The sequence below is a fragment of the Caldanaerovirga acetigignens genome (assembly GCF_900142995.1).
Classification (GTDB): Bacteria; Bacillota; Thermosediminibacteria; order Thermosediminibacterales; family Thermosediminibacteraceae; genus Fervidicola; species Fervidicola acetigignens.
Genome location: NZ_FRCR01000009.1, coordinates 57,468 through 103,625, shown reverse-complemented (window position 1 = coordinate 103,625; position 46,158 = coordinate 57,468). Strand labels below are relative to the sequence as shown.

At 45.8% G+C, this 46,158-nt stretch carries 53 protein-coding genes, 3 tRNA genes, 1 pseudogene and 1 other annotated feature (1 of these 58 cut by a window edge); of the genes and pseudogenes, 54 read left to right on the top strand and 3 right to left on the bottom strand.

Going from position 1 to position 46,158, the window contains the following annotated elements; all coding sequences use genetic code 11:
- The 25 genes from BUB66_RS08380 to BUB66_RS08260 all read left to right on the top strand — a co-directional run.
- On the top strand, positions 1-363 hold a 363-nt coding region (locus BUB66_RS08380), incomplete at its 5' end, for an EF-Tu C-terminal domain-related protein (protein ID WP_483188917.1).
- A gap of 146 nt (positions 364-509) precedes the next feature.
- Positions 510-659 carry a 50S ribosomal protein L33 gene (gene rpmG / locus BUB66_RS08375; RefSeq protein WP_073257503.1) on the top strand — a complete coding sequence of 50 codons (150 nt, stop codon included), beginning with the start codon at positions 510-512 and terminating at the stop codon, positions 657-659.
- A 30-nt stretch (positions 660-689) separates the two neighbouring features.
- The gene (secE, locus tag BUB66_RS08370; protein WP_073257501.1) at positions 690-896 is read left to right on the top strand and encodes a preprotein translocase subunit SecE; all 207 of its coding nucleotides are present in this window, start codon (positions 690-692) and stop codon (positions 894-896) included.
- A gap of 30 nt (positions 897-926) precedes the next feature.
- A complete protein-coding gene (gene nusG, locus BUB66_RS08365; protein ID WP_073257499.1) occupies positions 927-1,451 on the top strand; it encodes a transcription termination/antitermination protein NusG in 525 nt (174 codons plus the stop codon).
- Between the two features lie 27 nt (positions 1,452-1,478).
- Positions 1,479-1,904, top strand: a complete 426-nt coding sequence (gene rplK / locus BUB66_RS08360; protein WP_066355142.1) for a 50S ribosomal protein L11 — start codon at positions 1,479-1,481, stop codon at positions 1,902-1,904.
- Between the two features lie 81 nt (positions 1,905-1,985).
- Complete coding sequence (gene rplA / locus BUB66_RS08355) at positions 1,986-2,687, top strand: 50S ribosomal protein L1 (RefSeq protein WP_073257497.1); 702 nt, start codon at positions 1,986-1,988, stop codon at positions 2,685-2,687.
- Between the two features lie 21 nt (positions 2,688-2,708).
- Positions 2,709-2,844 (top strand) — a sequence feature (ribosomal protein L10 leader region).
- Positions 2,845-2,865: 21 nt separating this feature from the next.
- Complete coding sequence (gene rplJ, locus BUB66_RS08350) at positions 2,866-3,384, top strand: 50S ribosomal protein L10 (protein ID WP_073257495.1); 519 nt, start codon at positions 2,866-2,868, stop codon at positions 3,382-3,384.
- Between the two features lie 103 nt (positions 3,385-3,487).
- Entirely contained in the window at positions 3,488-3,868 is a 381-nt protein-coding gene (gene rplL / locus BUB66_RS08345) for a 50S ribosomal protein L7/L12 (protein ID WP_073257493.1), read from the top strand.
- Between the two features lie 109 nt (positions 3,869-3,977).
- Positions 3,978-4,054: transfer RNA gene (locus tag BUB66_RS08340), tRNA-Met, on the top strand.
- Positions 4,055-4,068: 14 nt separating this feature from the next.
- A tRNA-Met gene (locus BUB66_RS08335) sits at positions 4,069-4,145 on the top strand.
- A gap of 8 nt (positions 4,146-4,153) precedes the next feature.
- A tRNA-Glu gene (locus BUB66_RS08330) sits at positions 4,154-4,228 on the top strand.
- A gap of 141 nt (positions 4,229-4,369) precedes the next feature.
- The gene (gene spoIIE / locus BUB66_RS08325) at positions 4,370-6,697 is read left to right on the top strand and encodes a stage II sporulation protein E (protein ID WP_143156255.1); all 2,328 of its coding nucleotides are present in this window, start codon (positions 4,370-4,372) and stop codon (positions 6,695-6,697) included.
- A gap of 108 nt (positions 6,698-6,805) precedes the next feature.
- Positions 6,806-8,230, top strand: coding sequence for a tRNA lysidine(34) synthetase TilS (gene tilS, locus BUB66_RS08320; protein ID WP_073257490.1), 1,425 nt, complete (start codon positions 6,806-6,808; stop codon positions 8,228-8,230).
- Positions 8,209-8,763: a hypoxanthine phosphoribosyltransferase gene (hpt, locus tag BUB66_RS08315; RefSeq protein ID WP_073257488.1), complete on the top strand. Its 555-nt coding sequence runs from the start codon at positions 8,209-8,211 to the stop codon at positions 8,761-8,763. The genes tilS and hpt overlap by 22 nt, the downstream gene beginning before the upstream one ends.
- An 88-nt stretch (positions 8,764-8,851) precedes the next feature.
- Entirely contained in the window at positions 8,852-10,651 is a 1,800-nt protein-coding gene (ftsH, locus tag BUB66_RS08310; protein ID WP_073257486.1) for an ATP-dependent zinc metalloprotease FtsH, read from the top strand.
- Positions 10,652-10,765: 114 nt separating this feature from the next.
- Positions 10,766-11,212 (top strand): DMT family transporter, encoded by a 447-nt coding sequence (locus tag BUB66_RS08305; protein ID WP_073257484.1) that lies wholly within the window; start codon positions 10,766-10,768, stop codon positions 11,210-11,212.
- Positions 11,213-11,313: 101 nt separating this feature from the next.
- A complete protein-coding gene (locus tag BUB66_RS08300) occupies positions 11,314-12,690 on the top strand; it encodes a radical SAM protein (protein WP_073257482.1) in 1,377 nt (458 codons plus the stop codon).
- On the top strand, positions 12,687-12,995 hold the full coding sequence (locus BUB66_RS08295; protein WP_073257480.1) for an ArsR/SmtB family transcription factor: 309 nt from the start codon (positions 12,687-12,689) through the stop codon (positions 12,993-12,995). The genes BUB66_RS08300 and BUB66_RS08295 overlap by 4 nt, the downstream gene beginning before the upstream one ends.
- 100 nt (positions 12,996-13,095) lie before the next feature.
- A complete protein-coding gene (locus BUB66_RS08290; protein ID WP_073257478.1) occupies positions 13,096-13,617 on the top strand; it encodes an ECF transporter S component in 522 nt (173 codons plus the stop codon).
- A gap of 4 nt (positions 13,618-13,621) precedes the next feature.
- Positions 13,622-14,404 carry a type III pantothenate kinase gene (locus BUB66_RS08285; RefSeq protein WP_073257476.1) on the top strand — a complete coding sequence of 261 codons (783 nt, stop codon included), beginning with the start codon at positions 13,622-13,624 and terminating at the stop codon, positions 14,402-14,404.
- On the top strand, positions 14,394-15,404 hold the full coding sequence (gene dusB, locus BUB66_RS08280) for a tRNA dihydrouridine synthase DusB (RefSeq protein WP_073257515.1): 1,011 nt from the start codon (positions 14,394-14,396) through the stop codon (positions 15,402-15,404). Before BUB66_RS08285 ends, dusB begins: the two co-directional genes overlap by 11 nt.
- Entirely contained in the window at positions 15,405-16,370 is a 966-nt protein-coding gene (locus tag BUB66_RS08275; RefSeq protein ID WP_073257473.1) for a hypothetical protein, read from the top strand.
- Between the two features lie 88 nt (positions 16,371-16,458).
- On the top strand, positions 16,459-16,983 hold the full coding sequence (locus BUB66_RS08270) for a helix-turn-helix domain-containing protein (RefSeq protein WP_073257471.1): 525 nt from the start codon (positions 16,459-16,461) through the stop codon (positions 16,981-16,983).
- Positions 16,984-16,989: 6 nt separating this feature from the next.
- Complete coding sequence (locus BUB66_RS08265; RefSeq protein WP_073257469.1) at positions 16,990-17,892, top strand: quinate 5-dehydrogenase; 903 nt, start codon at positions 16,990-16,992, stop codon at positions 17,890-17,892.
- Positions 17,893-17,909: 17 nt separating this feature from the next.
- Positions 17,910-19,004: a saccharopine dehydrogenase NADP-binding domain-containing protein gene (locus tag BUB66_RS08260; RefSeq protein WP_073257466.1), complete on the top strand. Its 1,095-nt coding sequence runs from the start codon at positions 17,910-17,912 to the stop codon at positions 19,002-19,004.
- 35 nt (positions 19,005-19,039) lie between these two features.
- Here the strand turns inward: BUB66_RS08260 and BUB66_RS08255 are convergent, their stop codons facing one another.
- A complete protein-coding gene (locus tag BUB66_RS08255; protein WP_073257463.1) occupies positions 19,040-19,297 on the bottom strand; it encodes a CPF_0552 family protein in 258 nt (85 codons plus the stop codon).
- 255 nt (positions 19,298-19,552) lie between these two features.
- Here BUB66_RS08255 and amrA point away from each other — a divergent pair, with 255 nt between their 5' ends.
- The 18 genes and pseudogenes from amrA to BUB66_RS08165 all read left to right on the top strand — a co-directional run bounded on the left by amrA (position 19,553) and on the right by BUB66_RS08165 (position 35,411).
- Positions 19,553-20,950: an AmmeMemoRadiSam system protein A gene (amrA, locus tag BUB66_RS08250; RefSeq protein WP_073257460.1), complete on the top strand. Its 1,398-nt coding sequence runs from the start codon at positions 19,553-19,555 to the stop codon at positions 20,948-20,950.
- Positions 20,951-20,989: 39 nt separating this feature from the next.
- Positions 20,990-21,982, top strand: coding sequence for an AmmeMemoRadiSam system radical SAM enzyme (amrS, locus tag BUB66_RS08245; RefSeq protein WP_073257513.1), 993 nt, complete (start codon positions 20,990-20,992; stop codon positions 21,980-21,982).
- Positions 21,983-22,253: 271 nt separating this feature from the next.
- Positions 22,254-22,463 carry a 50S ribosomal protein L31 gene (rpmE, locus tag BUB66_RS08240; protein ID WP_066352212.1) on the top strand — a complete coding sequence of 70 codons (210 nt, stop codon included), beginning with the start codon at positions 22,254-22,256 and terminating at the stop codon, positions 22,461-22,463.
- A gap of 57 nt (positions 22,464-22,520) precedes the next feature.
- Positions 22,521-23,393 (top strand): DUF1385 domain-containing protein, encoded by an 873-nt coding sequence (locus BUB66_RS08235; RefSeq protein ID WP_073257457.1) that lies wholly within the window; start codon positions 22,521-22,523, stop codon positions 23,391-23,393.
- Positions 23,387-24,481, top strand: a complete 1,095-nt coding sequence (gene prfA, locus BUB66_RS08230) for a peptide chain release factor 1 (RefSeq protein WP_073257454.1) — start codon at positions 23,387-23,389, stop codon at positions 24,479-24,481. Before BUB66_RS08235 ends, prfA begins: the two co-directional genes overlap by 7 nt.
- Positions 24,478-25,350, top strand: a complete 873-nt coding sequence (gene prmC, locus BUB66_RS08225) for a peptide chain release factor N(5)-glutamine methyltransferase (RefSeq protein ID WP_073257451.1) — start codon at positions 24,478-24,480, stop codon at positions 25,348-25,350. Before prfA ends, prmC begins: the two co-directional genes overlap by 4 nt.
- 28 nt (positions 25,351-25,378) lie before the next feature.
- On the top strand, positions 25,379-25,918 hold the full coding sequence (locus BUB66_RS08220) for a chromate transporter (protein ID WP_188092888.1): 540 nt from the start codon (positions 25,379-25,381) through the stop codon (positions 25,916-25,918).
- Positions 25,915-26,433 (top strand): chromate transporter, encoded by a 519-nt coding sequence (locus tag BUB66_RS08215; RefSeq protein WP_073257446.1) that lies wholly within the window; start codon positions 25,915-25,917, stop codon positions 26,431-26,433. The genes BUB66_RS08220 and BUB66_RS08215 overlap by 4 nt, the downstream gene beginning before the upstream one ends.
- A 17-nt stretch (positions 26,434-26,450) precedes the next feature.
- Positions 26,451-27,494 carry an L-threonylcarbamoyladenylate synthase gene (locus tag BUB66_RS08210; protein WP_073257443.1) on the top strand — a complete coding sequence of 348 codons (1,044 nt, stop codon included), beginning with the start codon at positions 26,451-26,453 and terminating at the stop codon, positions 27,492-27,494.
- A gap of 21 nt (positions 27,495-27,515) precedes the next feature.
- Positions 27,516-27,980, top strand: a complete 465-nt coding sequence (locus tag BUB66_RS08205; protein ID WP_073257440.1) for a low molecular weight protein arginine phosphatase — start codon at positions 27,516-27,518, stop codon at positions 27,978-27,980.
- Positions 27,981-28,026: 46 nt separating this feature from the next.
- Positions 28,027-28,467, top strand: a complete 441-nt coding sequence (gene rpiB, locus BUB66_RS08200; protein ID WP_073257437.1) for a ribose 5-phosphate isomerase B — start codon at positions 28,027-28,029, stop codon at positions 28,465-28,467.
- Positions 28,468-28,482: 15 nt separating this feature from the next.
- Positions 28,483-29,725 (top strand): annotated as a pseudogene (locus BUB66_RS08195) (serine hydroxymethyltransferase).
- Positions 29,726-29,739: 14 nt separating this feature from the next.
- Positions 29,740-30,369 (top strand): uracil phosphoribosyltransferase, encoded by a 630-nt coding sequence (gene upp, locus BUB66_RS08190; protein WP_073257434.1) that lies wholly within the window; start codon positions 29,740-29,742, stop codon positions 30,367-30,369.
- Positions 30,366-30,824: a deoxycytidylate deaminase gene (locus BUB66_RS08185; protein WP_073257431.1), complete on the top strand. Its 459-nt coding sequence runs from the start codon at positions 30,366-30,368 to the stop codon at positions 30,822-30,824. Before upp ends, BUB66_RS08185 begins: the two co-directional genes overlap by 4 nt.
- Positions 30,825-30,885: 61 nt before the next feature.
- On the top strand, positions 30,886-31,917 hold the full coding sequence (locus BUB66_RS08180) for a glycosyltransferase family 4 protein (protein WP_073257428.1): 1,032 nt from the start codon (positions 30,886-30,888) through the stop codon (positions 31,915-31,917).
- A 19-nt stretch (positions 31,918-31,936) separates the two neighbouring features.
- Positions 31,937-33,115, top strand: coding sequence for a non-hydrolyzing UDP-N-acetylglucosamine 2-epimerase (gene wecB / locus BUB66_RS08175; RefSeq protein WP_073257425.1), 1,179 nt, complete (start codon positions 31,937-31,939; stop codon positions 33,113-33,115).
- Positions 33,116-33,133: 18 nt separating this feature from the next.
- On the top strand, positions 33,134-34,000 hold the full coding sequence (locus tag BUB66_RS08170; protein WP_073257422.1) for a DNA-methyltransferase: 867 nt from the start codon (positions 33,134-33,136) through the stop codon (positions 33,998-34,000).
- A 181-nt stretch (positions 34,001-34,181) separates the two neighbouring features.
- Positions 34,182-35,411, top strand: a complete 1,230-nt coding sequence (locus tag BUB66_RS08165) for a uracil-xanthine permease family protein (protein WP_073257419.1) — start codon at positions 34,182-34,184, stop codon at positions 35,409-35,411.
- A 54-nt stretch (positions 35,412-35,465) separates the two neighbouring features.
- Here BUB66_RS08165 and BUB66_RS08160 read toward each other — a convergent pair whose 3' ends face one another.
- Both BUB66_RS08160 and BUB66_RS08155 read right to left on the bottom strand, forming a co-directional pair.
- Positions 35,466-36,080, bottom strand: a complete 615-nt coding sequence (locus BUB66_RS08160) for a GNAT family N-acetyltransferase (RefSeq protein WP_073257417.1) — start codon at positions 36,078-36,080, stop codon at positions 35,466-35,468.
- On the bottom strand, positions 36,043-37,212 hold the full coding sequence (locus BUB66_RS08155) for a glycerol-3-phosphate acyltransferase (protein ID WP_244269800.1): 1,170 nt from the start codon (positions 37,210-37,212) through the stop codon (positions 36,043-36,045). Before BUB66_RS08155 ends, BUB66_RS08160 begins: the two co-directional genes overlap by 38 nt.
- Positions 37,213-37,448: 236 nt before the next feature.
- On the opposite strand from BUB66_RS08155, the gene sigI reads away from it, so the two are divergent.
- The 11 genes from sigI to BUB66_RS08100 all read left to right on the top strand — a co-directional run.
- A complete protein-coding gene (gene sigI / locus BUB66_RS08150) occupies positions 37,449-38,156 on the top strand; it encodes an RNA polymerase sigma factor SigI (protein ID WP_073257413.1) in 708 nt (235 codons plus the stop codon).
- Between the two features lie 4 nt (positions 38,157-38,160).
- Positions 38,161-39,198 carry an anti-sigma factor domain-containing protein gene (locus BUB66_RS08145; protein ID WP_073257411.1) on the top strand — a complete coding sequence of 346 codons (1,038 nt, stop codon included), beginning with the start codon at positions 38,161-38,163 and terminating at the stop codon, positions 39,196-39,198.
- A gap of 127 nt (positions 39,199-39,325) precedes the next feature.
- Positions 39,326-39,544, top strand: coding sequence for an AtpZ/AtpI family protein (locus tag BUB66_RS08140; RefSeq protein WP_073257408.1), 219 nt, complete (start codon positions 39,326-39,328; stop codon positions 39,542-39,544).
- A gap of 30 nt (positions 39,545-39,574) precedes the next feature.
- Positions 39,575-39,898, top strand: a complete 324-nt coding sequence (locus tag BUB66_RS08135; RefSeq protein ID WP_073257405.1) for a hypothetical protein — start codon at positions 39,575-39,577, stop codon at positions 39,896-39,898.
- Positions 39,885-41,792, top strand: a complete 1,908-nt coding sequence (locus tag BUB66_RS08130) for a V-type ATP synthase subunit I (RefSeq protein ID WP_073257402.1) — start codon at positions 39,885-39,887, stop codon at positions 41,790-41,792. Before BUB66_RS08135 ends, BUB66_RS08130 begins: the two co-directional genes overlap by 14 nt.
- Positions 41,793-41,879: 87 nt before the next feature.
- Positions 41,880-42,362, top strand: a complete 483-nt coding sequence (locus BUB66_RS08125; RefSeq protein WP_073257399.1) for a V-type ATP synthase subunit K — start codon at positions 41,880-41,882, stop codon at positions 42,360-42,362.
- A 13-nt stretch (positions 42,363-42,375) separates the two neighbouring features.
- Complete coding sequence (locus BUB66_RS08120; RefSeq protein ID WP_073257396.1) at positions 42,376-42,978, top strand: V-type ATP synthase subunit E; 603 nt, start codon at positions 42,376-42,378, stop codon at positions 42,976-42,978.
- 7 nt (positions 42,979-42,985) lie between these two features.
- Complete coding sequence (locus BUB66_RS08115) at positions 42,986-43,990, top strand: V-type ATP synthase subunit C (protein ID WP_073257393.1); 1,005 nt, start codon at positions 42,986-42,988, stop codon at positions 43,988-43,990.
- A complete protein-coding gene (locus BUB66_RS08110) occupies positions 43,983-44,312 on the top strand; it encodes a V-type ATP synthase subunit F (RefSeq protein WP_073257390.1) in 330 nt (109 codons plus the stop codon). Before BUB66_RS08115 ends, BUB66_RS08110 begins: the two co-directional genes overlap by 8 nt.
- The gene (locus tag BUB66_RS08105) at positions 44,309-46,081 is read left to right on the top strand and encodes an ATP synthase subunit A (protein WP_073257387.1); all 1,773 of its coding nucleotides are present in this window, start codon (positions 44,309-44,311) and stop codon (positions 46,079-46,081) included. Before BUB66_RS08110 ends, BUB66_RS08105 begins: the two co-directional genes overlap by 4 nt.
- Positions 46,074-46,158: the beginning of a V-type ATP synthase subunit B gene (locus BUB66_RS08100; RefSeq protein ID WP_073257384.1), read on the top strand. The gene runs 1,298 nt beyond the window's last position; the window shows 85 of its 1,383 coding nt (coding positions 1-85); the start codon lies at positions 46,074-46,076; the stop codon falls past the right edge of the window. The genes BUB66_RS08105 and BUB66_RS08100 overlap by 8 nt, the downstream gene beginning before the upstream one ends.

The window sequence follows — 46,158 nt, the reverse complement described above, 5'->3', positions numbered from 1 at the left end:
ATAGGAGCGCTGCTTCGCGGCATAGACAAGAACGAAGTAGAGAGGGGCATGGTAATAGCGAAACCTGGGAGTGTGCATCCGCACACGAAGTTTAAGGGACAGGTATACGTTTTGAAGAAGGAAGAAGGGGGAAGGCACACGCCGTTTTTCAACGGATACAGGCCGCAGTTTTACTTTAGGACGACGGACGTGACAGGGGTAATAAAGTTACCGGAAGGCACGGAGATGGTAATGCCCGGGGACAACATTGTAATGGAGATAGAGCTGATAGCGCCGATAGCGATGGAAGAAGGCCTTCGTTTTGCTATCCGCGAGGGTGGCAGGACAGTAGGGGCCGGCGTGGTGACCGAAATAATAGAATAATTAAAAGCGAAGGAATAAAGGGGAATCAATCGATTCCCCTTTATTTTTGGCTTTTTATTGACAATAAATACGAATTATGATAAATTGAATTAAGTGGCTACGTGTATGGCAGCCTGTACCGAACTAATGGTGTAGGAGGTGTCCTGATGAGGGTTAACATAGTGCTGGAGTGCACAGAATGCAAGCACAGGAATTACCATACAGAGAAGAACAAGAAGAACGACCCCGATAGGTTAGAACTTAGAAAGTTCTGCAAGCACTGCGGGCGTCATACTCTGCACAGAGAGACAAAATAAAATTGTTCCTTTTGAGGGGGATAATATTTAATGGCAGCCGGTGGCGAAGGTTTTTTGAAAAGAAGCAATAAATTCATAAAGGAAGTAAGGTCCGAATTAAAAAAGGTAACCTGGCCCACTAAAGATGAGTTGATATCTTCTACTATAGTCGTTGTCGTATCTGTAGCATTGGTAAGCGGTTTTATATGGATAGTTGACAGCATATTGTTGAATGTGTTAAAGCTCATTCTCCGGTAAGGGAGGGCGGGGTTAAGCCCCTTGTGCGATATGACAAAAAATTGGTACGTGATCCATACCTATTCGGGTTATGAAAACAAGGTAAAGGCAAATTTGGAAAAGCGAGTAGAATCCATGGGAATGCAGGATAAGATATTCCGGGTTCTGGTTCCCGTGGAAGAAGAGGTGGAGATAAAAAACGGCAAAAAAAAGGTGACGCAGCGCAAGATATTTCCGGGATATGTACTGGTAGAAATGATAGTAACAGATGATTCGTGGCATGTAGTGAGAAATACGCCTGGTGTTACAGGGTTTGTAGGAACTGGCAACAAACCCATTCCGCTGCAGGAATCGGAGGTCAAAGCCATATTAAAAAAGATGGGCATTGAAGAGCCGAAGCCCAAGATTGAACTTGATATAAATCAAAACGTTAAAGTTATTTCGGGACCTTTCGAGAATTTCATCGGCAAAGTTGTAGAGATCAACCACGAAAAACAGAAAGTAAAAGTTTTAATTTCAATGTTTGGGAGAGAAACGCCGATTGAATTAGATTACAATCAGATTGAAAAATTATAGTACAGAGTATAGCAAGGAGGTGCTGGCATGGCCAAAAAAGTAGTGGCAGTAGTAAAACTTCAGATTCCTGCTGGAAAAGCTACGCCTGCTCCGCCGGTAGGTCCTGCACTGGGTCCTACGGGAATCAATATAATGAATTTCTGTAAGGAATTCAATGAAAAAACGGCATCCCAGGTGGGGCTAATAATTCCAGTGGAACTTACCGTATACCAGGACAGGTCCTACACTTTTGTCCTGAAGACGCCACCGGCTTCAGTGTTGCTTAAAAAAGCCGCCGGCATAGAAAAGGGTTCCGGTGAGCCCAATAAGAACAAAGTCGGCAAGGTTACGAGGAAAGATATAAGAGAAATCGCAGAACTGAAAATGAAGGACCTCAATGCCGCAAGTTTAGAGGCGGCAATGCGTATGATAGAAGGAACGGCCCGCAGCATGGGCATAACCGTAGTTGATTAACGTAAAAAATTATTTCTAGAAAATTATTTCAAAAATTAAGTGGGAGGAAATTTTCCGATAGTACCACGAGGAGGGTTAAGAATGCCAAAAAGAAGCAAAAGCTATCTTGAAGCGTTAAAACTGGTAGACAGGACTAAATTATACGAGCCAAGGGAAGCAATAGAGCTTGCTTTGCAGACCGCTAACAAAAAATTTGATGAGACCATCGAAGTGGCTGTAAGACTTGGAGTTGACCCGCGCCACGCCGACCAGCAGGTGAGAGGGACCGTGGTGCTCCCCCACGGCACGGGCAAAACGCCTAAAGTGCTGGTGTTTGCAAAGGGCGATAAAGCTACAGAAGCTGAGCAGGCAGGAGCCGATTACGTAGGCGCGGAAGACTTGATTGCCAAAATTGAAGGGGGATTTTTGGATTTCGATGTAGCCGTGGCAACTCCCGACATGATGGGTGCGGTAGGTAAAGTAGGCCGTATTTTAGGGCCGCGGGGCCTAATGCCCAACCCCAAAGCGGGTACAGTTACCTTCGATGTAGGTAAGACAGTTAAAGAAATCAAAGCAGGAAAGATTGAATACCGTGTGGATAGGACGGGAATAGTTCACGCGCCTATCGGCAAGAAATCTTTCGGTCCTGACAAATTGATGGACAATTTCGTGGCTCTTATAGAATCAATAATTAAAGCAAAACCCGCAGCGGCAAAAGGCACTTATCTGAAGAGCATAACGGTATCAAGTACCATGGGACCCGGAATTAAAATAAATCCAGCAAAGGTGATTGAAAAGAAGTAAAGCCCTTTTGAATTTAATAAAGTTTAAAGTTTAAGTTCGCTGCAGAAAGTAGGTGCCGAAAGGCTTAATATCCTACCGAGGCGAAGGCAAAGTATTTCATCAGAGTAAATACAAGGCCTTTCTGTACCTCTGCAGAAAGGCCTTTTTGTTTAATAGCCTTCCTGAAGGAGGTGAGAAGGTGGGAGCGAGAGAGGAAAAAAAGAAGCTGGTCGCGGAGCTCAAAGACAAGTTTAGCAAGGCGAGAGCGGCTATATTGACCGATTATAAGGGGCTCAATGTGGCCGAAATGACCGAGCTGCGCAGGAAGCTTAGGGAGCAGGGTATAGAATATAAGGTAGTCAAGAATACCCTCACAAAAATAGCGGTTAAGGATTTGGAATTTAATTTGGATGAATACCTGGAGGGGCCAACGGCAATCGCCTTCGGCTACGATGACCCGGTAACCCCGGCTAAAATTCTGATGGATTTTGCAAAAGACCATAAAAGCTTGGAAATAAAAGGCGGTATAGTAGAAGGCCGGGTGACGGACAAGGCCGCTGTGGAACAACTGGCGAAGCTCCCCAAAAAGGAAGAGCTCATTGCCAAGGCCGTGGGGGCAATCCAATCGCCGCTTTTCGGGATTGTTTGGGTGCTCCAAGGCCCAATTCGCGACCTGGTTTATACTCTCCAGGCCATTCAGGAAAAGAAGGCATCTTAACTTTAAGTATATCGCAAGAGTTTCTTGAGGTGGCATAGCCGCCGCGAAACTAAAAAGACTTAAAATTAAAAAATAATGACAAAATGATAGGGAGGATGAAAAAATGACAAAAGAAGAAATCATTGCTGCCATAGAAAATATGACGGTACTTGAGCTCTCAGAACTGGTAAAGGCTTTACAGGAGAAGTTCGGAGTTACGGCTGCTGCGCCGGTAGCTGTTGCAGCAGGCCCTGCTGCTCCCGGTGCTGCTGCTGAGGCTGCAGCTCCCGAGCAGACAGAATTTGATGTAATTTTGGCGAATGCTGGCGCTGAGAAAATCAAGGTAATCAAAGTCGTAAGAGAACTCACCGGACTTGGCCTGAAAGAGGCGAAAGACCTGGTAGACAACGCACCGAAACCCATCAAGGAAAAGGTGAGCAAAGAAGAAGCAGAACAAATAAAAGCAAAGCTTGCAGAAGTCGGTGCTACTGTCGAGATAAAGTAAAAACCTTGGAGAAAGGCCGCGTGCTTTTGCTCGCGGCCTTTCAGAAAACTAAGCCCTTGACGAAAAAAAGATTTTGTTATAAAATAAAAATTGCGTTGTGAAATGACGTCGCGGGGTGGAGCAGTCTGGCAGCTCGTCGGGCTCATAACCCGAAGGTCGCTGGTTCAAATCCAGCCCCCGCCACCAAAAGAAAATATTATGGCGGCGTAGCTCAGGTGGCTAGAGCATGCGGTTCATACCCGCAGTGTCCGGGGTTCAAATCCCTGCGCCGCTACCAACATATATGGCCCTGTGGTCAAGTGGTTAAGACACCGCTCTTTCAAGGCGGTAACAGGGGTTCGACTCCCCTCAGGGTCACCATTTTTATTTTTGTTTATAAAAAGTCGCAGCTTGCGACTTTTATTTTTTTTTGTCTAACGATTTTTTTAAGGAGCGGCATTATATTGACATATTTTGTTAAAACGCAGAAGTATAATAAAGTCTACCAAAAATTTGTGGTAGGTGATTAAATTGATTAATAGGACTAAAATTCACAAGGCGTATTTAGCAGTGCCGCAGATGTCGCTGGCGGTTGATTCAATGATACTGCATGTTGCGGCTTTCTTTCTGGGAAGGGTCCCGATACTGGAGATATATCCCCTGGGCATTTCAATTACTGCCGCGGCTGCTTTTTATCGAGGAAAATTTTTGACGGTGGGAATTGCATCTCTTTTAGGGACGTTTACGGCAGCCGGGGAATTGATGGCAGTGAAATATTTTGCAGCAACAACGATTTTTACGATCATATACTCTATGCTGCGAAATAAGGTCAAAAACAGGGATTTGCTTGTCGGAGTATGTGTCTTAGTTTCATCTGCAGGATCTGGTATTTTGATGTTTACGATGAAAAGCGCGAGTTTGTACGATTACCTCTTAATTTTAATGGAAGCCGGGCTTTCTTTTATCTTTTTCCACGTTATTCCTTACGGTTTGCCGGGCCTTTTTAAAAGCAGTTCGACAAAAATAGAAAAAAGTCTGTGCCTTATTTTGATGGCAGGCGGCGTATTAAGGGTAATGAGTTTCTGGGAATTCTTCAATATCAACTTAAAAGAGGCATTGAGTGCAGTAGTGGCCCTGGTTTCCTCTGCGGCTGGCGGGCCGGGAGCCGGTGCTGCCGCAGGAGCTATGCTGGGGATTATGGGGAATCCATCATCGGCTGCTTCATGGTCGGCGGGGGCTTTAGCTTTTTCCGGCATGGTCGGCGGAGCTTTTTGCAACCTAGGTAAGTATGGGGTTGCCGCCGGGTTTGCACTAGGATATATCTTCTTAAACTTGTATGCAGGTTTTATGGGAGAAGCTGCCATAAGACTGCCTTCATTGATTTTTGGACTTTGTATATTTTTACTATTGCCGGAAAAACTGCTGGAGAATATAACAAAATATGTTTATGTGAAAGAAACCGAGGATGAACTGGCGATAAAGAGGGAAATCTTTAAGGACCGGCTTTATGAAGTTGCAAGACTTTTCGACGACCTTTCAAGAGCTTTGATATTACCGCCAGGGAATATTAAAGAACAGGGTTTTTTCGAAAAGTTTTACCAGAAAGTGAAAAGTGAAATCTGTGAGGGTTGCCGAACGCAAAGGACGTGTTGGGAGAAGGAATATAAGGCTACAGTTAGGGCATTGTACGAAATTTTAAAGTGCGAGAAGGGTTTATATCACAGCTCGGAATTGGTTTTTTTCAAATGTCGTTGCGAAAAGATTGAAGAAATTAAAGGCATATCGAGGTACATGAATAATGCAAAAGAGTTTGAGGTAAGAATAGAGGGTATAATCAAAAAGCAAAGAGATATTATGGTCAATAATTTCAAAGGCACCGCGAAAATTATAAGGACGTTGGCGGACGGTGCGTTTCCCGAGGGCACTTTGCTTGATGTGGAAGAAAGAATAAAAAGCAAGCTTTCGGAGTTGGGCGCAAAGGTCGACCATGTTTACGCGATTAAAAATGCGGACAAACTTCAAGTGAATATCGTCAAAAGTCCGTGCATAAAGGATAACCTCTGTGAGAGAGAGATCCCAGAATGTATAAAGGAAGCTGTAGGAACTGAAGTTCTAATTAAAGTGGTAGGATGCCCTCTGCGTAGCGGAAGCACAAAATGCAGGTTAAAAGCAATTCCAAAAGGCAACTACCGGGTGAGCGTGGGGGTTGTAAGTCTCCCGGAGCAGGGAGCCGAAGTTTCAGGAGACAGTTTCTCTTTTGTGGAATTAGAAAGCGGCAACTTCATGCTCGCCATAAGCGATGGAATGGGGGGAGGGGAAACGGCGAGAAAAGAAAGTGAAAGGACTATTTCATTGCTGGAAGAGCTATTAGAAGCGGGTTATGACAGTAAAAATTCCATTGATATTCTAAATTCTGCAATGCAACTGGTGAGAGACGAAGACAGTTTTTCCACATTGGATGTGGTTTTGATAGATACCTACTCGGGCAAAGCGGAATTTTTAAAAGCCGGAGCGGTGAGCAGTTTTATAAAAAGAGGCAGAAAAGTAGAAGTTGTGAAAGGAGGAGCGCTTCCAGTCGGAATTATAGACAACATAGAGGTCAGCAGCGTCAAAAAAAATCTCAAGGCCGGCGACATCATTGTCCTACTAAGCGATGGCGCTTTGGATTCTTTTTCAAACGAAGACGATAAAGAAGCGGCAATAGTAAAATTTCTTGAAACGGCATGTACCAGCAATCCGCAGGAATTGGCCAACATGATTCTTGAAAAAGTGAGGGAGAACAACAGAAAGATAAAAGACGATATGACGGTGCTGGTGGGTAGTATATGGCGATATACCTGTTCCGCGTGAAAAAGGCCGCAGCGGCCTTGTTTTTTGTGCTTGTATTTCGGAATTACTTCTGATATTATTTATTTTAAAATGTAAGTTGCCGAATGGTAACATTCTGGTGGGTAAATTATGGATATTGTAGAGGTATTTAAAAATACAGTCCACAAATATCGTATGATAAAAAGCGGAGACAAAATTCTTGTGGGTGTTTCCGGAGGGCCCGATTCGGTTTGCCTTTTGCATTTGTTGCTTCGTTTTAAGGAAGAATTTGGTATAGATTTGGCGATAGCCCATCTCAACCATTCGTTTCGCGGACGAGAAGCTGATGAGGATGAGGCTTTTGTCAAAGAACTGGCCAAAAGCTGGGGCGTGCACTGTTATACTCAAAAAATAGATGTGCCTGCTTACATAAGGGAAACAGGACTTTCGCCGGAGGATGCGGCCCGAAGGGTAAGATATGCCTTTTTTGAGCGCGTAAGGGAAAAAATCAAGGCCAGCCGGATTGCCCTTGCACATAACAGCAATGACCGCGAGGAGACAATTTTGATGAATATATTCAGGGGCAGTGGGATTGAGGGACTCGTGGGCATCGAGCCGGTAAGGGACCATTACATCCGCCCTTTAATAGAAGTTGAAAGGGGTGCTATCGAGGAATACCTGAAAAAGAAGGGTATTCCTTTCAGGATAGACAGTACAAATTTTCAGACCATCTATTTCAGAAATAAAATTAGGCTGGAATTGCTTCCGCTCATAAAGAGGGAATACTGTCCGCATCTTTCGACCTCTCTAAAAAAGCTTTCGGAAATTGCTTCCCTTGATGTGTCTTTGCTGGAAGAGCTTTCAAGGGAAGCTTACAGCGGTGCGGTCAAAAGAATGTCCTGCGGTGTGATGATAAATTTGGAAAAGTTTGAAAAAATGCACGATTCCCTGAAGTTCAGGGTAGTGAGAAAGGCAGTGGAGGAAATTCTGGGAAATCTGCAGGACTTTGAATACAGGCACGCCAAAATGTTGGTGGAGTTTATAAAAGAAAAACCGACGGGAAGCAGATTAAATTTGCCGCGCGGGCTTGTGGGTGAGAAAAGCTACGAGTATTTTTATATTTACGGGAAGTCTCCACCAAAGACACAAAGTTTTTACTACGAACTTCTTGTGCCTGGGGAAGTTGAAATACCCGAAGCGGGAGTTATAATTGGCGCTCGAGTGTTAGAAGCAAAAAAAGACTTTTCTTTTGAGAAAAATCCTCATTATGCGTATCTTGATTATGAAAGGATAGAGGAACGACTGGCGGTGAGAAACCGCAAGCCAGGGGATAGATTCATTCCGTTAGGAAGCGGATTTTTTAAGAAACTACAGGATTTTTTCGTGGACAACAAAATCCCCGTGAGAGAAAGGGATAGGGTGCCGCTCGTCGTTTCGGGAGACCAAATACTATGGGTTTGCGGCATGAGGATCGACGAAAGGTATAAGGTTACCGAAAGTACGAAAAAGGTGCTGGTACTGGAGATGAAAATGAAAAATAAAATGCAGGAGGAATGGCCGTGCTGGAAGATATAAAAGAAATTTTAATAAGTGAAGAGGAGATAAAGAAAAAACTCAAGGAATTGGGCAAAAGAATAACTGAAGACTACAGAGATAAAAAAGACATATTGCTCGTAGGAGTTTTAAAAGGAGCGGTGCTTTTTATTGCTGACCTTATCAGGCATATAGATTTGCCGCTTCAGGTGGATTTCATGGCGGTGTCGAGCTACGGTGCATCCACCGAGTCTTCCGGAGTAGTAAGAATTTTGAAGGACCTTGACGAGAACATAGAAGGAAAGAACATTTTGATTGTAGAAGATATTATCGACTCGGGGCTGACCTTGAGCTATCTATATAACATGCTGAAATCCAGAAAGCCTGCCAGCATAAAAATTTGTACACTTTTAGATAAGCCCAGCCGCCGAAAAGTTAAAATAAAGGTGGACTACTTGGGATTTGAGATTCCTGACTATTTCGTAGTGGGTTATGGACTCGACTACAACGAAAAATACAGAAATCTCCCGTTCATAGGGATTTTAAAAGAAGAGGCTGTAAAAGTAGCGAATTGAAACCAAAGATTTTTAGGGTTTTGCAAATATGATAATATTGTGGTAGAATATCGAAGGGATTATACGGCCCTTGAAGGGAGGAGCAATTTTGAACAATTTTCTTCGAAATGCAAGTTTTTACCTTTTAATATTTATCCTGCTTTTATCTCTTGTACAGTGGTACTCCACAAGGAGCGAAATTCAAGAGAGGATAGGATATACTGACCTGATTCGCCTTATTGACAATGGAAGTGTAAAGGAAATAAAAATGATGGACAACAATATAGAAGGGACTCTGAAAGACGGCAGGAAATTTACGAGTTACGTTCCCGATAAAACGGTGTTCATTGAGAGAATTCAGCCGAGAATAGACAGAGGAGAACTCGCACTCATAGCCCAGCCTGTACCTACAGTTCCCTGGTGGTCTCAGATAATTCCTTCTATATTGATGGGTTTACTTTTTGTCGGTGCGTGGTTTTTTATTATGCAGCAGAGCCAGGGCGGCGGCAGCAGGGTGATGAGCTTTGGCCGGAGCAGGGCCAGGCTTCACACTGATGACAAAAAGAGAGTAACTTTTAAAGATGTGGCTGGTGTAGATGAAGCCAAGGAAGAACTCCAGGAAGTGGTAGAGTTTTTAAAAAACCCGAAAAAATTCATAGAATTGGGGGCGAGAATTCCAAAAGGAGTGCTTCTCGTAGGCCCGCCAGGCACGGGTAAAACCCTGCTGGCCCGTGCGGTAGCCGGAGAGGCGGGTGTCCCCTTTTTCAGCATAAGCGGTTCCGACTTTGTAGAGATGTTTGTGGGTGTCGGTGCTGCCCGGGTGCGAGATCTTTTTGAGCAGGCCAAGAAAAACGCTCCGTGTATCGTTTTTATAGATGAAATAGACGCCGTCGGCAGGCAAAGAGGAGCAGGGCTCGGCGGCGGTCATGACGAGAGGGAACAGACATTGAACCAGCTTTTAGTTGAAATGGACGGTTTTACCATAAATGAGGGGATAATAATAATTGCGGCTACAAACAGGCCCGATATATTGGATCCTGCCCTTCTAAGGCCTGGAAGATTTGACCGTCAGATAGTGGTGGATAGGCCGGACGTCAAGGGCAGGGAAGAGATATTAAAGGTTCACGCAAGGAATAAGCCTTTGGCTGAGGATGTGGACCTGGGAGTGCTTGCTAGAAGGACTCCTGGATTTACAGGGGCAGATTTGGAAAACCTGATGAATGAAGCAGCCTTGCTTGCAGCCCGGAGAAACAAGAAAAAGATAACTATGGAGGAGCTTGAAGAGGCGATAACAAGGGTGGTGGCAGGACCCGAAAAGAAGAGCCGCATAATGACAGAAAGGGAAAGGCGCCTGGTGGCCTACCATGAGGCGGGCCACGCAGTGGTGGCAGAGCTCTTGCCCAACGTCGACCCAGTTCACGAGGTTTCCATAATCCCGAGGGGCAGGGCCGGCGGATATACCCTCATCCTGCCGAAGGAAGACCGGTTCTTCATGAGTAAAACCGAGCTTCTTGACCACGTTACGCATCTACTGGGAGGTAGGGCTTCAGAGGAGTTGGTGCTGAAAGAAGTAAGCACCGGGGCACAGAATGATTTGGAGAGGGCAACAGAAATAGCGCGTAGGATGGTTATGGAATACGGAATGAGCGAAACCTTAGGCCCCATGACACTGGGACACAAGCAGGAAGAAGTATTTTTAGGAAGGGACCTGGCAAGGGGCAGGAATTACAGCGAAGAAGTAGCAGCGGCTATTGACAAGGAAGTGAGGAACATCATCGACAAATGCTACAGCAGGGCAAGGACTCTGCTGAGTGAAAATATAAATAAACTTCATAAAGTGGCTGAAGCACTCTTAGAGCGCGAAAAACTTTCAGAGGAGGAATTCCGAGAGGTTTTCGCAAGTGCCTAAAAAGTACTGAAAGACCCACCATAAGGTGGGTCTATTTTTTTGCATATTAATCTGAATGGGTGAAAATATAAAATAACGAGCACCTAAAAAGAAAAGAACTGGAAGGTGGTATGGGTGAACTTTTACGGAGAATTATTTTTCCTTGCCGTAGCGGCGCTAGCGGGACTTCTCATGGCGGTGCAAGGGTCTATGAATTCGGTGGTAAGCAGGGCCATAGGAGTTTCGGGTGCCACCTTTATCGTGCACCTTACGGCAACTTTAGTAATGGCGGTGGTTATCTTTTCAGGGGCGGGCAGGGCTGCGTGGGAAAAATACGATAGCGTGCCATGGTACGATTATCTCGGAGGCGCTATAGGAGTTCTCATTACGTACGCGGTGGTGATGAGTATACCCAAACTGGGAGCGGCAGTGGCAACCACCGCCATAATTGTGGGTCAAGTGCTGACAGCTTGTCTTCTGGACCATTTTGGATTTTTTGGCCTCGAAAAAGCTCCATTTACCTGGTTGCGTTTTTTCGGCCTTGTGCTGTTATCCATAGGTGCCAAATTAATCCTAAACTGAGCACAGAAAAGTTGACAAAAATTGCCTGGAAAGGTATAATAAAAATAAACATATCATTATATAAAGATAAGTAGATACGTAATTTAATTGGGGGGATCGAGATGGACCTAGCCAGAACTCTCTTGGGAGAAAAGGTAATAGAACAGGGCGTGCGGTTTTTGGTGAACGAACCGATAAACAACATGGAAAGGATGCTGGAATGGGTAGAAAAAATTCCAATGCCGGAGCACCACAGGAGAAATGTGAGTTCGGTCAAAAAATTCCTCCAAAATAAGGATTCCAACTGGTACAAGTTTGCCGAGCGGCTGCTTACCAATACCCATCCCAACGTTAAACAGAAGATGGCGGTGAACTTTTTCGTGAACGCCAGCTTCCTCGGAGTGCCGAGGCAGATGGAAAATGCGAAAAAACTGGGATGCTCGGTGCCGTGGGCGCTGCTGGTAGACCCCACTGAAAGGTGCAACCTCAACTGCATCGGCTGCTGGGCAGGCGATTACCAGAAAAGGGAAGAGCTGAGCTTTGAACTTATGGACAGGATCTGCACTGAAGCCCAGGAGCTGGGAATATACTTCATGGTCATGTCCGGCGGCGAACCGCTTCTTAGAAAGGACGACATTCTCAAACTCGCGGAAAAGCACGGCTCCATGGTGTTTCACCTTTTCACAAACGGGACTTTAGTGGACGACGAACTTGTTAAAAACATGCAGAAGCTTGGCAACGTGACCTTAGCTTTCAGCATCGAGGGGTTTGAAGAAACGACAGACAGGCGAAGAGGCAAAGGGGTTTTCAAGAAGGTAATGAACGCCATGGATAAAATGAGAGAAGCGGGGCTCATATATGGGGTATCAGTTACTTACACGAGACACAATACAGAGGAGCTTGCCAGCGAGGAATTCGTGGATATGCTGGTTGATAAAGGAGCGGCCTTTGCCTGGTATTTTACATATATACCTATAGGCAAAGATGTGGACCTTGAGATGATGGCGACGCCTGAGCAAAGGGCATATATATACGACAGAATTTTGGAGTACAGGAAAACCAAGCCCATATTGATTATTGATTTCTGGAACGACGGCGAGGCTTCCAACGGGTGCATAGCCGGAGGCAGGAGATACCTTCATATAAATGCTCAGGGAGAAGTTGAACCATGTGCTTTTGTTCACTACTCCACGTGCAATATTAAAAATATAAGCCTCAAAGATGCGCTTCGTTCGCCGCTGATGCTGGCGTATCAAAAAAGGCAGCCTTTCAACATGAACATGAGAAGACCGTGTCCCCTCATAGACAATCCGGAAATGCTCAAGGAAATTGTGGAAGAAAGCGGGGCTTACAGCACGCAGCTTACTGCCAACGAGACAGCAGCAGAATTTGCAGAAAAATTGAAGCAATATGCCGAAAAATGGGGTGAAATAGCGGACAAAATCTGGTATGATAAAAAAGTGAAAGAAGGAGAATGCTGCAAGGGGGGAACCGATTGACGTTGAATGCAGTTGAATCCAAAGTAAGATTTTTGGAAAGCTTGGCGGATAAAACCAGGCTCAGGATAGTGGAAGCTTTAAGGGAAAGGGAAAAAACAGTAAGCCAGCTTGTTCAGGAGCTGGGTGCGAGCCAGTCGAATATTTCGGGACACCTGAGACTTCTTAAGATAAGCGGAATCATAAAAAGCCGACAGGAAGGGAAATACGTCTACTACAGCTTGAGCAGCAGCGTTATCGCAGAATTTCTCACGAAGCTGGAAGACCTGCTTATTGCAATGAAAAGGGAAGCCCTTGAAAGTGCATAAGAGGGCTTCCCTTTTTTGCGTTGATTTTTCCGGTAGTTGTGATAAAATAAGATTGTAATTCGTCCGGCATCCTGAAGGAGCCGGAACGGGAGGTGAAAAAATGAACAGCGGCAGGGCGAAGGGAGCGGCACTCGGGGTAAGAACTCTAGCGGTAGCAGGGGTTCTGGGGGCTATCTCCATAGTCCTAGGTATGACTCCCCTAGGGTTCATTCCGGTTCCCACTGCGGCGGGACATGCAACGACAATGCACATCCCGGCCGTATTGGGAGGAGTGCTGGAAGGACCGGTAGCAGGGGCTTTGACTGGTCTCATATTCGGCCTTCACAGCTTTATGAGGGCAGGTTCTCCGATTTTTGCTGACCCGGTGGTAGCAATTTTGCCTAGGGTGTTTATTGGTGTGGTAGCCTACTATGCCTACAGGTTAACCGGCAGTGTGGCCCTGGCAGCGGCTTTCGGTACCATCACCAATACAGCGGGAGTGTTGGGAATTGCGGTCATGAGAGGATACCTGCCAGCTCCTGCAGCATGGACAGTTGCTGTTACCCACGGTATCCCCGAGATAGTGGTGGCTGTTTTGATAACTGCCCTGGTTTATAGGAGTCTTAAAAGGGCAAGAAGGTGATATTTTGCTTCTCACCATAGACGTGGGCAACACCAACATAGTTTTCGGAGTTTTCAGAGGGAAAGAACTCGCAGCCCACTGGAGATTTTCGACCCACAAGGAACAGACGGAAGATGAATACGGTATCCTTTTAAAGAACCTGATGGAAGATGCAGGCATCGACTGCGGGCAAATAAAAGGGGTCGTAATATCGTCCGTGGTTCCCACCGTTACTCCCTATTTGGAAAAAATGTGTGGGAAATATCTCAGAGTTAAGCCATTACTGGTCGGGCCGGGCATTAAAACGGGAATTAACATAAGGGTGGAAAATCCCCGCGAAGTGGGAGCAGACAGGATAGTTAACATGGTGGGCGCAACCTACAAATATAAAGTTCCCCTAATCGTTGTAGATTTCGGGACCGCCACTACTTTCGACGCGGTAAGCTCTAATATGGAATTCCTCGGGGGCGCTATAGCCCCCGGACTTTTGATTTCAGCCGAGGCCCTTTTCAAAAGCGCATCGAAGCTTTTCCGGGTAGAGATAGTAAAGCCCGAAAGGGTTATAGGAAAAAACACCACGACCAACATTCAATCGGGTCTCTTTTACGGATATGCGGGATTGGTAGACAACATAGTGGAGTTGATGAAAAAGGAAATGGAGGAAGAACTGGGTGAGGAAGATATATTTGTGGTAGCAACGGGCGGAGTTGCGCATCTTATTGCGCCCGGGACCAGAACGATAGATAAGGTTGACAGCATGTTGACCCTCGAGGGGTTGAGGATAATATATGAAAAAAATGCAATTTGATTGGGGAAACCGGGAAGGTTTCCCCAATCTTGACTTTCCGCCGATATTCCTTGCGCCGATGGCGGGAATAACCGACCTTCCGTTCAGGCTGATTTGCAAGGAGTTAGGAGCCGATGTGGTGATAACCGAGATGGTAAGCACCAGGGGCTTATGTTACGGCGATAAGAAGACTGAATCTTTACTCTTGGTAGACCCAATGGAACATCCGGTAGGGGTACAACTGTTTGGCAATGACCCTGAATTTTTCTGTAAAGCCATTGAAAAGATAAAGGATTACCCTTTTGACTTTATAAACATAAACATGGGATGCCCGACTCCGAAGATTGTGAAAAACGGCGATGGATGCGCCTTGATGAGGGAACCGGCCCTGGCCCAGGAGATAATCAGGGAATCGGTGAGAACATCAAGGGTGCCGGTCACAGTAAAAATCCGAAAGGGCTGGGATGACGAGCACGTAAACGCCGTCGAGTTTTCGAAAATGGCCGAAGAGAGTGGAGCGACGATGGTCATAATCCACGGAAGGACCAGGGAACAGTTTTACAGCGGGAGAGCCGATTGGAATATAATAAGGGAAGTAAAAAAAGCTGTCAATGTCCCCGTCATTGGAAACGGCGATATTTTTTCGGCTGAAGACGCTCTATCGATGCTGGAGCAGACGGGTTGCGACGGCGTCATGGTGGGACGCGGTGCACTGGGAAACCCCTTTATTTTTAGGGAAATAAAACACTATCTAAGGACGGGCGAAAAACTTCCGAAACCCACCTTGGACGAGAAAAGGCTTGTAATATACAGGCACCTTGATCTGGCCTTTAATTTTCACGGTGAAAAAATCGGTCTGCTGGAGATGAGAAAGCACATAGCATGGTACTTGAAGGGGTTGCCTCATTCTTCTGTTGTAAAGCAAAAAATTCAAAGAAGCAATAGTGTGAGTGAAATTAAATCGATGCTGGATGAATACTTCGTAATTTTGAGAAATGCCTCAGGGCAGGAGGTGGTTTGATTGGAGACCTTTGCTCTTCCGATTACCAATGGCGTTTTACCCCGGATCAACGGCGGAAATATGACCGGCCTTTTTTTAGAACCGTATTTTTCAAAAATGCTTCTTAAGGCGGGAAAGGGGAAGGAAATATTTTTGTTTCCGATGTCATTGGAAGATCGGGAATTTTATCCGGTTGGAGTGATGGCCAGAATAGAAGAACTGTGGATAGAGCGGGTTATGCCTAACAAAAACATCGTAGGGCTTTTTGCTAGGGTATCGGGGATGGAAAGGTATAAAGCGGGAGGATTTGAATTTCACGACGAAGGGCTCGTAGCTTACAACTTGGAAAGTATAGATCTTACTGAACTGAGAGAAAGCGGATATCCCGTGATTTGCGGTGCGGGGTGGCGACCTGCGGGTGGCTATACCACTTTCGGTTCCGACAGAAAGAGCATGGAGATAACAATTTACGGGTGGGAATACGAGACGGGCAAAAAGGTGGCCATAGTGGCCCGCCTTAGCCGGGAAGAAATAGAGCCCCAGCAGGCGCACACAGTTGAGCATGCCATTATCAGGTCTTTGAAAAATTACGCTCTCTGCACTCCTAAAACCTTGAGGGTCTGCATGCAGAGGGAAGCCGAAGAGCTGAAGTGGTCGGTGGAAGTAGGAATCGCGCACAAACTTCCCGAAGTATTTGGGGTAACGGGAAGCGGCGTTTGCGGTAATCCCATGACCCGTATGACCTCGATTTACCTTGGGGAGGAATTAAAGAAACAATTGAAAGAAGGGCTTGATATCTTTGAATCCTTGAGCGAAGCAAGAAAAAAGACATTATCCAGGATTACGCAGGACCTTGAGATTTCCACGGAAAGAGGAGTAAGGGCGCTTCAGGGGCTTAAAAAGGGCATGCTTCACGACGACTCTCCGGTTGAGATGAGAAATCTAAAAAAAATTCTTATGAGATTTCCGCAAGACCCATGGCACTGACATGGGTTTTTTTATTTTTGTTGATTTTCTATCTTATTATGATGTAGAATAAAAAATGAGCACAAAATTGTGCACGGCAGGTGAGAGCATGGACCTCATACGCATAGGAGACAAACTGATAAGCATGACGAAAATAATTGCTGTGCTGGAGGAGATGTTGTCCTTAAGGCAAAAGGGATTGTCTCAGGCTGAGGTGGCGAAAAGATTCGGCATTGACAGGTCCTTCATTTCGAGAATAGAAAATTTGGGCGAAGTAAGAAAGGGAAAAACCATAGCTCTGATTGGCTTTCCGCTTAAAAATACCGCTGAAATAGAAAAGGTTGCCCGGGAAGAAGGGGTGGATTTCCTCCTCCTCATGACCGACAGAGAGCGGTGGGATTTCGTTTATAAAAAATCCGGGATAGAGTTGGTAAACGAAATTATGGGTCTGATTTACAAGGTGAGGCAGCACGACGTGGTGATTATTTTGGGCTCCGACCAGCGGATAAAACTTTTCAGGGCGCTTCTCGATAACGAGGTGGTTGCAATAGAGATAGGGCGGTCTCCAATGAAAGAAGATGTTTACGTGGAGCCCGATTACCTGAGGGAGATTATAAGAAAGATAAGGGAGTGATGAACTGTGAAGCATGTGATGAGTGTGAGCTTAGGTTCGTCGAAGAGAAACCATAAGGTAAAGGTGAATATATTGGGAGAGGAATTTCTTATAGAGCGTGTGGGTACCGATGGGGACAAGCAAAAGGCGGCCGAACTCATAAGGCAGTACGATGGCAAGGTTAGCGCATTTGGCCTCGGGGGCATCGATCTTTACCTTTATGCTGGGAAAAAACGCTACATTATAAAAGATGCCGCAAAGCTGGCTGCTTGTGCCAGAATATCGCCCGTGGTGGACGGCTCGGGGCTTAAAAATACCCTGGAAAGAAAGGTCATTGAATACTTGGATAAAGAAAAAATTCTTGATTTTAAAGGGAAAAAGGTGCTTTTAGTCGCGGCCACCGATCGGTTCGGCATGGCACAAGCCCTGGAAAAGACGGGTGCATTGATGACCTACGGCGATTTAATATTTGCACTGGGCATACCCATTCCCCTCCATTCGCTAAAGGTCATAGATTTTTTGGCGAGGATACTGGTGCCGGTACTGTCAAGATTGCCCTTCGAGATGCTTTATCCTACAGGGGAAAAACAGGAAGTAAACAAATCCAGGTTCAGCAAATTTTTCGAAGAAGCGGATATCATCGCGGGGGACTTTCATTACATAAAGAGGTATATGCCCGAGAAGCTTCAAGGGAAGGTAATAATAACAAATACGGTGACCTCCGAAGACGTTGGGATGTTAAAAGAAAAAGGCGTTAAGATGCTCGTTACGACGACTCCTGAGCTAGAAGGCAGGTCTTTCGGCACCAACGTAATGGAGGCGGTCCTTGTTTCCCTTGCGGGAAAACCGTATAATGAGCTTACTCCTAATGATTACGAGGAGCTTTTAGAAAAAATAGGCTTTTTGCCGCGCATAGAGAAATTAAATTAAAAAAAGAGGTGGTTGAAATGGATAGTTTCGCATTTATAATTCATCCCATCGATACTTACGATGCGACGAGAAAATTCAAATTCATGAGGTCGTGGCCGGAAAAGGTCATAGAAGGAATTATAAAGCACCTTCCGCCGGTGAAGGTTTCTCACATAACAGGAGTAAAATCACCGTACAACGAGGTGGAAGGTTGGTTCGTAGGCTGTCCCCTTACTACCCGGCAGATGATGACTATTCCCGAAGATTTCGTGATAAAAAAGATAATAAGAGCGGGAAAGCTTGCCGAAAAGCTAGGTGCTAAGATAGTGGGCTTGGGGGCCTTTACTTCGGTAGTGGGGGATGCGGGAATTACCATATCGAAGAACTTGAACATACCCGTTACGACGGGAAACAGCTATACCGTAGCGACTGCAGTTGAGGGGGCTGTGAAGGCAGCGGAGCTGATGGGGAAGGACATAAGGGATGCCGAGGTAGTGATAATAGGTGCGACTGGCTCCATCGGGAAAGTATGCGCGGAAATTCTGGCGAAGGATGCCCGTTTTTTGACATTGGTTGGGAGGAATACGCAGAGGCTCGAAGCTATTGCCGAGAAAATCCTGCGTGAAACGGGGCTTTCGGTGCGAATTACCTCTAACGCAAAAAATGCCTTGAAGAAGGCGGATGTTGTGATTACTGTAACAAGCAGCGTGGATACCGTAATCGAAGCTGAAGACTTAAAGCCCGGCGCGGTGGTGTGCGATGTGGCAAGGCCGAGAGATGTTTCCAAAGAAGTGGCCGAAAAGCGCGACGACGTTCTGATCATCGAGGGCGGCGTGGTGGAAGTGCCCGGAGATGTGAACTTCAATTTCAATTTCGGATTCGAGCCGAAGACGTGCTATGCCTGCATGGCCGAAACCATGATACTCGCGCTGGAGCGGCGGTACGAGTGCTTTACTCTCGGCAGAGATTTGACAGTAGAGCAGGTGGAAGAAATATCGCGGCTTGCCAAAAAGCACGGCTTTAAACTGGCGGGATTCAGGAGCTTCGAGCGGCCGGTGACGAAAGAACACATAGAAAGAGTAAAGGAAAACGCAAAGAGGAATCTTGCAAGGTGGAAAGGTAGCGCTGTGTAGAAAGGCGCCGGAAGACGGCGCCCTTAAAAATTGCCTCACAAAGATAACGTTATCTTCTTGGCCTTTACCCTTTCAAGCGAGTTGAGTTCCTTTTCTAGATTTTGTATATCCTCTTCCGAACCGCAAAGCTGAAGGATTATGAGCCCCTCGTCGGAGCAGTGCCTTTCATCGACTTCGTGCAAGCCTAGGCGAACTTTGATGTTGCACCCGTACTTTGTAAGAATTTCCTGTACTTTTGGAGCCGAGTGGGTCCGATTGTCGACTAGGATTGCCATTATCGTCTTGCAATCCATAAATTATCCCCCTTTCAAAAACTGTAATTTGCTATAATATTCTTCATGTTTTTAGTTTATCCTTCTTTATACATACATTTATAAATCTTAATTTTAAGCGAAAATGAGACTAAATACCATCTGCGGGAAGTGGTATAATAAAGTATGAAAATATTTATTAAAATCGGGGGAAAATCCGCCTGCTGGGGTCCCCGCAGGAAAAGGCGGTATAAAAATAACCCAGCCCCGGTTTGAACGCCGGGCAAAGAGGCCTTTATGGGAATAGTTGGATGTTTCCTGATGCCTCATCCTGCAATAATGATTGAGGAAGTGGGCAAAAAGGAGACGTTAAAAGTTAAAAACTCTATAGAAGCTGCCCACCGAGTAGGAGAAGAAATAGTAAGGCTGAAGCCAGAGACTATAGTGATAATCTCACCTCACGGTCCGGTCTTTCAAGATGCAATCTGCGTATATGATTTTCCTTTGAAAGGAGATTTTGCAGAATTTGGAGTGCCTGAATTGACTCTTGAATTTGTGCCGGATGAGCAATTAAAGGCCGAGGTGTTAAAAAAGGCAAATGAGAAGAAAATTCCCACAGTAAAATCGAGTATAATAAATTATTCCAGATATGGTTTAAAAAAGAAGCTGGACCACGGAGTAATGGTGCCCCTTTATTTCATAACCCGCCACACTGCGGACATCAAGCTGGTGCCCATGTCCTTCGGGATGCTTCCCTACGAGGACCTTTATACTTTCGGGAAGGCCATCGGGGAAGCGGCTGAATCTCTGGATAAAAAAGTGGTGGTGGTAGCGAGCGGCGATTTATCCCACCGGCTCCTTCCCGGAGCACCGGCGGGGTTTGATCCCGAGGGCAAGGTTTTTGACGAGAAACTGATTTCTATTCTGGAGCGCTTCGACCTGGATGCCTTATATGACATGGACCAGGACCTCATAGAAAGGGCGGGCGAATGCGGCCTCCGGTCTATCTGGATAATGCTCGGGACACTGGACGGCCGTGAGGTAAAAGCCGAAGTCCTTTCTTACGAAGGGCCTTTCGGAGTGGGGTACTGCGTGGCCGCGTTCTATCCGGAAGGGAAAACCGAAAGCTGGCTGGAAAGGCTGTTAAAAAGGAGGGCCGAAGATATTAAGAAAAGGAGGGAAAACGAAGACCCTTACGTGAAACTGGCGCGCCAAAGCCTGGAGACTTACGTCAGGACGGGAAAGGTAATAAAAGTGCCCGATGACCTTTCGGAAGAAATGCTGAAGCAAAGGGCGGGAGTTTTCGTCTCGATAAAAAAGCGCGGCCAGCTTCGCGGGTGCATAGGAACTTTTTTGCCGACTAGGAAAAACATTGCAGAAGAAATAATAAGAAACGCTATAAGCGCTGGATGCGAAGACCCGAGATTTTCACCGGTTGAACCCGAAGAACTTCCCGAACTCGTCTATTCGGTAGACGTCCTCACGACGCCGGAACCCGTGGATTCGCCGGATAAGCTGGACCCAAAAAAGTACGGCGTTATAGTAAAGAAAGGAGCGAGGACTGGGCTCTTGCTGCCGGATCTAGAAGGAGTGGATACCGTGGAAAAGCAGCTGGAAATCGCCTTGAGAAAAGCAGGGATAAGGCCCGACGAGGATTATGAAATTTTCAGGTTTGAAGTAAAGAGGCACCATTGAGGCGAAAAGAGGTGTCGATCCTTGCAAGATGAGGGCAAAATGCCGATTAAAGAAGCAATGTTTTACGAGAAAGAGGAAGGCGAACTCACCCGATGTCTTCTTTGCCCCCACCATTGCGTAATCTCGCCCGGAAGGTCTGGCGCATGTAGGGTTCGAAAAAATATAAAGGGCGTGCTTTACTCCACAAATTACGGCAGGATATCTTCTTTGGGCATGGACCCGATAGAAAAAAAGCCCCTCTATCACTTTTACCCCGGCAGCTTAATCTTTTCGGTGGGCAGCTTCGGATGCAACTTCCGCTGCAAATTCTGCCAAAACTGGCAGATAGCGCAAGTGACCGAAGTTCCTACCGAGTACGTCCCGGCCGAACGGCTTATAAAAATAGCAAAAAGCCAGCCAGGAAACATCGGAATAGCCTACACGTACAACGAACCGTCGATATGGTACGAGTACGTATTAGAGTGTGTCCGGCTAGCAAAAAAGGAGGGGCTTAAAAACGTTCTCGTCACCAACGGGTTCATAGAGATGGAGCCGTTGGAGCAACTGCTTCCCTATGTAGATGCCATGAACATAGACGTCAAGGCTTACACCGAAGATTTCTACAGGGACCTGACGTCGGGGAGCCTTTCTGCGGTCAAGCGGACCGTAGAGCGGGCTCAGGAGACCTGTCACGTAGAGATAACCACCCTGCTGATCCCCGGGCTCAACGATCGAGATGAAGAAATAGAAGCCCTGGCTTGCTGGCTTTCTTCAATCCGCCGGGATATTCCGCTTCACCTCACGCGGTATTTTCCCAATTACAAGATGAACCTGCCTCCCACTCCCGTCATCACCCTGAAGAGGGCCAGGGAGAAAGCCTCGAAGTACCTGGACTACGTTTACACCGGTAACATCGCCGATGAGGTAGGCAGCAACACTTACTGCCCCCGGTGCGGGGAGGCCGTAATAAGGCGGTATGGCTACATGGTACAGGTGAAGATTCGCGATGCCAAATGCCCAAAGTGCGGTTATGAAATTTCTGTGGTAAGTTAAAGGAAAAAATGCGACAGCATTTGTCTATTTCGACGTGGTTGTATCGAGCGATGTAAAGGAGCACGAAGAACAGGGTAAAACATAAAATAATATCGGAGATAAAAAAGGTGTATCCGGGTTACAATCCTGTGATAACAGTGGACAGGGAGTACGCATGAGCGTGTTTCAAATATTTTCTACAGGACCTTGTGTTAATAAGCCGCGTATGCTATAATAACAAAGGTTAGGTTTAGGTTTGAATGTGAAAACAATTTTCTGTGAGGTGATATAAATGAAAAAGGGCATACACCCCAATTATGGTAAAGCGATCGTGAGGTGTGCATGCGGGGAGACCTTCGAGACCGGTTCTACCAAGCCCGAAATCCACGTCGAGATTTGCTCCAAGTGCCATCCATTCTTTACCGGCAAGCAGAAGCTGGTTGACACTGGCGGGCGCGTGGAACGTTTCAAGAAGAAGTACGGCATAAAGGATGAAGAATGATTAAAAGGTTAGAGTTTCAACTCTAGCCTTTATTCGTATTATAGAAAGGGAGAAAAGATGAAGAGTGAAAGACCGGCGATAGGCGGTCAGGCCGTTTTAGAAGGAGTCATGATGAGGAGCCCTAAGTACACCGCCATAGCTGTGAGGAAAGACGGCGAAATCGTAATTAAAAGGGAGGAAAACTTTTCAATTTCCGACCGGTATCCTTTCTTGAAAGCTCCGATATTAAGGGGAGCCGTGGCATTAATAGAGATGCTGGTAATAGGAGTAAGGGCGCTTTCCTATTCGGCGGGGGTAGTCTCCGATGATGAAGAAGAGCTAAGCAGCAGGGATATTTTTTTAGCCGTTGTGATGGCCCTGGCATTTGCGCTGCTCGTTTTTATCGTTTTTCCGACCGTTTTAACAAAATTCATAGCTGGAAGCATAAAGAATCCCTTTTTGCTCAACCTCATAGAAGGGCTTGTCCGCATTCTGGTTTTTTTATTGTATTTGATATCCATTTCTTCGATGAAAGATATAAAAAGATTTTTCGAATATCACGGAGCAGAGCACAAGGCCGTTCACTGCTATGAAAGCGGAGAGGAATTGACGGTAGAAAACGCAAGAAAATACACAACCCTTCATCCGCGCTGCGGTACCAGCTTCTTACTGGTGGTCATGGTTGTAAGCATTTTGCTTTTTTCAACACTGGGATGGCCGGGAATAGCGGCTCGCATTGCTTTCAGGATTTTGCTTTTTCCTGCGGTGGCGGGGATATCTTACGAATTCATAAGGTTTACCGGGAAAAGTAACACAGTCTTTGTCCGGTTACTAAGTGCCCCTGGTTTGTGGCTTCAAAGACTAACCACCCGTGAACCCGACGATTCCCAACTGGAAGTGGCTCTAGAGGCTTTGAAGTGTGTACTGTCTGGAGGTGATGGGAATTGCTAGATAAGCTGGAGTCTATAGAGAGAAGGTATGAGGAGCTCACAAGGCAGATAAGCAACCCGGAAGTTATTGCAAGGCAGGAAGAGTGGAGGAATTTGGCAAAAGAGCACGCCTCTTTGGAAGAGATAGTTTCCTGCTATCGCGAGTATAAGAAGGTCGTGGAAGAAATAAAAGAAAGCAGGGAGCTTCTTAAAGAAATTTCCAACGACCGGGAGATGGAAGAATTCATTAAAGAGGAGATAGAGCGGTTGAAAGAAAGGGAAAAGGAACTCCAGGAAAAATTAAAGATCCTGCTCTTGCCCAAGGACCCGAATGATGAAAAGGATGTTATAATGGAAATCAGGGCCGGGGCAGGGGGAGAAGAGGCGGCGCTGTTTGCCGGAGACCTTTTTAGGATGTATACCCGCTATGCCGAGCGGAAAGGTTGGAAGGTTGAGGTGATGAGCTCCAACCCTACGGAGCTGGGCGGATTTAAAGAAGTTATCTTTGAGGTGATGGGGAAAGGAGCATACAGCCGCCTGAAGTACGAATCCGGCGTCCACCGGGTGCAGAGGATACCGGTGACCGAGGCCGGAGGGAGAATCCACACTTCCACGGCCACGGTGGCGGTGTTGCCGGAAGCCGAAGAGGTGGATGTGGAAATAAATCCTAATGAGATAAGAATAGATGTATTCAGGTCTTCGGGTCACGGCGGTCAGTCAGTGAACACCACCGATTCGGCGGTAAGGATAACCCACCTTCCCACGGGGATTATAGTTACCTGCCAGGACGAGCGGTCACAGCTTAAAAATAGGGAAAGGGCCCTTAAGATATTGAGGGCAAAGCTCCTGGAGATAAAAAGGAAAGAACAAGAAGAAAAGATAGCCCAGAGCAGGAGGAGCCAGGTAGGTACGGGAGACAGGAGCGAGAGGATAAGGACTTACAACTTTCCGCAGGGGAGGGTTACCGACCACCGCATAGGCTTTACGACGCACCAGCTGGAGAACATATTGGACGGGGAACTGGACGAACTGATAGAAAGGCTGATCGCGGAAGATCAGGCAAAGAAGCTTGCCGAGGCCGACGGCGATGAGATGAGGGCGGTTCAATGAACGTCGTTGAAGGTTTAAGGTACGGCCGAAAAGTACTCCTCGAGGCGGGGGTCGAAAATCCTTTGCTTGATGCAGAGGTAATACTTTCTCACGTGCTCGGGGCAAGGCGGATGGACCTGTACCTTGAACCTCAAAGAGAGCTGAAAGAAGAGGAAATCAAAACCTACAAGGCCTTGATAGAAAAGCGGAGTTCGCGGATTCCAGTGGCGTACATTACCGGGAAAAAGGAGTTTTTTACCCTGGAATTTTTCGTGAAAGAAGGGGTATTGATTCCCCGACCGGAAACCGAATTTTTAGTGGAAGAAGTTCTAAGCCGTATTTCAAACATAAAAACGCCCAAAGTGGCAGAACTATGCTGCGGAAGCGGAGCTGTAGCAATATCTATAGCTTTTTTTAAAAAGGACGCTATGGTGTACGCTTCAGACATATCGGAAATAGCCGGGGAAGTGACCATGTTGAATGCTGCCAAGCACGGTGTGGAGGACCGGGTTCGCTTTTTAATTGGGGATCTCTGGCAACCTTTCGAAAAAGAGGGGCTAAAAGGATTTGACGTGGTGGTGGCGAATCCCCCTTATATCCCGTCCAATGAACTGGAAAACCTGTCCCCAGAGGTAAAAAAAGAGCCGAAAGTGGCTCTGGACGGAGGTCCCGACGGGCTGGATTTTTACAGGCGCATAATTACAAGGGTTCCCAAATTTTTAAAATCCAGGGGAAGTATCGTCCTGGAAATCGGCAATAACCAGCGGGAGAGGGTCTGTAGTTTCCTCAAAAAGGAATGCTTTGAGGATATCAGGATTATAAAGGATTACAGCGGCTTTGAACGGGTGATAGCCGCATCACTACATGCTGGAGATGGGAAAAGTGAATGAAAAAATACCCTTTCGCAAGCTCTTTTTTATGTTTTGGGCTTTCTTTAAGATAGGGGCTTTCACCCTCGGGGGCGGGTTTGCCATGATTCCTCTCATGAAAGAGGAATTTGTGGATAAATTGAAGTGGCTCAAGGAAGATGAATTTCTCGACATAATCGCGGTATCCCAGTGTGCTCCGGGAGCTGTCGCCATAAATTCTTCGATTTACATTGGGTACAGACTTTACGGGCTTTTGGGTGCGGCTATTGCCGTTTTGGGAACGGTTCTTCCGTCCTTCCTCATAATTTTGGCAGTTGCTTTGCTTTATGCAAAAATTAGGTCAATGCCGGCAGTTCAAAGGGCTTTCAGGGGAGTATATCCCGCCCTGGTGGTGCTGGTTATGAGCGCCGCCATTAATCTCTGGAAAGCGGCCTTTAAAAACTATGTCGATATGGGTATAGCCGCAATCTGCCTGGCAGCCTTATTTATATTCGATGTGCATCCCGTTTTTACCGTTCTTGCCGCGGGAATTAGCGGAGTCCTTTTTGATTTGAGGAAGGAACACGGAGAAGAGGGCGATATCGGGTGATATTAATAAAGCTTTTTTGGGCTTTTTTTAAAATAGGCCTTTTTAGCTTCGGCGGCGGCTACGCTATGATACCTTTCATCCAGAGGGAGATAATAGATATAAACGGCTGGCTTACCCTCGAGCAATTCATGGACATAATCGCCATATCCCAGATGACCCCAGGACCTATTGCGGTCAATGCGGCAACTTTTGTTGGATATAAGATTGCAGGCTTATTAGGTTCGGTGTCTGCTACTTGTGGTGTGGCCGCTCCTTCGGCAGTAATCATTATTACATTGGCTTTCCTGATAAAAAAATACAGGAGCCTAAAATGGGTGGACCGCTTTTTTTTAGGGGTGAGACCAGCGGTTATTGCTCTGATTGTAAATGCCGCCTACTCGCTGGGCAAAAATTCCATAACGGGCATAAAGGATGTATTTATAGCCGTTCTGGCTTTGCTGGGACTTTACATGTTTAAGATAAATCCCATTTTGTTGATAGTTCTTGCTTCCTTTTTAGGAATTTTGCTAGGCTGAGCGGGGAAAGTGATGCTATGGAAACGAAACTGATTAAAGTAAATCCTAAAGAGCCGGATTTAGAATGCATAAAAATTGCCGCAGGCGTCATAAGAGCCGGGGGACTTGTAGCCTTTCCGACAGAAACGGTATACGGCCTTGGGGCAAATGCCCTTGATGAGGATGCTGCCCGCAAAATATATAGTGCCAAAAACAGGCCTCAGGACAATCCGTTAATCGTCCATATATCATCTCATAAAGAAGTGGAAGGGCTTGTTCGCAATATGCCGCCTGAAGCTCGAATATTGATGGAGAGGTTCTGGCCCGGCCCCCTCACACTGGTCCTCGAAAAGTCGAATAAAGTTCCGTACAGTACTACAGGGGGACTCGATACGGTTGCGGTGAGAATGCCGAGACATCCTGTGGCCTTAGCGCTCATAAAGGAGTCGGGAGTGCCCATAGCCGCTCCGAGCGCCAACATATCGGGAAAGCCGAGTCCCACCACTGCCGAAGACGTTTACGAAGACATGGCTGGGAGGGTGGACGTAATACTGGATGGGGGCCCGTGCGAGGTCGGCGTGGAATCTACGGTCCTTGATTTGACAGGTGATGTCCCAGTGATTTTGAGGCCAGGCGGAATTACCCGAGAGGAATTGGAAGAAGTGATAGGCAGGGTGGAACTGGACGCAGGTCTTTTGCCCGGGCAGAAGCCCAAATCGCCCGGCCAGAAGTACAGGCATTATTCGCCGAAAGCCCCTATGATTGTGGTAGAGGGCCCGATTAAGGCCCAGATTAAAAAAATTTCTGAGATGGCAAAAAAGCTTTCCGTCGAGGGCAAGAAAGTGGGCATAATGGCCACCGCTCAGACGCGCATGTATTATAAAATAGGATATGTGATTTCCGTTGGGGATAGAAATGCACCTTTGACCATTTCGGCAAACCTTTTTTCCGTGCTTAGAAAATTCGACAGGATGGGGGTAGACCAAATACTGGCAGAAAGTATTCCGGAAAGTGGCCTTGGCCTTGCGGTCATGAATAGGCTTCGAAAAGCCGCAGGGTATAATATAATTAAGCTCGAATGATATATTGGGAGGCGTCAGGTTATGAAGAAAGTGCTTTTTGTGTGCACTGGCAATACCTGCCGCAGCAGCATGGCGGAGGGCCTTTTTAGAAAAATGATAAAGGAGCGCGGCAAGGAAGGGGAAATAGATGTGGATTCATGCGGGATAGCCGCCGTCGTGGGAATGCCCGCGTCTCCTCAAGCCGTAAAGGTTATGAAGGATATCGGTGTAGACATTTCCTCGCATAGAACAAAGACCCTTTCCGAAGAGCTTCTAAAGGCCGACCTTATACTCACCATGACGAAAAGCCACAAAGATTACATTGTGAATAAGTTTCCCCATACGAAGGGCAGGGTCTTTGTCCTTGCCGAGTTTGCCGAAGACGAAGGCGACGAAGGGGTGGATATTGCAGATCCTTACGGCGGTGATGAGGATACTTACCGCCGAGTGGCACAAGCGCTGAAGGAGCAGCTCGAAAAGGTTCTGGAAAAGCTGGACAGGGGTTGATGGTTTTAAATATAATAATGTAGTGAGCGCAAAGGGGGAAAGTGCAATGAAAATAGCCGTAGCCAGCGACCATGGCGGATTTGGTTTGAAAGAGGAGATTATCAAATTTTTGGAAGAGAAAGGCATAGAGTACGAGGATATGGGTACCTTTTCCGAAGAGCCGGTGGATTATCCCGATATCGCATTTAAACTCGCCGAAGCGGTTGCCCGCGGTGAATACGACAGGGGTATTTTGATTTGCGGGACAGGTATAGGAGTTACCATAGCCGCCAACAAAGTAAAGGGAATCCGCGCTGCTTTATGCCACGACGTGTATTCGGCAAAGATGTCCAGGCTTCACAACAATGCCAACGTCCTGACCATGGGAGGAAGGGTAATAGGCCCCGGCCTTGCCAAAGCTATAGTGGAAGAATGGCTCAAGGCGGAATTTGAAGGAGGACGTCATAAGCGGCGGATCGACAAGATAAGCTCTTACGAAAATCGATAAAAGAGGAGGGTTTTTATGGGAGTTTTGAAGGTGGTAGATCCCGAGGTTGCGGAGGCAATAGAAAACGAATTGAGACGACAGCAAAATCACCTGGAGATGATAGCCTCAGAAAATTTCGCAAGTAAAGCGGTAATGGAAGCGCAGGGATCGGTGCTGACTAACAAGTATGCGGAAGGGTATCCCGGCAGAAGGTATTACGGGGGTTGCGAATTCGTGGATGTAGTGGAAAATTTGGCTAGAGAAAGGGCTAAGAAGCTATTTAGCGCTGAACATGCAAACGTCCAGCCCCACTCAGGTGCCCAGGCCAATACCGCTGTATACTTTTCAGTGCTGAATGTCGGAGATAAGGTCATGGGGATGAACCTTGCACATGGGGGTCACTTAACCCACGGAAGCCCTGTGAACATTTCGGGGAAGTATTTCAATTTTATTCCCTACGGTGTTTCTAAAGAAACCGGATTTCTGGATTACGAAGAACTGGAAGCTCTGGCAGAAAAGCACAGGCCGAAAATGATAGTGGCAGGAGCAAGCGCCTACCCGCGGATTATTGATTTTGAAAGGATAGCCGAAATTGCAAAGAAAGTCGGGGCGTACCTGATGGTAGATATGGCCCACATTGCAGGTCTTGTGGCTGCAGGATTGCACCCAAATCCGGTGCCGGTATCCGATTTCGTGACCACCACCACCCACAAGACCCTGCGGGGCCCCAGGGGCGGAATGATACTGTGCAAAAAGGAATATGCCCAGGCTATAGATAAGGCAGTGTTTCCAGGAATTCAAGGAGGGCCTTTGATGCACGTCATAGCAGCCAAGGCGGTGTGCTTTAAAAGAGGCTGACACGGAGGAGTTCAAAAAATACCAGGAGCAGGTTGTAAAAAATGCAAAAGCCTTGGCTAAGACATTGATGGAAAGGGGATACAACCTGGTATCTGGCGGGACGGACAACCACCTGATACTGGTAGACTTGAGAAATAAAGGCTTGACAGGGGCTGAAGCAGAAAAACTGCTCGATGATGTAGGCATAACGGTGAACAAAAACGCTATACCTTACGACCCAGAAAAGCCCAATGTCACAAGTGGGATAAGGATAGGCACTCCTGCTTTAACTTCGAGGGGCATGAAGGAGAGCGAAATGGAGCAAATAGCCGAACTCATAGACATTACCCTCACTTACCGGGATGATGAGATAAGAAAGGCAAAAGTGATGAAGGCTGTAAAAAGCCTTTGCGAAAGGTTTCCGCTTTATTCGAATATTTAGAAATGGGGGATAGAATGAAAAACGTTTACGTGATAGACCATCCATTGGTACAGCATAAGCTAGCCCTTATTAGGGATGAAAGGACAGGTGCGAAGGAATTCAGAGAGCTTGTGGAAGAACTGGCGATGCTGATGGCCTATGAGGTAACCAGATATTTACCGCTCGAAGATGTGGAGATAAAGACTCCAATAGGGCCATGTAAAGCGAAGATGATTTCAGGCAAAAAACTGGGGGTCGTCCCCATACTCAGGGCAGGCCTTGGAATGGTCAACGGCCTTTTAAAGTTAATCCCTGCTTCGAAAGTGGGCCACATCGGCCTTTACAGGGACCCTGAAACCCTAAAGCCTGTGGAATACTACTGCAAATTGCCGGCTGACGTTGGGGAAAGGGAACTCATAATCCTTGATCCGATGCTCGCCACGGGTGGTTCTGCGATTATGGCCGTAGACCTGTTAAAAGAAAAAGGCGCAAACAGCATAAAACTGATGTGCCTTATTGCAGCGCCGGAAGGCATAGAAGCCCTTCACAGAAAACATCCGGATGTAGACATATACACGGCCGCAATCGACGAACGCCTCAACGACCACGGCTACATAGTTCCAGGGCTTGGAGATGCCGGCGACAGGCTCTTTGGCACAAAATGAAAAAAGTAGAAAGGCCACCCTGGGATGACTATTTTATGGAAATCGCCAGGGTGGTAGCAAAAAGGTCCACCTGCCTCCGGCGAAGGGTAGGAGCTATAGTCGTTCTGGAAAAAAGGATACTTACCACAGGTTACAACGGAGCGCCGACCGGCCTTGCCCATTGTTATGAAGTAGGTTGTTTGAGAGAAAAAATGAAAGTACCTTCCGGGGAAAGACACGAACTTTGCAGAGGGCTACACGCCGAACAGAATGCCATAATCCAGGCGGCAGTATGGGGGATAAGCATAAGAGGCTCCACTTTGTATGTGACATGTCAGCCCTGTGCCCTTTGCGCCAAGATGCTCATAAATGCGGGGATTAAAAAGATTGTGTACGAGGGAGAATATCCTGACGAATTGGCGATGAAACTGCTTTCAGAGGCGGGAATCGAGGTTGTAAAGTATAAGCGAATTTGACAAGAAAGGATTTATGGAATAAAATTAAAAAAGCAAGTTTGGCGTAAAGGGGCGTTATAAAATGCCGTTGTACATATACGCATTTATAATGTCGATGGCCTTATCTTACATGGCTACACCGGGGGTTATAAAATTGGCCTGGAAGATGGGCGCCGTCGATATACCGAAGGATGCCCGGCGGGTTCACAAAAAACCCACGCCGAGATTGGGAGGACTTGCCATTTTTGCAGCTTTTACTGCGGTAGGATTGATTACATTGCCACTTGAGCAAAGTTCCTTCCGCGGCATGTTGATAGGCGGAGCCTTCCTGGTATTGGTGGGCGTGTTAGATGACATTTATGGGCTTCCTGCAAAAGCAAAGCTCTTGCTTCAAACGGTTGCAGCTTATATCCTTGTGGCTTTCGGGCTGAAGGTAGAGTGGGTGACTAATCCTTTCGGAGGGATGTTTTATCTTGGCAAGTGGAGCATACCGGTTACGCTGTTTTGGGTTGTGGGCATTACCAATACCTTGAATTTCATCGACGGACTCGACGGACTGGCAGCAGGAATCGCAGTCATAGCATCTGTGACGATGATGCTAGTCGACATAAGCTTGGGCCAACTGAACACAACATTAGTTACAGCATTGCTTGCGGGAGCTGCTTTGGGATTTTTGCCGTACAACTTCAACCCCGCAAAGATATTCATGGGGGACACTGGAGCTATGTTTCTGGGATATATCCTGGCTGCGGCAGCCGTAGATGGGGCTGTAAAGAGTGCAACGGCCATAGCTCTTATTGTTCCCATCTTAGCGCTGGGACTTCCCATCTTTGATACGGCCTTTGCTATAGTTAGGAGGCTCATCAAAGGAAGGCCTATAATGCAGGCCGACAGGGGACATATCCATCATCGACTGCTGGATGTGGGGTTTTCCCATAGACAAGCTGTCATATATATGTACCTCATGAGCCTGGCGCTGGGACTATGTGCGGTATTGCTAATATGGGTTGGTGTAAAGCAGGCTTTCCTGATGCTTGCTATTTTTCTTGCTCTATTTTTACTGGGAGGAAGGCAGTTCATTATCTCGCAAGACAAAAAGTCTGAAGGATTATAGTTAAAAAGGGGAGCGAGCTTTGGAAAGGATAAAAGTTTTGACGGTATTTGGAACCAGACCTGAGGCCATAAAAATGGCCCCATTGGTGCAGGAACTCAAAAAGAGCGATTATATTGATTGCAAGGTGGCCGTTACAGCTCAACACCGCCAGATGCTCGACCAGGTGTTGAGCCTTTTTGATGTAAAGGTCGATTACGACCTGGACATAATGGAAGAAAGGCAGAGCTTGTTTGACATCACCGTAAAGGCGCTTTCCGGGTTAAGGGATGTGCTAAATGAGGTAAGACCCGACTTAGTGCTGGTGCACGGCGATACTACTACGACGTTTGTTGGAGCTCTTGCTTCCTTTTATCTGCATATCAAGGTGGGACATGTGGAAGCGGGATTGAGAACCCACAACAAGTGGCTGCCCTTTCCAGAGGAAATGAACCGGAAGATTACAGGAGCTCTTGCGGATCTTCACTTTGCGCCGACAATGACGGCAAAGATGAACCTAATCAATGAAGGAGTTGACCCCAAATCTATTTTCGTTACAGGAAATACAGTAATAGATGCATTGAAAACTACCGTGAAAAAAGACTATGTATTCAAGCAACCGGTCCTCAATTCGTTGAAATTCGAGAAAAATCGCGTGATACTTGTAACCGCCCACAGGAGGGAGAACCTGGGGAGACCCCTTGAAGAAATATGCCGGGGGCTTCGGGACGTGGTGGAGCGCAATCCAGATGTTGTTCTCGTTTATCCCGTACACTTGAACCCTGCGGTCCGTGATACGGCTTATAGCATACTCAAAAATAGCGAGAGAATAATACTCCTTCCTCCACTTGATACCGACGAGCTGCACAACCTGATGGCCAGATGCTACATGGTCATGACTGACTCGGGAGGCTTGCAGGAAGAAGCGCCTTCCTTGGGGAAGCCTGTATTGGTGCTGAGAAACGAGACAGAACGACCTGAGGCTGTTAAGGCAGGCACTGTGAAGGTGATAGGAACAGCAAAAGAAAATGTGCTAAAAGAAGCAGAAATACTCTTGAAAGATGAGACTGAATACCTCCGCATGGCGAATGCTGTGAATCCCTACGGAGATGGATTTGCCTCAAAGCGGATTGTAGAGAGTATCCTGTACTATTTTGGAATGTCAGAAAAAAGGCCGGAGGAGTTTAGGCCGGAACGGGCTTCCGGAATGGACTGTTCCTGAAGGAGTTGAGGCAAGGATATGCCGGATTTGCCTTCGGAAAGGGTTTATAAGGTAGGGGGAAAAATTACCCTCTATCTTGAGGATTGCTTATTGGGTATGAGAAAATACTTGAAGCAGGAAGAAGTGGACGTGGTTGTCACTTCCCCGCCTTACAATATAGGCATACGTTACAACAGCCATTGTGACAACATGCCGCGAGAGCAATATTTGGACTGGTTGGAAAAGGTATCTGTTGAGATTAAGAGGGTGCTGAAAAATGACGGTTCTTTTTTCCTAAATATAGGTGGAAAACCGAGCGATCCATGGATACCCTTAGATGTAGCGCAAAGGCTCAGGAAGCATTTTGAGCTTCAAAATGTTATCCATTGGGTAAAATCCATCGCCATCGAAAAAAGTTCTGTCGGCAAATATCCCGCCATATCCGGTGATGTGGCAGTAGGTCACTATAAACCCATTAAGGGAAAGCGCTTTTTACACGACAATCATGAATACATCTTTCACTTTACAAAGACCGGAAAGGTTGAGCTTGACAGACTTGCCATAGGAGTGCCCTATCAGGATAAGTCAAATATAGGACGATGGAAAAGCGCAAAGCAAGACAAGAGATGCCGTGGGAATACCTGGTTTATTCCGTATGAAACCATAAGGGATAGGGAAAAACAGCGCCCGCATCCATCTACTTTTCCGGTTACCCTCCCGGAAATGTGCATAAAACTCCATGGGGTTGAGAGGACCAAACTTGTCCTGGATCCTTTTATGGGAATCGGGACCACGGCGATCGCCTGTTTAAAGTTGAATATAAGTGCAATCGGATTTGAAATAGACGAAGAGTATATGAAAAAAGCACTGGAACGGCTCTGGTCCTTTGAAAATTTTAAGTATTGACTGTAACCCTGCTATGTGTTATGATTCTACAGGAAAAGTTATGAGCCTTTAAACTGGTCCTGTGAGGCTAGTAAGGCGTAGGGAAAAAAAGCCTTTCTCTGCCTGACAGAGAAAGGCTTTTTTTATAAGGAAGCCCCTGCTGCCTTACAACAGGGGCTTTGATTTCGAAAGGAGGAAAAGTGTGAAAGAATTGACTGCAAATTCAAAGGAACTATCAGGGCCTTTAAAAGAGGAAGACAGAATATCGCTGTTACAGCTTCTAATCCTGGGACTTCAGCATACCTTTACAATGTTTGGGGCTACTGTGCTGGTTCCGCTTCTTACCGGACTGGATGTCGGTGTTGCACTTTTCACTGCGGGGATAGGCACACTATTTTTCCATCTTGTGACGAAAAGAAAAGTGCCGATCTTTTTGGGTTCGTCCTTTGCATTCATCGCCCCTGTAGCTCTTGTAGTAAAGCAGTGGGGCGTTCCGGCAGCTCAAGGCGGCATTATAGTCGCAGGGCTTTTGTACGTAGTAATGGCCATCTTGGTCTACTTTTTGGGAAGGGAATTTATGGAAAGACTTCTTCCTCCCATAGTAACAGGGCCGATAATAATGGTAATAGGTTTGAATCTTGCGCCGGTGGCGGTTCAAAGCGCGTCCAAAAACTGGACCATTGCATTAATAGTGCTAGCCACGGTTATGGTAGTGAGCGTTTACGGAAGGGGATTTTTTAAACTCGTGCCCGTTTTGGTGGGGTTGATCGCAGGCTATGTTGCATGCTTGATATTCGGGATCGTTGACCTAAAACCTGTGCAGGATGCGGCTCTTTTTGCGGTGCCGAATTTCACAAGGCCCGAATTCAACCTTGCCGCTATAGGGTTGATAGCTCCGGTAGCCGTAGCGACGATGGTGGAACACGTAGGTGACATGCTGGCGGTGGGCGCAACGGTGGGTAAAGATTTCGTCAAAGATCCGGGACTCCACTTGACCTTGATAGGTGACGGTATAGCTACGTCCTTGGCCGGACTTTTCGGTGGGCCTGCCAATACCACATACTCCGAAAACACTGGGGTTCTTGCTCTTACCGGTGTTTGGAAGCCTCAGGTGATGAGGGTGGCAGCTTTTATCGCCATCCTGCTTTCGAGCTTTCAAAAGCTTACGGCTTTAATCAGGACGGTTCCTGAACCGGTTATAGGAGGCATATCCATAATCCTGTTCGGCATGATAGCAAGCATAGGAGTTAGGACTGTTGTGGAAAACGGCGTAGATTTTAAAAAGACTAGAAACCTGATAATTGCAAGTATTATCCTGGTAGTGGGAATAGGGGGAGCGGTAATCAACTTCCCAGGAGGGGTTAAACTGGGTGGTGTAGGTCTTGCTGCGGTTTTGGGCATTATATTAAACCAATTGCTTCCGAGAGAATAACGTATATGTCCCGAGAGCAATGTATCTCGGGACATATTTTTTTTAAATTGCCCTTTATAATTCTTTCACCATTATGAGCCAATCGCCCTGTAGGTCTTTTGCTTTTCCTACCTTTTGAAAGCCGTACTTTTCGTAAATCGAAAGTGCAGATTTGTTGTCAGGTCTTACTTCCAGTTTTATTTTCTTGATTCCCATGCACTTTATATATTTAAGGCCAGCCTCTAGCAGCTTTTTACCTATGCCTTTCCCGTGGTGCGATGGGTGGACGGCTATGGAAAGGAGCTGGGCTGTTTTTTCTGTGGAAATCTCAAACTTCAAATAGTACAGTTTATTCTTGACTACCTTATAAATTGTCGCAAGTCCAATGCCGTATATTCCCCTCAGAGCTTTTGCCGCTATCTTGAAAATGAATCCGGAAAAAATCGCCTTTACCCAAAGCCTCCTCACATCATCCGCCATTATTATGTACCCGCATACCTCGCCTTCATTAAGGGCTACCATAAATCCACCATTGAAGGTCTCCATAAGAAGCCCGAAAAAATCTTTAAAAGCCTCCCTTACATTGGAGATATCGGGTGTAAAAAAGGTGATGCTTTTATGGAAGGCGGCGCAGAATATATCAACCACCGCCTCAATGTGCTGGATTTTGGCTGTCACTATCCTCACCATTGTCCTCAGTCCTCATCAATTCAGATAAGAATATCATTTCATCAACGGTTACGAAATCATAACCTTGAGCTTTGAGTTCGTCTATCACGAGGGGAAGGGCTTTTACGGTATTGGTTCTGTCGCCGCCTTTAAAAGAAACTATATCCCCGCTGTCGTGAAAAAGTATTATCGAACCTGGCCTTACGTGGCGCAAAACGTTAGAGACAATACTTTGAGGAGGAAGTTCTGCCCAGTCCATAGCCGATACATCCCAGAGCACCACCGTATAGCGCTCCTGCCTCAGAAACTTAAGGGCATAAGTAGAATATACTCCTCTTGGCGGTCTGAACAAGGTAGGCCTTATCCCGGTAGCTTTAAAAATCGCTTCCTCGCCCCTTTTAATTTCTTTCCGTGTAGCGGCGGCCGAGAGAGGAATAAGGCTCTTGTGGGAATAGGTGTGGTTTCCGATAGTATGACCTTCCTTTGTTATTCTTTTTGCAATTTCCGGATACTGCTGGGCATTCTTGCCTATGAGGAAAAACGTGGCTCGAACGTCCTTTTCCTTTAATATATCTAGAATTTGCGGCGTATATAATGGATCAGGGCCATCATCGAAGGTAATTGCTACATACTTAAAGTGCCCGGGTCCGTGCCGTATTAGATCTTTTTGGACTCCAAAGCCTTTATAGACGTATTTGTTGAAAAAAAACAGGGCACATGCGAAAAACAGCAAGAAGGCAAAGGCTACCCTTGTCAAAAACCGGGGTTTTATATATTTTTCAAGTGCCGGCGGTAGAAATTGGACAATTAGAACCCCGAAAGTGAAAAAAGACATAAGTATATAAGCGTCGCTTTTGAAAAACTTTAGTGCCAGTATGGGTATTAGAAACGAAGTTGCAAAGACCGCATCTTCGTAATCACGAAAAAGGAATTTTAATAGTAAAAAGAAGAAAAGCAGAATAATGCCTAAAATTGGCGACATAAAAGTTAAAATCCCCAGGCTTAAAACTTCGGCAGAACCTCCTTTAAAACCTCTAAAAATAGGTCTGGATTGTCCTAGTAAAAGTCCAGCCGTTGCAAAAAGGTATGAAAGGCCAGAATGAGAAAAAATACCGGCAAGTCTCAGAGCGAGGTAACCTTTTGCAAAATCCACAAAACAGGATGCAGACTTATTTTCCGTGAAAAAAAGGCTTGCTAAGAGAAAAGACAATATGCAGGGAATCCAGAAGATGTACATTTTTCAACGTTCTACCTCTCTTTGCGGTTAATAATTTTTATATTTCAAATCCTACCAAATGAAAAAAGCAAAATCAACGGGCCTTTGACTTAATAACTGCGGAAATTTTTGCTATAATTTAAAAGAGTTATTCTCATTATGCGGAGGTAGCCATGAATCAACCTTCAATAAATGAACGAGTAATGGCGATTAAGGGAAATATGGACAATATAAGTCTATTCATAGAAGAATACAAGCCCTTTATAGCATCGGTTGTCGAAAAATGCATAGGGCGCCGGGTTGAATACGGCATAGACGATGAGCTAAGTATAGCGATGATTGCCTTTAACGAAGCTATTCAAAAATTTGACATTAATAAGGGCAATTTCCTAGCCTTTGCGAGAAATGTAATAAAAAACCGGCTCATAGATTACTACAGGAAGGAAAAAAAGAGTTCAGATGCTTTGATTTATATCTGGCACAGTGCGGATGATGAGGAGGAAATCGAACCGGAAATAGGTGCCGAAGAATCCATAAAAAAACACCGGGAAGACGAGGCAAGTCGATTAAGGAGGCTTGAAATACTGGAGATTAAAGAAGAACTCGGCAAATGGGGGATTTCCTTTTTGGATGTTGCAAAAAGCTCTCCTAAACAGGAAGGTACTCGAAGGGTTTATCTTCAGGTTGTAGATTACATTATGTCGTCTCCCGAAATTTTGAAGACTATAATGGAGAAAAAGTATCTGCCCATAGAAAAAATTGAAAAAGCCACAAAAATACCCAGAAAGAAGATAGAGCGCGGGCGAAATTATATAATAGCGGCGGTCGTAATCCTTTCGGGAGACTATAAGTACATAAAAGATTACATAAAATGGAGGTAAAAAGGTGAAGGCTGTTATTGTAGATATTCAGCGCGACTACATTATAGTTGTCAATAAAAAAGGCGAGTTCATAAAAGTGCAAAATAAATATAAAGACAGGCAGATTGGAGATGAAATAGAAATCCGCGAGATAGATACCCGCAAGTTATTTAAAAAAATAGCATCCATAGCGGCTGCTTTGGTAATAGTTTCGGTCCTTGCGGGATACGCGATGGCTTTTTACCGGCCAGTGACCTACGTCACGATGGATGTGAATCCGAGCATAGAAATATCACTAAACAGGTTCGACCGGACAGTGGACGTCATAGGTTTAAATGAAGACGGAAAGCGATTGGTAGGAAACGTTAAATCTTATAGGGCTTTGCCTGCAGAAAAAGTTATGGAAACACTGCTTGAAAGGGCCAGAGAGCAAAAGTTCCTAAACCCGGAGTCGGTGGTAATGATTACGATATCTAACTTGAAGGACGAGAAAAAGTTGGCTCTTGGGAAAAAACTGGAACAAACTGCAATGAAGGAATTAGAAAAAATTAAAGGCGAAGTCGGCATTTCCGTACAGCAGGAAGATAAGAACAAAGTTGAACTTTACGTGCAGCATTCCTCCATAAAATTGCACAATGAGGCAAAAAAACTTGGAATATCCGAGGGCAAACTATTGCTTTATGAGAAGTTGAAAGAAAAGGGCGTCAATTTGGAGCTGGAGAACATAAAAAAGATGCAAGTTAAGGACTTAATCAAAGAGCTGAAGTTTACCTCAGTAAACGACGAGAAAGAAGAGGACAAAGATAAAATAAGAAAGACGCCTCAAAAACAGACACTGCCAGATGAAGTCAAAAAAAAGAAAGAATACCCGGCTATTGGAAATTATAATGATGAAGTTGTGAAAGCGAAAGATGAAGAAATAAGTGATGGGCAAGAAGCACGGGTTGACAAAAAAGTAAATGATGCAGAGCAAAGCAAACAGCGGGAAAAGCCGGAAAAAAAAAGAGCACTTCAGATAAAGGGAAAATCTAATAATAACCCTGGAAATCAGAAGAAAAATTAAAAGATTGTGATACGGTTCACAAAAGTTACTGAAATTGAGATTAAAAAGAAGATAGCATAAGAAATCGATTGTAAGTTTCCAATCATCTGGTTTGAATTTTTTTTTGCTATATTGTATAATTACCACTATGAAAGATATAAGATTAGTTCAACATATTGCACTTTTGACTCAAATTGGCTTGAATATGGCCTTGCCTATCCTGGGTGGCGTATATTTCGGAGCCTATTTGGACAGGAGGCTTTCGTCAGGCAGCCTTTTTTTGATTTTAGGAGTACTGTTAGGGGCTTTTTCAGGCGCGATGAGTGTATATAAACTTTTGACGTTAGAGTTCAAAAAAAAGAAATAATTTATTTTATCATAGGGAGGTGATTTTAGCTTGAGAGAGGTCATAGACGATATAAGGGCGACCGAGAGCAGGGCAAAAGCTATAATAGAAGAAGCCGAGAAAGAAGCCAAGTCTATTATAGGTGCAGCAAATAGAAAAGCGGAAGAAGTAATTTTAAGTGCTCAAAAAAAGGGAGAAGAGGTCTTCAATAGCATAGTTGAAGATGCTAAAAAGGAAGCGGAAAGGAAAGCCCAGTCTTTAAAAGAGGAGTATGAAGAAAGGATAAAAGGATTGGTTGAAAGGTCAAAAGAACGAATTCCTCAAGCAGCCGACTTTATAGTAAAGAAGGTAGTGACTTTATATGGCGATAGTTAAAATGAAAAAAATGTTCCTTTTAGGTTTGAAGGATGATTTGGACAGCCTCCTTGACGCTTTGCAAAGGCTAGGAACAGTTGAGATAGCGGATGTAAAAGAACAAGAAGGAGGCAATTCAAAAATAACTGCCGAGCTTTCAGAACTGGAGACAAGGCTTTCAAGGTTGAAATTTGCCATAGAATTTCTAAAGCCTTATGCAAAGGAACAAAATCCGCTTATCTATGGAAGGCCTAAAGTCAGTCTGAAAAAACTTGGGGAAATTTTAAGCCGCAAGGCAGAAATTTTTAAAGTGGTAGATTCCATTTATGGGTTCGAGCAGAGGTTTTCGAGGCTAAAAACTGAAGAGGGAAGGATAGTAAACCAGATAGAATTAATAAAACCCTGGGGAGCCCTAGATATCCCGGTAGAGGACCTTGGTAGCACGGGAAAGGTTGATATAAAGGCTATCACTGTGCCAAAAAAGAATTTCAAAGAGTTTATGAATAAGGTGAAAGACAGTGACATGCCGCTGGAAGTAATTCCAATTGGCGAAAGCCGGGAGGAAAGCCTGGCCCTTGCTGTATATCATAGTTCCATTAGAACTGAGGTACAGGAGCTCTCCAAGGAATTTTCGGTAAATACCGAAGAATTCAGCGGATTTACTGGAACGCCTCAGGAGATTGTCTGGAAATTACAGGAGAGGTTTGAGGCCATAGAAGCCGAAAGGAAGAGTATAAAAGAGGAGATTACCAAACTCTCAGACAATCTGCTGGATCTCAAGGCGGTTTACGACTACTGGCTTTTAGAAAAGCAAAAGAAAGAAAGCCTGCAAAAGATGGCCGACACCGAAAAGATATTTGTAATGAAGGCATATGTTCCCGAAAATGCTGTAGAATCGGTAAAAAACGCAATCAATTCCGTTACAGATACGGTTCATCTTGATTTTGAAGACCCCGCAGAAGATGACGACATACCGGTTGCTTTATCAAACCCGCGATTGGTACAGCCTTTTGAAATAGTGACTGAGCTTTACAGCCTTCCAGATCCAAGGGAAATCGACCCCAATGTTTACATGGCGCCGTTTTATTTCGTGTTTTTTGGAATGATGGTAAGCGATGCAGCTTACGGATTGGTGCTATCGCTGCTTTCAGCCCTTGCATTGTGGAAACTCAAGTTAGCTGGGATGGGCAAAAAATTAGTTGAACTTCTCTTTTTATGCGGCATCTCTACTTTTATATGGGGAATTATTTTCGGAAGCTGGTTTGGAGATCTAATAAAAGTAAAACCTCTATGGCTTAATCCTTTAGATAACCCCATGGCGGTTTTATATTTGAGTTTTGCTATGGGCCTTATACAAATATATACTGGAATAGTTTTGAGTGCTTACAAAAACATAAGAAAAGGGAAATTTGCCGATGCTTTGATGGATCAAGGGCTTTGGCTGGTATTCCTGACGGGGCTCATAATGCTGGCTTTTCCAGGGACCGCAGGGGTGGCTAAATACGTTGCTTTAGTGGGAGCTATTGGTCTTGTGCTAACCCAGGGTAGAACGCAGCGGAGCATAATAAAAAAATTCACGTCGGGATTGCTCAGCCTTTACAACGTGACTAGTTACCTCAGCGATGTGCTCTCATATTCGCGACTTTTGGCTTTAGGTCTGGCGACAGGTGTGATAGCCACCGTTATAAATACCATGGCTAAAATGCTCGGAGTAAATATTATTGGATATATAGCAATGGTAGTAATAATGGCTGGGGGACATCTGTTTAATATCGCGGTGAACGCCCTTGGTGCTTACGTTCACAGCAGCCGTCTGCAGTATATTGAGTTTTTTGGAAAGTTTTACGATGGCGGTGGAAGGCCCTTTGATCCATTGAGGATGAAAACCGAATACCTTGATATAGAAGGCCATTAATGGAAAAAGATTAAAGAGAGATTAAGTAGGATTGCATTATAAAAATAATCATAAAAAATTAAACAATAATGAAGGAGGAATTTTAAGATGGATATCACTTTGGGACAAGTTCTAGCACTTTTAGGAGCTGCCATGGCAGTTTTTCTGCCAGGAATAGGTTCTGCAAGAGGAGTTGGAATGGTAGGCGAAGCAGCGGCCGGGGTCGTAACCGAAGATCCCAGCAAATTCAGCCAGACTCTAATACTTCAGGCCTTGCCAGGAACTCAGGGAATTTACGGACTCCTCACCGGTTTCGTAGTCATGCAGAGAATAGGTCTCCTCGGCGGCAATTTACTTCCCCTTACAACCTATCAGGGACTTCTTGTCTTTGCGGCATGCCTTCCGATTGCTGTAGTAGGATTGCTCTCGGCCATATCGCAGGCTAGGGCAGCGGCCGCAGGCGTAGGAATAGTAGCTAAAAGGCCGGAAGAACTCGCAAAAGGTATCACTTATTCGGCGATGGTAGAAACTTACGCGGTTCTTGCCTTGCTTGCTTCGATATTGATGCTCTTCGGTTTAAAGTTGTCGTAGGGAGTGCACCATAATGCAGGGCATTACTAAAATAAAAGAAAGGATACTGGAAGAAGCCGCTGAAGAGAAAAACCGGATAATTAAAGAGGCAGAAAAAAAGGCCTCCGAAATACTAGAAAAGGCAAGAGAAAAAGCAAAAGAAATAGAAATTAAGGCACGAGAAAGAGCACAAAAGATGGCCGCTGAAGAAAAACGGAAGATTCTCTCTATGGCGGAGTTGGAAGAAAAGAAGCGCTTTCTTGAAGCAAAGCAGGCATTGATAGATGAAGCCTTTGCACAAGCCGAGAAAAAGCTCAGCAGCCTGGATGAGCAAAGTTACCTTGACCTCATCCGGAGGATGCTTCTTTTGACTTCGGCTGATGGCAACGAAGAGGTTATAATTTCTGAAAACGATAGGGCTAAAATCACTCCTGAATTCCTTTCGGCGGTAAACGAAGCCTTGAAAAAACAAGGGAAATTGGGCAACTTGCGAATTTCCGAAGAAAAAAGGCCTATAAGAAGCGGATTTATATTAAAGTCGGAAACGGTGGAAATAAACTGCGCTTTCGAATATTTGCTCAAAGCCCAGCGGCAAGAGTTAGAAACCGAAGTGGCCCGACTACTTTTCGAGGAGTGATGCCATAATGCCGAGGGATGAAGAATTCCTCTATGCGTCAGGCAGGGTGAAAGTCTTGGAAAACAGGCTGCTGGGCAGGAGCGTTATCGAAAGGATACTTGAGGCGGAAAATATGGAAGCAGTGCTGAGGGTCCTGTCTGAGACCGATTACGCTCCCGAATTTGAAGAACTCGAGTCGGTATACGATTTTGAGAAAGCGCTCGAGAAAAGCATGAAAAAAACCCTTAATACTGTAAGAGAATCGCTGAAGGACCACAGGATAGTGAGGTTTTTCACACTGAAGTACGATTATCATAACCTCAAGGTTGTAGCAAAGAGCAGGATTTTGGGCGCGGATGTTCGTGAAAATCTTTCAAATTTAGGTGAAATAACCGTTGATGAACTCATAAAACTGGGAAAAGGCGAAGGTGACGCGAAAGTTCCGGAAACTATGAAAGCTGCTTACGGGGAAGCAATGAGGTTGTTTGAGGAAACCCAGGACCCCCAGCAGATAGATCTTTCCATGGATAGAGCCCTTTACAAAGAATTAATTGGGCTTACAAGGGAAATAGGACATGAGTTTCTGAAGGACTATCTGGTTGCTTTGGTGGACTTAATCAATATTAAGACGATGGTAAGATTAAAATATATGAAATCCGATTTGAAAGCTCTAGAAAAGTCGTTACTGCCCGGTGGGACCATTGGACAGGAATTTTTCGAAAAATATTTCAAAGAACCGGTACAGTCCATGGTGGATGCTCTTTCTTCCTCAAAGTATGCCAAAGTTGTCAAGGAAGGATTGGAAAACTGGATTTCCACGGGAAGTCCGGCTACTTACGAAAAACTGTCGGACGATTTCCTGCTGGGCATTCTAAAAAAAGGGATATATAAACCCTACGGCCTTGAAACGGTGGCAGGATATATAGGAGCAAAGGAGAACGAAATTAAGATACTCCGGGTACTGATGGTGGGGAAAATAAACGGAATATCGGGAGACGTAATTCGAGAAAGGTTGAGGGATGTCTATGTATAAAATTGGAGTAATTGCAGATCACGATACGGCTCTTTCTTTTAAGTCGACAGGCATTGATACTTTCCCCACCATCGATGAGTCGGAGGCTGCAGAAAAGCTGTTGAAGCTAGCACGGGAGAATTATGCTGTGATATTCATAACGGAGCACTTGGCAGAAAAAATCATGGACAAAATAGACCTTTTTAGGAACAAAACCTTGCCTATAATAACTCTGATTCCCAGCAACCGGGGTACTCTGGGAATCGGCATGACTGACGTGAAAAAATCTGTAGAAAAAGCTATTGGAGTGGATATCATTTTTGAAAGAGAGGGAAGGGAATGAGCCAGGGAATAATAACAAAAGTTTCCGGTCCCCTCGTGGTAGCTACGGGTCTTCCCGAGGCAAAGATGTTCGACGTTGTAAAAGTGGGAACGCAAGGCCTCGTCGGCGAAGTCATAGAAATCCGGGGAGATAAAGTTTCGATTCAGGTTTACGAAGAAACATCGGGATTGGGCCCCGGAGACCCGGTGGTATCCACAGGAGAACCCCTCAGCGTCGAACTGGGACCGGGAATGCTCGAAGGTATTTTCGATGGAATTCAAAGACCCCTTGACGTTATAGAGAAAAATGTCGGCAGCTTTATAACCAGGGGTATTGACGTGCCGGCTTTGAATCGTGAGAAAAAATGGAAATTTACGCCCAGAGTAAAGCCCGGAGACAGGGTTGCCGGCGGTGATATAATAGGCACGGTGCAGGAGACGGTGATAGTGGAACACCGTATAATGGTGCCCCCTGGTATTTTTGGAATTATAGAAGACATCAGAGAAGGGGAGTTTACGGTAACGGAGCCGGTAGCCGTAGTGAGGACCGAATCGGGAAAGGCGCTGGAGCTTACAATGATGCAAAAGTGGCCGGTAAGAAAGACCAGGCCCTATAAAGAAAAACTGCCGCCTGAAATTCCCATGTCGACGGGCCAGAGGGTTATCGATACGTTCTTTCCCGTTACAAAGGGTGGGACCGCCTGCATACCGGGACCCTTCGGCAGCGGAAAGACGGTGGTGCAGCACCAGTTGGCAAAATGGGCCGATGCAGAAATTGTAGTCTACATCGGCTGCGGCGAGCGAGGCAACGAGATGACCGACGTTCTTTTGGAGTTCCCGGAATTGAAAGATCCAAAGACCGGCGAGCCGCTAATGAAGCGCACCGTTTTAATTGCAAATACGTCCAACATGCCGGTTGCGGCCCGGGAAGCATCGATTTACACGGGAATAACTATTGCCGAATATTTCAGGGATATGGGATATAGCGTGGCTCTGATGGCAGATTCCACTTCACGCTGGGCGGAAGCTCTTCGCGAAATGTCGGGCAGGCTCGAAGAGATGCCGGGCGAAGAGGGTTATCCTGCATATCTATCAAGAAGACTTGCGGAATTTTACGAGAGGGCCGGAAGAGTTATCTGCCTTGGCAGCGACAACCGAGAAGGAGCTCTAACGGTAGTCGGAGCTGTATCGCCACCCGGCGGAGACCTTTCTGAACCTGTTACCCAGGCGACACTGCGCGTTGTAAAGGTGTTTTGGGCGTTAGATGCGCAACTTGCTTATGCGCGCCACTTCCCCGCTATCAACTGGCTGACGAGCTATTCCCTTTACTCTGATGTAGTAGAAGAATACATGAACAAAAAAGTAAGCAGCGATTGGGGACAGCTCCGTTCTGAGGCCATGAGGCTCTTGCAGGAAGAAGACAGCCTTCAGGAGATAGTGAGGCTCGTAGGTATAGATGCCCTTTCCACAGGAGACCGCCTAGTGCTGGAAGTGGCAAGATCCATAAGAGAAGACTTCCTGCATCAGAACGCTTTCCACGAAGTCGATACCTACTCTTCAAAGGAAAAGCAATACAGGATGCTGAAGTTGATACTTATGTTTTACCACGAAGCGCAAAAGGCGCTAGAAAAAGGTGCTTTCTTCTCCGATATAGAAAAACATCCGGTGCGCGAAAGGATAGCCCGAGCCAAGTATATAGAGGAATCCAACATGCACCTGTTCGACGAAATCGAAGATGAAATAAGGAAAGCAATGCAGGACCTCGTAGAAGGAGGTGCAGCCGATGCTTAAAGAGTATAAAACGGCAAAAGAGATCGTCGGGCCGCTGATGCTTGTAGAGAATGTGGAAGGAGTAAAATACAATGAGC

What these genes read in the sequence shown, in the direction of transcription:
- rpmG (WP_073257503.1), top strand. Translation starts at nt 510, where the DNA reads ATGAGGGTTAACATAGTGCTGGAGTGCACAGAATGCAAGCACAGGAAT.
- secE (WP_073257501.1), top strand. Translation starts at nt 690, where the DNA reads ATGGCAGCCGGTGGCGAAGGTTTTTTGAAAAGAAGCAATAAATTCATA.
- nusG (WP_073257499.1), top strand. Translation starts at nt 927, where the DNA reads ATGACAAAAAATTGGTACGTGATCCATACCTATTCGGGTTATGAAAAC.
- rplK (WP_066355142.1), top strand. Translation starts at nt 1,479, where the DNA reads ATGGCCAAAAAAGTAGTGGCAGTAGTAAAACTTCAGATTCCTGCTGGA.
- rplA (WP_073257497.1), top strand. Translation starts at nt 1,986, where the DNA reads ATGCCAAAAAGAAGCAAAAGCTATCTTGAAGCGTTAAAACTGGTAGAC.
- rplL (WP_073257493.1), top strand. Translation starts at nt 3,488, where the DNA reads ATGACAAAAGAAGAAATCATTGCTGCCATAGAAAATATGACGGTACTT.
- tilS (WP_073257490.1), top strand. Translation starts at nt 6,806, where the DNA reads ATGGATATTGTAGAGGTATTTAAAAATACAGTCCACAAATATCGTATG.
- hpt (WP_073257488.1), top strand. Translation starts at nt 8,209, where the DNA reads ATGGCCGTGCTGGAAGATATAAAAGAAATTTTAATAAGTGAAGAGGAG.
- BUB66_RS08300 (WP_073257482.1), top strand. Translation starts at nt 11,314, where the DNA reads ATGGACCTAGCCAGAACTCTCTTGGGAGAAAAGGTAATAGAACAGGGC.
- BUB66_RS08290 (WP_073257478.1), top strand. Translation starts at nt 13,096, where the DNA reads ATGAACAGCGGCAGGGCGAAGGGAGCGGCACTCGGGGTAAGAACTCTA.
- dusB (WP_073257515.1), top strand. Translation starts at nt 14,394, where the DNA reads ATGCAATTTGATTGGGGAAACCGGGAAGGTTTCCCCAATCTTGACTTT.
- BUB66_RS08270 (WP_073257471.1), top strand. Translation starts at nt 16,459, where the DNA reads ATGGACCTCATACGCATAGGAGACAAACTGATAAGCATGACGAAAATA.
- BUB66_RS08260 (WP_073257466.1), top strand. Translation starts at nt 17,910, where the DNA reads ATGGATAGTTTCGCATTTATAATTCATCCCATCGATACTTACGATGCG.
- BUB66_RS08255 (WP_073257463.1), bottom strand. Translation starts at nt 19,297, where the DNA reads ATGGATTGCAAGACGATAATGGCAATCCTAGTCGACAATCGGACCCAC.
- amrA (WP_073257460.1), top strand. Translation starts at nt 19,553, where the DNA reads ATGGGAATAGTTGGATGTTTCCTGATGCCTCATCCTGCAATAATGATT.
- amrS (WP_073257513.1), top strand. Translation starts at nt 20,990, where the DNA reads ATGCCGATTAAAGAAGCAATGTTTTACGAGAAAGAGGAAGGCGAACTC.
- rpmE (WP_066352212.1), top strand. Translation starts at nt 22,254, where the DNA reads ATGAAAAAGGGCATACACCCCAATTATGGTAAAGCGATCGTGAGGTGT.
- BUB66_RS08235 (WP_073257457.1), top strand. Translation starts at nt 22,521, where the DNA reads ATGAAGAGTGAAAGACCGGCGATAGGCGGTCAGGCCGTTTTAGAAGGA.
- prmC (WP_073257451.1), top strand. Translation starts at nt 24,478, where the DNA reads ATGAACGTCGTTGAAGGTTTAAGGTACGGCCGAAAAGTACTCCTCGAG.
- BUB66_RS08220 (WP_188092888.1), top strand. Translation starts at nt 25,379, where the DNA reads ATGTTTTGGGCTTTCTTTAAGATAGGGGCTTTCACCCTCGGGGGCGGG.
- BUB66_RS08210 (WP_073257443.1), top strand. Translation starts at nt 26,451, where the DNA reads ATGGAAACGAAACTGATTAAAGTAAATCCTAAAGAGCCGGATTTAGAA.
- BUB66_RS08205 (WP_073257440.1), top strand. Translation starts at nt 27,516, where the DNA reads ATGAAGAAAGTGCTTTTTGTGTGCACTGGCAATACCTGCCGCAGCAGC.
- rpiB (WP_073257437.1), top strand. Translation starts at nt 28,027, where the DNA reads ATGAAAATAGCCGTAGCCAGCGACCATGGCGGATTTGGTTTGAAAGAG.
- upp (WP_073257434.1), top strand. Translation starts at nt 29,740, where the DNA reads ATGAAAAACGTTTACGTGATAGACCATCCATTGGTACAGCATAAGCTA.
- BUB66_RS08185 (WP_073257431.1), top strand. Translation starts at nt 30,366, where the DNA reads ATGAAAAAAGTAGAAAGGCCACCCTGGGATGACTATTTTATGGAAATC.
- BUB66_RS08180 (WP_073257428.1), top strand. Translation starts at nt 30,886, where the DNA reads ATGCCGTTGTACATATACGCATTTATAATGTCGATGGCCTTATCTTAC.
- BUB66_RS08170 (WP_073257422.1), top strand. Translation starts at nt 33,134, where the DNA reads ATGCCGGATTTGCCTTCGGAAAGGGTTTATAAGGTAGGGGGAAAAATT.
- BUB66_RS08160 (WP_073257417.1), bottom strand. Translation starts at nt 36,080, where the DNA reads ATGGTGAGGATAGTGACAGCCAAAATCCAGCACATTGAGGCGGTGGTT.
- sigI (WP_073257413.1), top strand. Translation starts at nt 37,449, where the DNA reads ATGAATCAACCTTCAATAAATGAACGAGTAATGGCGATTAAGGGAAAT.
- BUB66_RS08140 (WP_073257408.1), top strand. Translation starts at nt 39,326, where the DNA reads ATGAAAGATATAAGATTAGTTCAACATATTGCACTTTTGACTCAAATT.
- BUB66_RS08130 (WP_073257402.1), top strand. Translation starts at nt 39,885, where the DNA reads ATGGCGATAGTTAAAATGAAAAAAATGTTCCTTTTAGGTTTGAAGGAT.
- BUB66_RS08125 (WP_073257399.1), top strand. Translation starts at nt 41,880, where the DNA reads ATGGATATCACTTTGGGACAAGTTCTAGCACTTTTAGGAGCTGCCATG.
- BUB66_RS08120 (WP_073257396.1), top strand. Translation starts at nt 42,376, where the DNA reads ATGCAGGGCATTACTAAAATAAAAGAAAGGATACTGGAAGAAGCCGCT.
- BUB66_RS08115 (WP_073257393.1), top strand. Translation starts at nt 42,986, where the DNA reads ATGCCGAGGGATGAAGAATTCCTCTATGCGTCAGGCAGGGTGAAAGTC.
- BUB66_RS08110 (WP_073257390.1), top strand. Translation starts at nt 43,983, where the DNA reads ATGTATAAAATTGGAGTAATTGCAGATCACGATACGGCTCTTTCTTTT.
- BUB66_RS08105 (WP_073257387.1), top strand. Translation starts at nt 44,309, where the DNA reads ATGAGCCAGGGAATAATAACAAAAGTTTCCGGTCCCCTCGTGGTAGCT.